The sequence below is a fragment of the Gordonia sp. NPDC003429 genome, assembly GCF_053588575.1.
Window position 1 is genome coordinate 1 of record NZ_JBSFQF010000021.1, and the last position, 55,087, is coordinate 55,087.

Consider the following 55,087-nt stretch of genomic DNA (forward strand, 5'->3'; position numbering starts at 1 on the left):
CCCGGTCCTTGAGTTCCTCACTGTACTTGCGTGGTGCTGCCATGCTCTCCATCCTTCACAGGTTCGAGAGCCTCCGACAGACCCGGGGCGGTTCACAGCCGCGTAATGGCGGGTCACGAGGGGCGTCCTTCCGATGGTTGATAACCGTTCGGATAGGTCACAAATACCGTTGTGAGGACACCGCCATTTCCCACGTCTGTCCCACGCATGTGTTCGTGGGACACTGTAGAGAATGAAAAAACCCCTGCTGAGCAGGGGTTTCAAGTGCCCTCGGTGAGACTCGAACTCACACTGGACGGGTTTTGAATCCGTTGCCTCTGCCAATTGGGCTACGAGGGCGCGCGGCCGTGTCGGTCGCAACAGACAACACTAGATGATCGGCCGCCCGCGACGCCAAGCGGTACGCTTTCGGTTCATCGGTGAGCCAACCATCGGCGCTGTCCGGCCTTGATGTGGTGGCCACTCGCAAGCGTGGGCGAAGAGGGAATGGTGACGGTGGCCGAGAGTGACGACGCCAAGGTCGAGCAGCAGGTGACCCGCAAGGTGCTGGTTGCCGAGGACGACTCGTTGATCCGGATGGATCTCATCGAGATGCTCCGCGAAGAGGGATACGACGTGGTGGGCGAGGCCCCCAACGGACAGATCGCCGTCGACCTCACCGAGAGTCTCAAGCCCGACCTCGTGATCATGGACATCAAGATGCCGGTCCGCGACGGCATCGACGCGGCCACCGAGATCGCACAGAAGCGGCTCGCGCCGGTCGTCATGCTGACCGCCTTCAGCCAGCGGGACTTCATCGAGAAGGCGCGCGACGCCGGTGCAATGGCCTATCTCGTCAAACCATTCACCAAGACCGACCTCGTCCCGGCCATCGAAGTGGCCGTGAGTCGCTACCACGAACTCACGACGCTCGAAAAAGAAGTCGCGACAATGCAGGAGCGGCTCGAGACGCGCAAACTCGTCGAGCGTGCCAAGGGATTGCTGATGGAGAAGCAGGCGCTCTCCGAGCCCGAGGCGTTCAAGTGGATACAGCGCGCCGCGATGGATCGTCGTACCACGATGAAGGCCGTCGCCCAGGTGGTGGTGGAGACCCTCGGTCCCAGCGACTGACGCCGTCGCACCTCTCGTAAATTCTGTGAAAACCCGACGCCCCCTGTCATGGGCGTTTGCGCTCAATGCGTCGCGCACACCGGATGTTGGGTCTATGTTCAGCGAAGGTCTCCTCAGTAGACCTCCCGGCCGTGGGGGCCGGGTGGCTGGACGAGAGGTAGTGAAAATGCACCGTCGTGTGACGACGGCAGCGCTGGCAGCGACGCTGGCCGCTGTGCTCGCCGTATCGGCATGTAGCAGTAAGTCATCCGACTCCGGCTCGGAAACGAGCGGGTCGGCGGGATCGGGTTCTGGGCTCACCATTTCGCCTCTCGCCCAGATCAATACACAGGGCAAGGAGTCCCCCAAGGTATCCGAGGCCGACGCCCTCAACCCGGGCCAGGCCACCAACGCCACCTGCGAGCCGACAAACATCGCCATGGCCGGAGCGCTCACGGGCGCCGACGCCGCGCTGGGCATCAACATCGTCGACGGCGCGCAACTCGCGGTCGACCAGCACAACAAGGCCAACCCGAACTGCAAGATCACCCTGAAGCGCTTCGACACCGAAGGCGACCCGCAGAAGGCCACCCAGGTGGCGCCGCAGATCACCAACGACGACTCCATCATCGGCCTCATCGGTCCCGCCTTCTCGGGCGAGACCAAGGCCACCGGCGGCATCTTCAACCAGGCCGGCCTGGTGTCGGTCACCGCGTCGGCCACCAACCCGACACTTACCGACAACGGCTGGAAGACGTTCTACCGTGGCCTGGCCAACGACGATGTGCAGGGCCCGGCGGTCGCCAAATACCTGACCGGGACCATGGGCAAGAAGAAGGTCTGTGTCATCGAGGACGACACCGACTACGGCACCGGCCTCGCCAAGGCTGTCAAGGGCGCACTCGGATCGGCACTGGACTCCGACTGCTCGGGTGATGTGAAGAAGGGCGAGCGTGACTTCTCGGCCATCATCTCCAAGGTCACCGGGGCATCGCCCGACGCCGTGTTCTACGCCGGCTACTACGCCGAGGCCGCGCCGCTCGCGCAGCAGATGAAGTCCGCCGATCCGAACGTGTTGTTCGTCTCGGGTGACGGTGCCAACGATCCGCAGTTCACCGCGCAGGCCGGTGATGCCGCCAAGGGTGCGGTCCTGTCGTGCCCGTGCGGTCCGGCCCCGTCGGAGTTCGCGCAGCAGTACAAGGCGGCGTTCAACCAGGAGCCCGGCGTCTACTCCGTGGAGGCCTACGACATCGCGGCCATCATGATGAAGGGCATCGCGGAAGGCAACAACACCCGGCCCAAGCTGCTCGAGTACATCAGCAAGTACAGCGGCCCAGGCCTGGCCCGCCAGTACTCGTGGACACCCAAGGGTGAACTGTCCACGTCGCTGATCTGGGTATACGAGGTCAAATAGCCCACACACCAGGTGCGCCCGGCCGCCACACACAGCGGTCCGGGCGCACCTCGTGCTGTGACTCATACGGTGAAGGGGACCGATGACCGCCACATTTCTCGTGGCCCAGTCGTCGACGGCGGTGGCCTCGACCATCACGTTCGACGTGCATTCGCTGGTCAACAGCTTCTGGGGCCTGACCATCGAGGGCCTGACCTACGGAGCGGTGTATGCGCTCGTGGCCGTGGGATACACACTCGTCTACGGTGTTTTGCGCCTGATCAACTTCGCGCATTCCGAGGTGTTCATGCTCGGCATGTTCGGCACCTACATCGGCCTGCTGCTGCTGGGATTCACTCCCTCGGGTAACACCTACTCCGAGGGCACCCTGATGACGGTGGTGTACCTGGTGATCGCCGGACTGTGCGGCATGATCGTCTCGGGCGGCGCCGCGGTGGGTCTGGAATTCATCGCCTACCGCCCGCTACGCCGACGCGGTGCCAAACCGTTGGCCTTCCTCATCACCGCGATCGGCATGTCATTCGTGCTCCAGGAATTCGTGCACTACGTGCTGCCCAAGGTGCCGATCGACCCACCACTGGGCGGATCCACCGCGCAGCCGACCATCCGGCTGGTCAATCCGGTCCAGGAGTTCACCTTCTTCGGAGCCCCCGTCTACAACCTGACGATGATCATCATCCTGTCGGCGATCTTGCTCGCACTCGGCACCGACTTCATGATCAACCGCACCCGGCTCGGACGAGGTATCCGTTCGGTGGCCCAAGATCCCGACGCCGCGCTGCTGATGGGCGTCTCCCGGGAACGGATCATCCTGGTCACCTTCCTCATCGGAGGCCTTCTCGCCGGCGCTGCCGCGCTGCTCTACACACTCCGCGTGCCGACCAACATCGTCTACAACGGCGGGTTCATCCTCGGCATCAAGGCGTTCTGCGCGGCGGTGCTCGGCGGCATCGGCAACGTGCGCGGCGCACTGCTCGGCGGTCTCCTTCTCGGTGTGATGGAGAACTACGGATCGGTGCTACTCGGCAACCAGTGGAAGGATGTCGTCGCGTTCGTGCTGCTCATACTGGTGCTCATGTTCCGGCCGACCGGCATCCTGGGTGAGAAGCTAGGAAAGGCGAGGGTATGACCACGGCGCAAACCCCGGCCGGAGACATCACACCGGACGCGCATGAATCCCACGGCATCGGTGACGCCATTCGCGGATGGTGGAACGGGTTACCGCGTGTGCAGCAGTGGCTGATCGGCGTTCCGCTGCTGTTGCTGCTCGCAGCCCTTCCGGTGATCAAGCCGCCGCTGATCACCACCACCGCCACCAACTTCGGCGTGGTGATGGCCACGTTCGCGATGACGGCACTCATTGCCGTCGGACTCAACGTGGTCGTCGGCCAGACCGGCCTGCTCGACCTCGGCTATGTCGGCTTCTACGCCGTCGGCGCCTACGTGGTCGCCCTGATGACCAGCCCGTCGAGTCCGCTGTGGAACAGCCCCGACCACGGCTTGTTCTCGGGGCCGTGGGCGTGGCTGGCGTGCGTTCCGCTCGCCATCGTCATCACCGGTATCACCGGTCTTCTCCTGGGCACGCCGACCCTGCGGGTACGCGGTGACTACCTCGCCATCGTCACCCTCGGCTTCGGTGAGATCGTGCGGCTGCTCGCCGACAATCTCGACGACGTCACCAACGGCGCCTCCGGCCTGCAGGGCGTGCTGTTCCCCGAGGTCGGCCGCTCCGCAGAACACCCCGAAGGGGTGTTCTCCAGTGCCAACAACGCCTCGACGCTCAACTACGGCGTGTGGTGGTACTGGCTGGGCATGGTGCTGGTGATCCTCGTGCTCATCGTGATCGGCAACCTCGAACGCAGCCGCGTCGGCCGATCGTGGGTGGCGATCCGCGAGGACGAGGATGCCGCCGAGATCATGGGTGTGCCGACGTTCAAGTACAAACTGTGGGCGTTCGTCATCGGCGCGGGAATCGGCGGGCTCTCCGGCGCGGTGTACGCCGGCCAGGTGCAGTACATCGATCCCAAGGCGTTCACGGTGATCAACTCGATGCTGTTCCTGTGTGCGGTGGTGCTCGGTGGTCAGGGCAACAAGCTCGGGGTGATCGCCGGCGCGTTCATCATCGTGTACCTGCCCGCGCGGGTGCAGGGCGTCGAGGTGGGCGGACAGTCGTTGAGTGAGTTCAAGTACCTGTTCTTCGGTGTCGCCCTGGTGGTGCTGATGATCTTCCGCCCGCAGGGACTGTTCCCGGCGCGGGCGCGTCTGGTCACGTTCGGACGTCAGGTGTACGCCGCGGTGCAACGCAACCCGAAACCCGCGCCTTCCGGCAGCGAGGAGGCCCACGCATGACCCATCGTCTGCCCGACGATCCGGATCGGGTCCCCGACGAGATCATCGACAACGAGGAGCAACTCGCCGAGGCCGAATCCGACCCGGAGGCCACGACGTTCGTCGACCCGGCCGACGTCGATCCCGATCTGGCCGACCCCGAGGCGGTGGCCGAGGCTGTCGCGCCGCAGCGCGACATCGCCACGGCACTGGGCGAACCATTGCTGACCGTGGAGGGACTGACCGTCGAATTCGGTGGGCTCGCCGCACTCGACGATGTCACCTTCGACATCAAACGCGGCGAGATCCTCGGTCTCATCGGCCCCAACGGCGCGGGCAAGACCACGTGCTTCAACGCCATCACCGGCGTATACCGGCCCAGTCGCGGCACCGTCACCTTCGACGGCGCCCCGCTCGGCCGGATGAAGCAGCACAAGATCACCCGGCGCGGCATCGCCCGCACCTTCCAGAACGTGCGGCTCTGGGGGGAGATGACCGCACTGGAGAACGTGTGCGTCGGCACCGATGCGCGGCACAAGAGTTCGGTGTTCAGCGGCATTTTCCGTACCCCCCGGCTCTATCACGAGGAGCGTGACGCCGTCGACCGCGGCATGGCACTGCTGGAGTTCGTGGGCATCGGCCCCCGCGCCGCCGAGAAGGCATCCAACCTGCCCTACGGCGACCAGCGTCGACTCGAGATCGCCCGGGCGTTGGCCACCGAACCCAAACTGCTGTGCCTCGACGAACCCGCGGCCGGGTTCAACCCGAGTGAGAAGACCGCGCTGATGGGTCTGATCCAGAAGATCCGCGACGACGGTTACACCGTGCTGCTGATCGAACATGACATGAGACTCGTCATGGGTGTCACCGACCGCATCGTGGTACTCGAATTCGGACGCAAGATCGCCGACGGCACACCGAAGGAAGTCCGCGACAACCCGGCGGTCGTCGCCGCCTACCTGGGGGTACCCGATGACCAAATCGCCTGAGGAGCAGTCCGTTCCGCACGATGCGCCGTCGACCAGGCCGGTCCTCGAGATCGACGACGTGGTGGTCCATTACGGCCGCATCCGCGCGCTGCACGGCATCTCCCTGGCCGTTGGCGCCGGAGAACTGGTGACCCTGCTGGGAGCCAACGGTGCCGGCAAATCGACCACGATGCGGGCCATCTCCGGGCTCAACAAACTCAGCGCCGGAGACATCCGCTTCAACGGCGAATCGATCACCCGCCTCTCACCACATGAACGCGTGTCGCGCGGAATCATCCAGGTCCCCGAGGGACGCCGCATCTTTCCCGGCATGACCGTGCTCGAGAACCTGGACATGGGCTGCTACGGAAGGAAATTCGAGAACAAGGCGGCCTACAACGCAGCCCTCGACCACGTCTTCGAGACCTTCCCCAGGCTCGGTGAACGCCGTAAACAGTACGGCGGCACGATGTCCGGTGGGGAACAACAGATGCTGGCCATCGGTCGGGCGCTGATGGCGCGACCCACCCTGCTGCTCCTCGACGAACCGTCGATGGGCCTGGCGCCCATGGTGATCCAGCAGATCTTCCGCATCATCGCGCAGATCAACGAGACCGGCACCACCATCCTGCTGGTCGAACAGAACGCGCAGCAGGCGCTGAGCCGTTCCGACCGGGGATACATCCTCGAGACCGGCGCCATCACCAAGGAGGGTCCGGGTAAGGAACTGCTCGTCGACGACGCGGTGCGGGAGGCCTACCTCGGGGTGGCGTGACCTCGCCGAGGCGGAGTGGCAGTACGGTGGCAGGCGTGACCCAGTTGGATGTGCGGTCCTCCGACGACACGCGGCTCGCCGCGTCGCTGCTCGCGCAAGCATTTGTCGACGATCCGGTGGTGCGCTGGCTCCAACCAGACACGCGTCGCCATCGTCGCCTGTTCGACGCACTGTTTCGCGCCGGGCACGGGCGGAGGGGCCGAATCGAGGTTGCCTACTGCGACGGGATTCCCGCCGGTGCCGCCGTGTGGGACGCTCCTCCCGGATTCGAGCCGTCGGCCCGCGACGTCCTGCGATCCCTGCCGTGGTTCATCGGCGCGATCGGTACCAGGGTGAGGTACGGCACCGAACTCGAACGCCTCTTCGCTCCGCAGCGGCCTTCCGAGCCGCACTGGTATCTGGCGTTCCTGGGGTCGGTGACCCCGGGGCGTGGGGTGGGTACCTCGCTGCTGGCGGCGCAACTCGATCGCATCACCGGTCCGGCGTATCTGGAGAGTTCCAACAGGGCCAACATCCCGCTGTACGAGCGGTGGGGTTTCGAGGTGACCGGCGAGGTGGTGTTGCCACACGACGGGCCCACCGTGTGGCCGATGTACCGGCCGGGCTGAGTCGGCGATGGGCTGTCACCGGTCGTCACTAGACTCGCCTGTGTGAGTCCAGCGCAGAGTTCCGTCGGCCCAGCATCGACCAGGCCCGCTACCACCGGTGCACGCGCCGCGGGCGGTGCCGGCAAGGCCCGCCGACCCGTGTTGATGCTGCTCGACGGGCATTCCCTGGCCTATCGGGCATTTTTCGCTCTGCCCGCGGAGAACTTCAAGACGGCGACCGGTCAGACCACCAACGCGGTGTACGGGTTCACCTCGATGCTGATCAATCTGCTGCGCGACGAGGAGCCCACCCACATCGCCGCGGCATTCGACGTGTCGCGCAAGACGTTCCGGTCCGAGATGTATCCGGACTACAAGGCGCAGCGCTCCAAGTCTCCCGACGAGTTCAACGGACAGGTCGACCTCACCAAGGAGGTTCTCGACGCGCTGGGTATCCCGGTCATGGCGATCGAGGGGTACGAGGCCGACGACATCATCGCCACGCTCGCGACGCAGGCCGAGGCCGAGGGCTACCGGGTCCTCGTGGTCACCGGCGATCGCGACTCCCTGCAATTGGTCGACGACTCGGTGACGGTGCTTTATCCGCGCAAGGGAGTCTCCGACTTGACACGGTTCACCCCGGAAGAGGTGGAGAAGAAGTACGGCCTCACACCCACGCAGTACCCGGATTATGCGGCGCTGCGCGGCGACCCGAGCGACAATCTGCCCGGCATCCCCGGGGTGGGGGAGAAGACGGCGTCGAAATGGATTCGTGAGTACGGCTCTCTCGCGTCGCTCATCGATCACGTCGACGAGGTCAAGGGCAAGGTCGGCGACGCGTTGCGCGCGCACCTCGCGTCGGTGCAGACCAACCGGCAGTTGACCGAACTGGTCCGCGACATGCAGTTGCCGTCGGGCCCCGACGATCTGGCCATGGTCGGGTGGGATCGCGACCGCATCCATCACCTCTTCGACGACCTCGAGTTCCGTGTGCTGCGCGACCGGCTGTTCTCGACGTTGAGTTCGGTGGAGCCTGAGGCGGAAGCGGGATTCGAGCTCGACGGCTCGATCCTCGGCGAAGGCGAGGTTCGTGACTGGCTCGACGCGCACGCGCGCACCGGCCGCAGCGGGCTCACCGTGACCGCGCCGCATCAGGTCGTCGGCGCCGACGTGAGCGGAGTCGCCATCGCCGCGGCCGACGGGACGTCGGGGTACGTCGACGTCACCGCGCTGGGACCCGACGACGAGAAGGCGCTCGGCGAGTGGTTCGCCGATTCGGCCATCGAGAAGGCGCTGCACGAGACGAAGTGGGCCATTCACGCCCTCCGGTCGCGTGGGTGGACGCTTGCGGGCGTCACCAGCGACACCGCACTCGCCGCATATCTCGTACGCCCGGGTCAGCGCTCCTTCAATCTCGACGATCTCGCTCTCCGCTACCTGCGGCGCGAGCTGCGCGCAGACGATGCCACCGACTCCGGGCAACTCTCACTCCTCGACGACGACGGCGGTGCGGGCAAGATCGCCGAGCAGGCGATGCTCGAAGGGCGCGCGGTTGCCGAACTGGCCGACACCCTCGACACCGAGCTCGACCGGATCGACTCCAAGCCGCTGCTCACCGAGATGGAGCTGCCCCTGCTGTTCGTGCTGGCCGACCTCGAGGCCGCCGGCATCGCCGTCGACGTCGAGCATTTCGGCGAACTCGAAGAGACGTTCTCCGAGCGCATCCGTGCCGCCGCCGAGTCGGCGTACGAGGTGATCGGTGAGCAGATCAACCTCGGCTCGCCCAAGCAACTGCAAACGGTGCTGTTCGACAAACTCGACATGCCCAAGACCAAGAAGACCAAGACCGGCTACACCACCGACGCCGACGCGCTACAGACGCTCTACGAGAAGACCGAGCACCCTTTCCTCGCCTACCTCCTCGAGCACCGTGATGCGACGCGGCTGAAGGTCACCGTCGACGGTCTGCTGAAGTCCGTTGCCGACGACGGCCGAATCCACACCACGTTCAATCAGACCGTCGCGGCGACGGGTCGGCTCTCGTCGACCGAACCCAATCTGCAGAACATCCCGGTGCGTACCGAAGCGGGCAGGGAAATCCGCCACGGATTCGTCGTCGGAAGCGACACCGGTCCCGGCGGCTCGGGAAAACCGTACGAGACGCTGATGACCGCCGACTACAGCCAGATCGAAATGCGCATCATGGCCCATCTCTCCGGTGACGCCGGGCTGATCGAGGCGTTCAACACCGGCGAGGACCTCCACAACTTCGTGGGGTCGCGTGCCTTCGGGGTGCCCATCGACGAGGTCACCACCGAGATGCGTCACCGCGTCAAGGCGATGTCCTACGGGCTGGCCTATGGCTTGTCGGCGTTCGGCCTCGCGGCGCAGCTGCGCATCAGCCGCGACGAGGCCAAAGACCAGATGGAAGCCTACTTCGACCGATTCGGCGGAGTTCGCGACTACCTCCACGACGTGGTGGTGGAGGCACGTCGAAACGAGTACACGGCCACCCTGTTCGGTCGTCGGCGCTATCTGCCCGACCTCAACAGCGACAACTGGCAACGGCGTCAGGCAGCCGAGCGAATGGCCCTGAACGCACCGATCCAGGGCACCGCCGCCGACATCATCAAGGTGGCGATGATCAACGTGCACAAGCGGATCGCCGCCGAGAACCTGAAATCCCGGATGCTGTTGCAGGTACATGACGAACTCGTCGTCGAGGTCGCCCACGGCGAGCGCGAGCGGGCCGAGAAGGTCGTGCGCGAGGAGATGGGTAGCGCGATCGACCTATCCGTGCCGCTCGAGGTGTCGGTCGGTTTCGGCAGGTCGTGGGATGACGCAGCCCACTAGCGACCGAGTGCGGATCGGGGTCCTCGACGGCGATGGCATCGGCCCCGAGATCGTGCCGTGGGCGGTCGCGGCAGCCGACGCGGCCGCCGCCCGGGAGGGATTCGCGTTCGACTGGGTGCCCGCGTCGATCGGACTCGGCGCCATCGAACGCGAGGGGGTTCCCGTTCCGCAGCGCACTCTCGACGTCCTCGACGGCCTGACGATCTGGGTGATGGGTCCGCACGACTCCGCGGCCTACCCGGACCGGTTTCGACGGCAAGCACCGCCGGGCGGCCTCATCCGCAAACACTTCGGCCTGTACGCGAATCTGCGTCCCTGCCACGCCCATCGGGGGGTGCCCGCGGTGGCACCCGGCATCGACGTGCTGATCGTCCGGGAGAACTCCGAGGGGCTCTACGCCGACCGGAACATGGCCGTGGGCTCCGGCGAGTTCATGCCCACTCCCGATGTCGCGCTCGCCGTGGGAGTGATCACCCGATCGGCGAGCGAACGGATCGCACGCCAAGCGTTCGAACTCGCGCGGCATCGAGGAAAACACGTCACGATCGTGCACAAGGCGAACGTGCTCACGCTGACCACCGGATTGTTCCGCGACGCCTGCCTCGCCGTTGCGGCCGACTACCCCGATGTGGTGGTCGACGAGCAGCACGTGGATGCGATGGCCGCGCTGCTGGTGCGCCGGCCCGCCGACTTCGATGTCCTGGTCACCGAGAACCTGTTCGGCGACATCCTGTCCGATCTCGCGGGGGAGTTGTCCGGGTCGATCGGCCTGGCGGGATCGGTCAACTGCTCCGACACCAGGGTGATGGCCCAGGCCTCCCATGGCGCAGCGCCCGACATCGCAGGACAGGGGATCGCGAATCCCGTGGCGATCATCGCATCGACGTCGATGGCGTTGCGATGGTTGGGTACTCACATCGGCGACGATCGCCTGATCCGGGCGGCCGAACGGATGGAGTCAGGAGTCGACGCGGTTCTCGCAGACGCAACGCTGACCCCGGATCTCGGTGGCACGGCCACCACCGCCGATCTCGGGGCCGGCGTCGTCACGCACGTCACGTCTGCGCCGTAAACGCGGAGACCGGTCAGTTCGTCGGTATGGGACCGAGCCGATTGCCGGTCGGGATACCAGAACAATAGGTGGCCGAGCGGCCCGCAAACCGGTCCGCGAGGAACGCCTCGGCGTCGGGTGCCCACGGCAAGAACGCCTCGAAGTGGTTGAGCTTCGGATAGGTCTTGTACTGGGTGGGCACTCCTTCTCGGCAGTACCGAGTCGCCAGACCCTGCACGTCGCCGTCGATCATGATTCCGTCGCCGATACCGTCGACATTGCCGACGCCGAGGAACATCGGGTTCCGCGGTTTACCCACCCAGCCCATGATGTTCTGGTTGAACGCGGCGGGAATGCCCGGAACGGTCAGCAGTCCGGGGTACTGGGGGAGAAGAAGCTGGGTGTCGGTGAGCCCGGGATACTTCGTGGCGAAGTCGATCAGGCACTGGCCCTGGGTTTGCGCCAGCACGCTTTTGCCCTTGGGTGACAGGAACTGCTGAATGTTGAGGTCGAAGACGTCGTTGTACACGTTCATCAACGCCGGGATGACACCCGCCCACTGCGTGCTGCCGTTCACGTACGGCAGGTTGTGGGAGGGCTGCACCAGCACGCCGCCGGCGGCCGCGCCGACGATGTTGAGTTCGGGCGCATAGGTCGGGGCGAGGTCCGCACCGAAACCGGTCGGAACCGAACCGCCCGAGTAGCCGAAGAGGCCGACGGGTGTCGACGAGGGCAGTCGCAGGTGGCGTTCGGACGCGCGGATGCTGTCGAGCGCGGTCTGTGCCGATTCACGGCCCATCGTCCAGCGCATCTTGATGCCCTCGTAATCGGGCACGACCACGGTGTACCCCTGGGCGAGCATCGAGGAAATGGTGATGTCGTCGAATTCCGGTCCACGTCCGGTATTACCGCCGCGAAGGGCATAGGAGGGATCACATTGTGAGCCGAGCGCGTCATAGGGGGAGTGATAGGAGATGATTTTGCGCGGACCCGGCACCGGAGGCTCGAGGATCGTGGTGACCGCCGCGGTGGGGATGCCGAACTGATCGGTGGTGCGGAACAGAATCTGCGTGGCGACCGCCGGAAAACGCTTGTCGCCATATGCGAGTTGAACCACACGGGTCTTGAGCGGGGCCCCCGGCGACACCTTGTGCAGGTTTCGATCGGTGGAGTAGAAGGGGTCATGCGACGGCGGGGCGAGCGGCGCGGCCGCGGCCTTTCCGGGCGTGCTCAGGAGTGCCCCGAAACCGGTGACGAATACCGCCAGCAGAATCACGAGGATGGTCAACTTGTTTCTCACGGACGGATGTTAACCGGGAATCTTCAGATAAGCATCTACGTGAATGCGAAATCAGAAGAATGTCGGAATGCCGCGCGGCGACTCCCGGCGGCGCGCCCGCTGGATCGCCGCCCCGGCGGCGTCCCACGCCTTCGGGCGGTCGGTAAATCCTGCGTAACTCGCCGGTGAAGTGGGCGCCGAGCCATTATAGTTCCCCGGGGTGGGGACACGGGGTCGCCACAACTGTGACAGCTGCTCCGGAGCGCGGGGCACGAAGGGACTGTGATGCGCGATCTCCGATCGTTCAGGGCCGGCTCAAAGCGACTTCCGTTCATTCTCGCGGTTCTGATGGCCGTGGTCGCCATGGTCCTGGCGGGATGCTCGAACAACGATGATTCGGGTGAAGGACTGGGCGCCGACATCTCGCCGACCTCGGTCGAGGTGGCCAAGGTCGAGTCGATCGCGGCTCTCGTTCCGGAGAACATCCGGAACTCGGGCAAACTGACGGTCGGCGTGAACGTCCCGTACGCACCCGACGAGTTCAAGGACAAGGACGGCAACATCATCGGCTTCGACGTCGACCTGATGAACGCGATCGGCGGCGTACTCGGTCTCACGCCCGTCTACAAGGAAGCCAAGTTCGACACGATCATCCCGTCGGTCCAGCAGGGCACTTACGACGTGGGCATGTCGTCCTTCACCGACACCAAAGAACGCGAACAGCAGGTCGACTTCGTCACCTACTACACGTCCGGTGTGCAGTGGGCTCAGCAAAAGGGTGCGGGCATCGATCCGAACAATGCCTGCGGCAAGCGGGTCGCGGTGCAGGCCACCACCTACGAGGACACCGACGAGATCCCGGCAAAGAGCAAGGCGTGCACCGATGCGGGTAAGCCCGCCATCGACAAGCAGAAGTTCGACAGCCAGGATGAGGCGACCAACGCACTGATCCTCGGCAAGGTTGACGCCATGTCCGCCGATTCGCAGGTCACCGCCTACGCCATCAAGCGCTCGAACGGCAAACTCGAGGCCGCCGGCGGAGTTTTCGACTCGGCGCCCTACGGATACCCCGTGAAGAAGGGATCGTCGCTGAGCAAGGCTCTGCAGCAAGCGGTTCAGTATCTGATCGACAACGGCCAGTACAAGAAGATCGTCGACCACTGGGGTATCGAAGCGGGATCGATCCAGACTTCGGTGATCAACGGCGCGGTCAGCTGAGTACGTGACGTCGCCGTCAACAGGCCCCATCGGTGCGGGCCCGGAGTCCACCGAGCCCGCACCGATCAAGGCCGTCCCGCTGCGTCATCCGGGTCAATGGATCGCAGCGGTCATCGTACTGATCCTGGTTGCTCTGTTCGTCTATGGAGCGGCCACCAACGATGCGTATGCGTGGGGCACCTACGCGAAGTACCTGTTCGATACCCGCATCCTGTCCGGTGTCTGGTACACGCTGGTCCTCACCGTCTTGTCGATGTTCATCGCGGTCATCCTTGGCGTCCTGCTCGCGGTGATGCGCCTATCGCCGAACCCGGTGCTGCGGTACACATCCTGGGTCTACCTCTGGGTGTTCCGTGGGACACCTGTCTACGTCCAGTTGGTGTTCTGGGGTCTGTTCCCGTCGATCTACAAGCGCATCGACATCGGGATCCCGTTCGTCGTGCAGTTCGCCCACTTCGACATCCAGGACCTGTACTCGGCGTTCGTGTTCGCGATGATCGGACTCGCACTCAACGAGGCCGCGTACATGGCCGAGATCGTTCGCGCCGGAGTGTCGTCGGTGGGTGAGGGACAGACCGAGGCCTCGGTCGCCCTGGGCATGTCGTGGACGCAGACGATGCGACGCACCGTGCTCCCGCAGGCCATGCGAGTGATCATCCCGCCGACCGGCAATGAGGTGATCAGCATGCTGAAGACCACGAGCCTCGTGGCGGCGGTGCCGTTCACCGGTGAGCTCTACGGCCGTGCCCGCGACATCTCCGGAGTGAACTTCCAGCCGATACCGTTGCTGATCGTCGCGTCCACCTGGTACCTGGCTGTGACCAGCGTGCTGATGGTGGGGCAGTACTACCTGGAGCGCTACTACTCGAAGGGATCCAGTAGGCAGCTCACGGCCCGCCAACTCAAGGCGCAGGCGAATGCACTGAACACGCCGATCACCGAAGAGGAGAGCGATGAGCGCCGCTGAGCAACCGATGGTGCTCGCCGACCGGGTGTGCAAGAACTTCGGGTCGCTGGAGGTCCTCAAGGGCATCACCCTCGAGGTGGCGCGCGGCGAGGTGCTCTGCCTCATCGGGCCGTCCGGGTCGGGAAAATCGACCTTCCTGCGGTGCGTCAACCATCTGGAGGTGGTCAACGCCGGCCGCCTCTACGTCGACGGCGACCTGATCGGCTACCGCGAGCGAGGCGACAAGCTCTACGAGATGAGCCCCAAGGACGCCGCCAAACAGCGCCGCGACATCGGTATGGTGTTTCAGCACTTCAACCTGTTTCCGCACCGCACCGCGTTGGAGAACGTGATCGAGGCGCCCACCCAGGTCAAAAGGCAGAAGAAGAACGACGCCGTCGCGCGGGCCAAGGACCTTCTCGACCGCGTCGGCCTCGCCGACAAGGCCGACACCTACCCGGCGCAACTGTCGGGCGGTCAGCAGCAGCGCGTAGCCATCGCCCGAGCATTGGCGATGGACCCCAAGCTGATGCTGTTCGACGAGCCGACCTCGGCGCTCGACCCGGAACTCGTCGGTGACGTGCTCGGGGTGATGCGCGAACTCGCGGCGTCCGGGATGACGATGCTCGTGGTGACCCACGAGATGGGTTTCGCCCGTGAGGTTGCCGATCAGCTCGTCTTCATGGACGGCGGGGTGGTGGTCGAGAAGGGTGACCCACGAGAAGTGCTCGCCAATCCGCAGCACGAACGCACCAAGACGTTCTTGTCCAAACTGCTCTGACCTTCGGTTGGCTGACCGACGGCTGCGCTAACCGTCGGTCGGCCCCGTCGGCTTGTGTGCGCAGAATATCGCGGTACCCGGGAAGTACTGTCCGCGAAGCGGACTCCACTGTCCCCACTCCCGGTCGAGGTCGTCGGGCCATTCGGGCTCCACGATGTCGTCGAGAATCATTCCGGCGGAACGGATCTCACGAACGCGATCGCCGATGGTGCGGTGATGCTCCACGTAGGTGACGGTTCCGTCGTCGTTCACCTCGGAATACGGCGTGCGGGTGAAGTAGGGGATTGCGACGGTGAGACCGGCGGGTCCCGGGTCGTCGGGGAAGATCCAGCGCATCGGGTGATTGATCGAGAACACCCACCTGCCGCCCGGCCGCAGCACACGTGCCACCTCACGCATCACGCGCGCCGAATCGGCGACGAACGGGATGGCACCGAACGACGAGAACGCCGTGTCGAAGGACGCGTCGGCGAAGGGCAATGCTTCGGCGGTGGCCTGGACCAGTGGTACCCGGGCTTCACCGAGGCGATCCATCACACCGACACCATGGGCGAGCATCCCGTGCGAAAGGTCCAGGCCGATCACCTCGGCGCCGCGGGCGCGAAGCCACCGCGCACACGGTGCCGACCCGCAGCCCACCTCGAGCACGTCGCGTCCCGTCACGTCGCCGAGCAGGCCGGCCTCGGCTTCACTCAACCGTTCCGGACACCACAGGAAGTCACCGCCGGGGACGTCCTCACCGAGGTAGTCCCGGTGGATGCGGTGGTACTCGACCGTCTCACCGTCCCAGAAGCGACGATTGGCGCGTTCGCTGGTCGAGGAGTCGATGTCGCCGAGCAGGCGTGGTGGCGTGGTGGACGGAGCCGGATCGTCCGTGGGGTCGGTCATCAGCACTCCCGTCCGGCGAGCAGGTGATCGGTACGGGCGTCGCTGTCCCAGCGCCGAAGCGCCGCGAACCGTCCGTGGAGCGCAGGTAGGTTCCCGAGGGCAGCGATGGCTTCTCCGATACGTTCGGTGGCGACACGCCTGGCCAGGGTCACATGTGGCGTCCAGTGTCCGGGCCGGCAGTGCGGCAGCATCGAGCCGGTGCCGTCGGTGTCCGTGACGTGATCTGCGGCGAGTCGCACCACCTGGGCGTGCGTGGCGAGCAGTTCGGTCGACGGCACCACGAGTCGCGCGAGAGTTCGGGTGCGGCCGGTTCCGAAGACGATCGGTGCGCCGACGACGGCGGTGAACGGCAGCCGCAGCGCGACCGTCGCGAGCGCTGCGTCGATGCCCGGGTCGATGCGGTGAGCCGCGACGAGCGTGACGTGCGGGCGGTTGGTCGCCGAGTCGACGGTCGCCTGACTGGGAAGACCGGCGTCCCGGAGGAGGTCCCACTGCCGCCGAATCTGCAGGTCGGTCGCCTCATCGAGCAGGAGTTCCACCGAGTGCGCCACGGCGTCCAGTGTGACAGCGGGCCCGCCCGGACAGGTATTTGCCCAGCACAACGCGGGTGGAGTAGGCTTGACAAAGCGCGTGAGCTCGTTGTCGCGCGGTTCAGCATGCCTTCACCTTGGCGTCACCGGAGTGTGGTGCCCTGGGTGAACACCTTGTCGAGCGTCTCCGACGCCCGTCGCGGGTGTTCGCGGACATGCCGTCCCAACCACGAAGAACTGTACCTACTACATATCTGTCCGGAGCAACTCAACATATGTCGTCCCCCACGATCACCTCGCCGCAAGTAGCCGTCAATGACATCGGCTCGGCCGAGGACTTTCTCGCCGCCATCGACTCCACGATCAAGTACTTCAACGATGGTGACATCGTGGAAGGGACGATCGTCAAGGTCGACCGCGACGAGGTTCTGCTCGACATCGGTTACAAGACCGAAGGCGTGATCCCTTCCCGTGAACTGTCGATCAAGCACGACGTCGATCCTTCCGAGGTCGTCAACGTCGGTGACGAGGTCGAAGCCCTGGTTCTCACCAAGGAGGACAAGGAAGGCCGCCTGATCCTGTCCAAGAAGCGGGCTCAGTACGAGCGCGCCTGGGGCACCATCGAAGAACTCAAGGAGAAGGACGAGGCCGTCAAGGGCACCGTCATCGAGGTCGTCAAGGGCGGCCTGATCCTCGACATCGGCCTGCGCGGCTTCCTCCCGGCGTCGCTGGTGGAGATGCGCCGCGTCCGCGATCTGCAGCCGTACATCGGCAAGGAGATCGAGGCCAAGATCATCGAGCTCGACAAGAACCGCAACAACGTGGTGCTCTCGCGCCGCGCCTGGCTGGAGCAGACCCAGTCGGAGGTTCGCAGCGAGTTCCTGCACCAGTTGCAGAAGGGACAGGTCCGCAAGGGCGTCGTCTCGTCGATCGTCAACTTCGGTGCGTTCGTCGATCTCGGCGGCGTCGACGGCCTGGTCCACGTGTCCGAGCTGTCGTGGAAGCACATCGATCATCCGTCCGAGGTCGTCACCGTGGGCGACGAGGTCACCGTCGAGGTGCTCGACGTCGATCTCGACCGTGAGCGCGTCTCGCTCTCGCTCAAGGCCACCCAGGAAGACCCGTGGCGTCAGTTCGCCCGCACCCACGCGATCGGTCAGATCGTGCCGGGCAAGGTCACCAAGCTGGTTCCGTTCGGTGCGTTCGTCCGCGTCGACGACGGCATCGAGGGCCTCGTGCACATCTCGGAGCTGGCCGAGCGCCACGTCGAGGTGCCCGATCAGGTTGTCTCCGTCGGCGACGACGCGATGGTCAAGGTCATCGACATCGATCTCGAGCGTCGTCGTATCTCGCTGAGCCTCAAGCAGGCCAACGAGGACTACACCGAGGAGTTCGACCCGTCGAAGTACGGCATGGCCGACAGCTACGACGAGCAGGGCAACTACATCTTCCCCGAGGGCTTCGACGCCGAGACCAACGAATGGCTCGAAGGCTTCGAGAAGCAGCGTGAGGCGTGGGAGGCCCGGTACGCCGAGGCCGAGCGTCGCCACAAGATGCACACCGCCCAGATCGAGAAGTTCGCCGCGGCGGCCGCCGAGGCGGAGAAGGCCCCGTCGGACTACTCGTCGGCATCGGAGAACCGCGGTGGCGGTTCTACCTCGTCGTCCAGCGCACCGTCGACCGGCGGTTCACTGGCCAGCGACGAGCAGCTCGCCGCGCTGCGCGAGAAGCTGTCGGGCAACGCCTGATCGCTTGACGCAGATGGTGCGCTGAACAACTCACCACCGCCAGACCCCCTCCCGCATTCCGGGAGGGGGTCTCGGCGTTGTGGCGGCATTTGCCAAACTGGAACGATGATCAGGCTGGGACTGTCCGGCGGCATCGGGGCCGGCAAATCGACGGTGGCGACGACCTTCGTGGAGCGCGGTGGCTACCACATCGACGCCGACAAGATCGCCCGCGAGGTGGTGAAGCCCGGCACTCCCGGGTTGGCCGCACTCGTCGAAGCGTTCGGTGACGACATCCTCGCCGAGGACGGTTCGCTCGACCGGCCGGCACTGGCGGCAAAGGCGTTCGTCGACGACGAGAGCCGCGCAACCCTGAACTCCATCACCCATCCGCTCGTCGGTGCGCGCACCCAGGAGTTGCTCGAGCAGGCACCCGCCGATGCGATTGTGGTGCAGGACATCCCGCTGCTCGTCGAAGGCAACATGGCGCCGTTCTTCCATCTCGTCGTCATCGTCGGCGCCGACGAGGAACTGCGCGTCACACGGCTCACCGAACTGCGTGGCATGCCCGAGGACGACGCCAGAGCACGCATCCGGGCGCAGGCCACCGATGAGCAGCGACGCGCGGTCGCCGACGTCTGGCTCGACAACTCGGGGACACCCGGCGAGTTGGCCGATGCAGCGGCCGTGTTGTGGGACGACAGGCTTGTTCCCTACGAGGCGAACGTGCGCTCCCGCACCGTGGCGTCCGGCCCGGTGGTCCTCGCCGAACCCGATCCCGCCTGGGCTGAGTTGGGCTCGCGGCTGGTGAACCGATTGTGGGCGCTGGTCGGGGACAAGGCGTCGGCCATCGACCACATCGGGTCGACCGCCGTCCCCGGACTCGCCGCGAAACCCACGATCGACATCCAGGTGACCGTCGCCGATCTCGACGTCGCCGACGCCCTGGCCGACACACTGGCCGACGGTGGATTCCCCCGGATGCCGGGAATCGAGGGCGACAACCCCAAACCCGATCCCGCGACCGGATCGGTGGATGCGGGCGCCTGGGGTAAGCGGCTCCACGGCGCTGCCGATCCGGGCCGTCCGGTGAACGTGCACCTGCGGGCCGCGGGTTCGCCCGGGCAGCGATTCGCCATCGACTTCCGTGACTGGTTACGCGCCGACGCCGCAGCGCGGGAGGAGTACACCGCGATCAAACGCGCGGCCTTCGACGCTGCCGACGGCGACCCCGAAGTGTACGTGGCCGCGAAGGAACCGTGGTTCGACGAGGTGTATCCGCGGATCGCGGCCTGGCGTGGATCGTTCGGACGACAAGAGCCCTGAAATCGGGTTGAACAGCACTTTTCGTGCCTGCTCCCGATCTAGCCTCGCATCAACGGGCGCACCGCGCGCCTACGGTCGACGATGAGGAGAGCACGGATGACAGGCATCAACAACCCGACTCGCGCCACACGGATTCTGGCGGGCGGCATCGCGGTACTCGGCGCAGCGGCGCTCGGTGTCGGCACTGCGGCGCCGGCTTCGGCGACCGTCACCAGCGCAAAGATCCAGAATTCGGCGTTGTTCGGGTCGCAGGACGGCAAGTACGGTGTCGGATGCGGCTACGGGGTGGTCGCCGAGGTCACCGGCACCGAGAACGTGATCTTCAAGGCCAACGGCGCCCCGTTCGCGTCGGAAAAGCCCAACGGCGGCAAGGCCACCGGATTCTGGGTTCCGACGGCGACAGGGAAATACACCATCACGGTGACTCAGGGCAACGAGTACACCGTCGGCACCTTCACTGTGCAGCAGGGTTTCTACACCGGTAGTTCGTGCGTGGTCTTCTGACCTGACCCGCGACACCGACCCACGACGGGTCAGTCCACCGACGCATCACGAAAAGTCACCGGACCGCCGACGGCCGCATCGAGCCAGGACTGTGCGTCGTGGCCGTGCTCGGCGGCCCCGACCAGGGCACGCGCGGCGATCGCGACGGCCTCCTGGCAGTCGATGGTGCTCATCAGCCCCGCGGCGTGCGCCTCGAACAATTCGTCCACGTCGATCATCTCGAGGGGCGTTCCGGGCACATCGACGAGGTCGAGGTACCAGTCGGTGGCATGCCAGCGTCCGTGCTCGTCAGGGCCGTTGAACCGGCCGACGTCGAGGTAGAGCCGCTGTCCCGGCCGGTGCCCGGGCATGAAATGGAAGATGTTGGCCCGCAGACCGCATCCGGGCAGTAGCCACGATTCCAAGTAGAAGAAGCGCGGATGGTCGGGGGTGGGGCGCGCCATGTACAGCCCGAAGCCGGTCTCCCGGTACTCGTCGACCTCGCGGACAAAGCCCTTGTTGTCGGTGTTCGTCATGGCCGGGACGTCGAAGACCTCGCGTTTGGGCGGGTGAATCATGCGATGAGGGTACCGGCCGGCTCACCGGAACATTTCTGTCACACCCCGCGTCTACCCTGGCGATATGGCTTTTGCTACCGAGCACCCGGTTCTTGCGCACTCCGAGCACCGGCCGGTGGGCGCTATCGAACGCTCCGAGGCGGCGTTCGAAGTCGTCAGCGAGTACGAGCCCGCCGGTGACCAGCCCGCCGCGATCGACGACCTCGAGCGCCGGATCACGGCCGGCGAGAAGGACATCGTCCTGCTCGGCGCCACCGGCACGGGAAAATCGGCCACCACGGCGTGGCTCATCGAGCGGGTGCAGCGCCCCACACTGGTGATGGCGCCCAACAAGACCCTGGCCGCGCAGCTCGCGAACGAACTGCGCGACATGTTGCCGAACAACGCGGTCGAGTACTTCGTCTCGTATTACGACTACTACCAACCCGAGGCGTACATCGCGCAGACCGACACCTATATCGAGAAGGACTCGTCGATCAACGACGACGTCGAGCGGCTGCGTCACTCGGCCACGTCGAGCCTGCTGTCGCGCCGGGACGTGGTGGTGGTCGCGTCGGTCTCGTGCATCTACGGTCTGGGTACCCCGCAGTCGTACCTCGACCGGTCCGTCGAGGTCGAGGTGGGGGAGGAGATCGACCGTGACGCACTGCTGCGGCTGCTGGTGGACGTGCAGTACACCCGCAACGATCATTCCTTCACCCGCGGCAGCTTCCGGGTGCGCGGCGACACCGTCGAGATCATCCCGTCCTACGAAGAACTCGCGGTGCGCATCGAATTCTTCGGTGACGAGGTGGAGGCGCTGTATTACCTGCATCCGCTGACCGGAGACGTGATCAGGCAGGTCGACTCGCTGCGGATCTTTCCCGCCACCCACTACGTCGCCGGACCCGAGCGTATGGAGAAGGCGATGTCGAGCATCGAGCGTGAACTCGAGGAGCGGCTCGCCGATCTCGAGGCCAAGGGCAAACTGCTCGAGGCCCAACGCCTGCGGATGCGTACCAGCTACGACCTGGAGATGATGCGTCAGGTCGGCTTCTGCTCCGGTATCGAGAACTACTCACGCCACATCGACGGACGGCCCGCAGGTAGTGCGCCGGCCACCCTCATCGACTACTTCCCCGAAGACTTCCTGCTCGTCATCGACGAATCCCACGTCACGGTGCCCCAGATCGGCGGCATGTACGAGGGTGACATGTCCCGCAAACGGAACCTGGTCGACTACGGCTTCCGGCTGCCCTCGGCCGTCGACAACCGACCGCTCACCTGGGACGAGTTCGTCGACCGCATCGGGCAGACGGTGTACCTGTCGGCCACACCGGGCCCCTATGAACTCGGTCAGTCCAACGGCGAATTCGTCGAACAGGTGATCCGGCCCACCGGTCTCGTCGATCCCGAGGTCGTCGTCAAACCCACGAAGGGCCAGATCGACGATCTCGTTCACGAGATCCGGGAGCGCACCGAACGCGACGAACGTGTACTGGTGACCACGCTGACCAAGAAGATGGCCGAGGATCTCACCGATTACCTACTCGAACTAGGTATCCGGGTGCGTTACCTGCATTCCGAGGTGGACACGCTGCGTCGGGTGGAACTGTTGCGGCAGTTGCGATCTGGCGAGTACGACGTGCTGGTGGGCATCAACCTGCTGCGCGAGGGACTCGACCTGCCCGAAGTCTCGCTGGTGGCGATCCTCGACGCGGACAAGGAGGGTTTCCTCCGGTCCACCACCTCGCTGATCCAGACCATCGGCCGGGCCGCGCGCAACGTGTCCGGTGAGGTTCACATGTATGCCGATACGGTCACCGAGTCGATGCGTAACGCCATCGACGAGACCGAGCGCCGGCGCGCCAAGCAGGTTGCCTACAACAAGGAGAAGGGCATCGACCCGCAGCCGTTGCGCAAGAAGATCGCCGACATCCTCGACCAGGTCTACCGAGAGGCGGAGGACGCGCCGGTCGAGGTCGGTGGGTCCGGACGCAACGCGAGTCGTGGGCGCCGCGCCCAGGGTGAAGTGTCGAAGTCGCGGTCGGCGAGCGCCGGAGTCATCGAGAAGCGGGATGTGTCGGCCATGCCGCGCGCCGAACTCGCCGATCTCGTCGCGCAACTCACCGACCAGATGATGAACGCGGCACGCGATTTGCAGTTCGAACTCGCCGGGCGCCTCCGCGACGAAATCGCCGATCTGAAGAAGGAATTGCGCGGCATGGACGCCGCAGGGATCAAGTGACACGGCCGGATCAGCGGACAAATCGGCCGCTGCGCACTATTCTGCCGAGGCAGGGATCCCTGGATTGTGGGGGGATGACGGTTGCGCAAGGGGCGTGAACCGGCCAACTAGCGGAGGGTAGGGATGAGCGCATACCAGACGGTCGTGGTGGGCACCGACGGCTCGGAGTCGTCGTTGAAGGCGGTGGAACGTGCCGGCGCGATCGCAGGGGAGTCGGCGAAACTCGTGATCGCCTGCGCGTACTTTCCCAACGACCGGAGTTCCGGTGGTGCCGCCGACATCCTCAAGGACGAGGCCTACCAGGTGACGGGTACATCGCCGACCGACGAGATCCTCCGCTCCGCCAGGGAGCGGGCCAAGCGTGCCGGTGCCGCCAACATCGTGCCGCGTGCGGTCAAAGGGGCGCCGGTGGATGCCTTGCTGCAACTGGTCGTCGACGTGCAGGCCGATCTCCTCGTCGTCGGCAATCGCGGACTCAACTCGATCGCCGGACGTCTACTCGGGTCGGTGCCCGCCGACGTCGCCCGCAAGTCTGCGTGCGATGTCCTGATCGTTCACACCACGTAGCCGTCGCCGGCTAAGCCTCCAGATCGGCCAGTTCGGCCGGAAGCTGCTTGGCGTGCACCACGATCAGGCGTTGGGTGCTCCGTGTCAGGGCCACATAGAGGTCGCTGTAACCCCTGGGTGACTGTTCGATGATGGCCGCGGGTTCGACGACGACCGTGGTATCGAACTCAAGGCCTTTGCAGGTGGTCACCGTGTGCAGGCGGGGCCGCGAGTCGCCATCGAGTTCGTCGACGGCGCGCTGTGTTTCGGTGAACAGTTCGTCGGGGACCACGATGCCGGTCAGGCCCGTGAGACCGGGATCGGTAGCCGCCGCGAGCGCCGTCGACACCAGGGACGGACGGTCCGAGCGCACGGAGACCGGTTCCATTCCGTTGTCGCGCAATGATGTCGGTGCGGTCAGTGTGGGCCCGACCTGTCGCAGCACCCGCGCCGCGTACGCCATGATCTCGCCGGGGGTGCGGTAGTTGACGGTGAGCTCGCGCAGATGCCACCGGTTGGCCACGTACGGCTCGAGGACCTCGCCCCACGACGTGGTGCCTGCCAGGTCGCCCGTCTGGGCGGTGTCGCCGATGATCGTCATCCAGCGATTCGGTATGCGCCGCATCACCATTCGCCACGCCATCGCCGACAGCTCCTGGGCCTCGTCGACGATCACGTGGCCGAATGTCCAGCTGCGGTCACTGAAGGCGCGTTCGGCGGTCGTACTGCGCCGCACCTCGCTCTGCCGGGCCGCCAGCTGTTCGGCATCGATCAGGTCGTAGGCCATGAGGATCTCGGGATCGAGCTCGTCCTCGAGATCCTGTGGAGCCGAACCGGTCAGGATGTCGAGGGCATCCTGCGCCTCGGCGAGCTGACGTCGCCAGCGCTCCCGTTCGGCACGCTCGGCCTCGTCGGTGCCGTATCCGATCAGTTCGGCGAGTTCGTCGAGCAGCGGGATGTCAGCGGGTGTCAGATCGGCGTCGGCGGGTGCGGGCCGAGCCTGGCGGTGGAGTTCTGCCCGGTCGGCGTCCGACCATCCGGGAGTGGCCTTGCGCAGGGCCGACGCGTCGGCGTACAGGCTGCGCAGCACATCCTGCGGCATCAGGGTGGGCCAGAAGCGGAGGACCTGCTCACGGATGTCGGGGTCGCGCGCCATGTCGTCGCGAATGTCGGCGATATCGGTGGAGCTGAGCAGCTGCGAACCATCGAGGAGACTCGAGCCGATCGTTTTGGCGTGACGCACGGCAAGAGCATCGAGTGCGGCGCGCAGGAACACCGGCTGCGCCTGATTGTGCGCGCGTCGTGATCCGCGTGCCGCTGATCGCGCCGACTTGACCAGCGCACTGTCGATCTCGACCCGGTAGCCGTCGAAGTCGATCGGAACCGCGGCCGACGGCAGCGACTCGTATCCGCGTACCGCACGTTTGAGCACGTCGAGCATCCGCAGGTTGCCCTTGATCTCGCGGGTACGGCGAGATTCGTCCGCCCCGGCGCGCACCCCGGGATACAGTTCGCCGATCGTTGCGAGCAACACGTCGGATTCGCCGAGCGAGGGAAGCACCTGCCCGATGTAGTCGAGGAAGTCGTTGTTGGGTCCGATGATGAGAACTCCGCTGCGCGAGAGGATGTCGCGGTGCGTGTAGAGCAGGTAGGCGGCACGATGCAGTGCCACCGCGGTCTTGCCGGTGCCGGGACCGCCCTGGATCACGGTGACCCCGCGATGGGGCGATCTGATGATCAGGTCCTGCTCGCGTTGAATCGTCTCCACGATGTCGGTCATCTCACCGGTGCGGGCGGCATCGAGCGCGGCGACCAGGGCGGACTCGTTGACCACATCCCCATGGCCGAAGTCGTCCACGGAACCCTCACCGGCGGTGAGGAATTCGTCGTTGACCGCACGTACCCGGCGGTTGCGGGTACGAATGTGTCGCCGGCGGACCACGTGCTCGGGGCTCGCGGGCGTCGCCAGGTAGAACGCACGCGAAAGGGGTGCGCGCCAGTCCAGCAGCAGCGTGGTGTCATCGCGGTCGTCGTCGAGAATGCCGATGCGGCCGATCCGCCGGACCTCGCCATCGTCGAGATCGAGCCGCCCGAAGTACAGATTGTGTTCGGCGGCATCGAACTTGGCGAGGTCGTCGACGTACATGCGTTCGTACGACTCGCGTTCGGAGAGCGCTTGCGGGGTGCCGTCGGATTCGCGGAGCGTGTCGGAGAGGCGGCGCCGGGTGTTCGCGCGCATCCGGTCGAGGCGGGCGTACACGCGGTCGAGGTGGTCCTGTTCGTCGTCCGTGCGGGTTTCCGGACGGGCCGAGGGCGAACTCACGACGTGCGCACCTCCACCCGGCCGCTGCGCGGCGACTCGCTGAGACCGTCGTCGACGACGAGACCGGCCGTGCGCAGGCGCTCGGTCAGCTCTCTCGCGCAACGCGGTTCTGCCAGGCGGGCACAGACCCGCTCGACCGGTTCGTGCAGTGCCCGATCGGCGAGCCGGTCACCGAGCCACGCGAGCATCTCGGCCTGCGAACCCAGCGGCACCGGGCGTGGTCCGCCGAGCACGCCGTGGCGGGAGACGTAGACGTCGAAGTGATCGGGTAGGGCCCCGTCGAGATCGGAGTTCAGGGGATGCTCGGTGGTTCTCAGCGGTATTCGTTGATAGTTCGGTTCGGTCGAGTCGAGCGCGGCGAGTTGCTCGTCGTCGACCCAGATCGCGGTCGCCGAGGTGACGGCACCCGCTTCGAAGAAGGGTGCGGCAGGCAGATACCCGCGGCGGGAAACGTGGGCCGAGTGGCCGATCCCCAGGTGGCCGACGGTGACCCGCTGGAGGTGTGGCGAACCGGACGAGACGTGAGCAAGCTTGGTGCGCAACACGTTCGGTGATGCATTGGAACCGACGGTCACCATCAGGGTCATGCCGGTGGTCGCCGACGGTCCCGTCGACCACTCGTCGTGGTCGACGGTCCACGGGTAGTGGTGCGCCGGGAAATCCGCGGACCCCGCCGGTTGCACCCCAACAAATTCGGTCCGCGAAGACATCCCCGAGGTCAGGACCGCGCCTTGCGCCAGCGACGGCGGCCGTCGTCGGCCACCGCTTCGGCCTTGTCTGTCGCGGTGGCCGCGAACTCGCGTGCGGATTCGGCGAGTTCGGGTGCGCGCTCACTGACGAGCTCGGCGAGCTCGGCGGAGCGCTGGCGGGCGAGTTCGGCCAGTTCGGTGGACCGCTCACCGATCAGTTCGGCGAATTCGGTGGACCGCTCGCGAGCGGCTTCGGCCAGCTCGGGGGCGCGATCGCGGACGCGTTCGGCGACCTCCGCGGAGCGTTCCCGTGCGGCCTCGGCGAGCTCAGGGGCGCGATCGCGGATCTTGTCGGCGGTCTCGGTGGAGAACTCTCCGACGACGTGTGCCGCCTCGCCGGACTTCTCGCCGAGCGCGGACGCCGACTCCTGGGCGTGCTCACGGAACGTGTCCCATGCCGTGGCACCGGCCTTCGCGCCGATCGGGAGCGCCGCCACGAGTGCGTCGGCCTTCTTCCGACCCCGCCACGCCAGCGACGGCTTGCCCTCGGTGTCGGCGGCGGCGATGAGCAGTCCGCCGAGCAGGCTGACGTTCTTCATGAACTGGGTGCGCTGCAACTTCTTCGTGGCGGGGTCGGTCTCTGCCCAGAACGCGTGACCGGCAACCGTCGTCGGAATCAGCGACCCGGCAAGCACCGCCGAGGCCACCCGGGGGAATTTGCCGGTGGCCAGCAAGATGCCTCCACCCACCTGCACCGCCCCGTTGATGCGGACCAGGGTGACCGGATCAGTCGGAACGCTGGAGGTGACCTCGTCGGGCAACACCGCGACGGTCGTGTCCACCAGTCCCTGCGCCATTTCGGCACGTGGCTGCGGGTGGCGCAGCGCGTCGACGCCGGAATAGACGAAGACGGTGGCGAGCATCGGTCGGGCGATACGGCGGAGAATCATCTTGTAACACGGTCCCTTCGTTGGTGGCTGTGCAGCAGTGGGTGGCTCGGTGAGTTCGGACTCGTCGTGTGTCGGGTGGCACTGGTCTCGGCGCTCTTTCGAGGTTACCCGCCGGGGCGTCCGACCGGATCGCCGTCACCACCCACGTTCACGCCACTCCGGCAGCGCCGGGCGTTCTGCGCCCAGTGTGGTGTCCTTGCCATGTCCGGGATAGACGACGGTCGAATCCGGGAACCGGTCGAAGATCTTGGTGCTGACTCCGTCGATCAGGGTCGTGAAGTCCTCGGGACGCCACGTTTTGCCCACCCCGCCCGGAAACAGCGAGTCCCCGGAGAACAGGTGAACCACACCGGTGTCCGGGTCGGTGAGGGCCAGCGCAATGGACCCGGGTGTGTGACCGACGAGGTGAATGGCCTCCAACGTCAGGTCGCCCACGGTCACCGTGTCGCCGTCGTCGACCAGCAGATCGGGTGTGACCGGCAGCTCCGCGGCGTCCTCGCGCCCGGTAGCCGTCGGTGCCCCGGTGGCCTTCGCCACCTCGGCGAGCGCCTGCCAATGGTCGTAGTGCTGGTGAGTGGTGAAGATCAGGGCAGGCGTGCCACCGATCTCGTCGACCGTGGCCAGAATCGCGTCGGCGTCGTTGGCGGCGTCGATGATGAGCTGTGCACCCGTGGCGGTGCTGGTGACGAGGTACACGTTGTTGTCCATCGGGCCCACCGAGAGCTTGACGATCGTCGCGTTGCCGAGGGTGCGCCGTTGGGGTCCCGACGACGAGAGATCGCCGGTGTAGTCGTCGGAGATGATGCGATCGGAGGCGGCCATGAACGCCAATCTAGTCACACTCGTATCCGCTGTCTCCGGCGTCGGGAACACCCGGAGCGCCGAGTATCGTTGACATCTGTGTAATGCGCCCGCAAGAGGGGTGGACGGGTGCCCTGATTGTGTCGGTGGTCGGCGATACCGTGGTGCAGCCGGGTGTGCTCACGTGCACGCCGCGCCCCCATCGCCCGTGAATCGGACCGGATCCCGGGTGTTGAAGAGGATCGGGTGTTGAAGACGAATGTCGAGATAGGACAACTGTGGTTGATCGTTTGATCGTCCGTGGAGCACGCGAACACAATCTCCGTGGAATCGACGTGGACCTGCCGCGTGACAGCCTGGTGGTGTTCACCGGGTTGTCGGGGTCGGGGAAATCGTCGCTGGCGTTCGACACGATCTTTGCCGAGGGTCAGCGCCGGTACGTCGAATCACTGTCGGCGTATGCGCGGCAGTTCCTGGGTCAGATGGACAAACCGGACGTCGATTTCATCGAGGGCCTTTCACCGGCGGTGTCAATCGACCAGAAGTCGACCAACCGCAATCCTCGCTCGACCGTCGGCACGATCACCGAGGTCTACGATTACCTGCGTCTGCTCTACGCGCGGGCCGGTGTCGCCCACTGCCCGGTCTGCGGTGCCGAGATCGCCAAGCAGACGCCCCAGCAGATCGTCGACCAGGTTCTCGCGATGGACGAGGGCACGCGCTTCCAGGTGCTCGCGCCGGTGGTCCGCACCCGCAAGGGCGAGTTTGTCGACCTCTTCGGCGAACTCCAGACGCAGGGCTTCTCTCGTGCCCGCGTCGACGGCACCGTTTACCAGCTCACCGATCCGCCCAAGCTCAAGAAGCAGGAAAAGCACGACATCGACGTCGTGGTGGACCGGCTCGTCGTCAAACCCAGCTCCAAGCAGCGCCTCACCGACTCGGTCGAAACGGCGCTGCGGCTCGCCGACGGCATCGTCGTGCTCGACTTCGTCGACCTCGACGAGTCCGACCCGAAGCGGGAGCGACGCTTCTCCGAACGCATGGCCTGCCCCAATGGCCATCCCATCGCCATCGACGATCTCGAACCCCGCTCGTTCTCGTTCAACTCCCCGTACGGAGCATGTCCAGAGTGTGATGGTCTCGGCGTGCGCAAGGAGGTCGACGAGGAACTCGTCGTACCCGACCCCGATCTGTCCCTGGCCGAGGGCGCCATCGCACCGTGGTCGACCGGACACAACGCCGACTACTTCCTGCGGCTGATGACGGGTCTGGCCGATCAGATGGGCTTCGACGTCGAGACACCCTGGAAGAAGCTGCCCGCCAAGGCGCGCAATGCGTTGCTCAACGGCAGTGATCATCAGGTACACGTCAAGTTCCGCAACCGCTACGGACGTACCCGCTCGTACTACACCGAGTTCGAGGGCGTCATGTCGTTCCTCAGTCGACGTATGGACCAGACCGAGTCCGAGCAGATGAAGGAGCGCTACGAGGGGTACATGCGCGATGTGCCGTGCCCGGTCTGCCAGGGTGCGCGGCTGCGCCCGGAGATCCTCGCAGTGACGCTCGATCACCCCATCTACGGACCCAAGTCGATTGCCGAGGTGTGCGCACTGTCGGTGGCCGAGTGTGCCGATTACCTCGGCGGGCTCGAACTCGACTCGCGTCAGAAGGCGATCGCCGGGCGGGTCCTCAAGGAGGTGCAGGCCCGTATCCGTTTCCTGCTCGACGTCGGCCTCGAGTACCTGTCGTTGGCACGGGCGGCCGGTTCACTGTCCGGTGGTGAAGCCCAGCGCATCCGGCTGGCCACCCAGATCGGTTCGGGACTCGCCGGCGTGCTGTACGTGCTCGACGAACCGTCGATCGGACTGCATCAACGCGACAACCGCAGGCTCATCGACACGCTGACGCGGCTGCGCGACCTGGGCAACACGTTGATCGTGGTGGAGCACGACGAGGACACCATTCGTGCCGCCGACTGGATCGTGGACATCGGCCCGCGTGCCGGTGAGCACGGTGGCGAGGTGGTGCACAGCGGCAGCTACAAGGACCTGCTGCGCAACCGTAAGTCGCTCACCGGTGCCTACTTGTCGGGACGCGACACGCTGCCCATCCCGGCGATCCGGCGGCCCATCTCGAAGGGCCGTCAGCTCACCGTGGTCGGCGCCCGCGAACACAACCTGCGAGGCATCGACGTCTCGTTCCCGCTGGGGGTGCTCACCGCCGTGACCGGTGTGTCCGGGTCGGGCAAGTCGACGCTGGTCAACGACATCCTGGCCACCGTGCTCGCCAACAAACTCAACGGCGCGCGGCAGGTGCCCGGACGTCACACCCGGGTCAACGGCCTGGGGAACCTCGACAAGCTCGTCCAAGTAGATCAGTCGCCGATCGGCCGCACCCCGCGATCGAATCCGGCTACCTACACCGGCGTCTTCGACAAGATCCGCACCCTGTTCGCCGCGACCACCGAAGCCAAGGTGCGCGGATACCAGCCGGGCCGGTTCTCGTTCAACGTCAAGGGCGGTCGCTGCGAGGCATGCACGGGTGAGGGCACCATCAAGATCGAGATGAACTTTCTGCCCGATGTCTACGTGCCTTGCGAGGTGTGCCACGGCGCCCGCTACAACCGCGAGACCCTCGAAGTGCACTACAAGGGCAAGACGATCTCCGAGGTGCTCGACATGCCGATCGAGGAGGCCGCCGAGTTCTTCGAGCCGGTCACGTCGATCCACCGGTACCTCAAGACGCTCGTCGACGTCGGACTCGGTTACGTCCGCCTCGGGCAGCCGGCACCTACGTTGTCCGGCGGTGAGGCCCAGCGCGTCAAACTCGCCGCTGAACTGCAGAAACGGTCGTCGGGACGCACGGTCTACATCCTCGACGAACCCACCACCGGGCTGCACTTCGAGGACATCAAGAAACTGCTCAAGGTGATCAACGGTCTCGTCGACAAGGGGAACACCGTGATCGTCATCGAACACAACCTCGACGTCATCAAGACTGCCGACTGGGTCATCGACATGGGGCCCGAGGGCGGCAGCGGCGGCGGAACGGTGATCGCGGAGGGCACCCCCGAGGACATCGCCGAGGTTCCCGAAAGCCACACCGGCAAGTTCCTCGCCGAGATTCTCCAGACCCAGGAACGCGTGGCGACCGCAGGCTGACGTCGACGTCACATCAGGGCGCGCACGATCATCCCGACGCCGAGGGCCGCGACGATCAGATTCCCGACCGCCACGGTGCGGCGGCGCGCCTTCGTCGACAGCCCGGTCCGCAGGAGAGCTGCGGCGGTCACCAGCGTGGTGTGCCACCCCAGTGAGGCGACGCCGACCCCTGCGGTGAATGCGATTCGTTCGGGAACGCCGAGCGCCGGTGCGCGTGGCATCACGATCGCCGCGATATAGACGAGGGTGGCCGGGTTGATCGCCGTCAGCCCGGCGAATGCGAGGAAACGTCCCCGGTGTCCGCGCGGTGTGGTGACGGCGTCGGCTGCCGGGGAGCGCAGCGCCATCACCGCGACGACGATCAACACTACGCCGGCGATGACCTGCGGGACCACTCCGAAACGGGCGATCGCCGGGGTCAGGGCGGTACCGCCCGCCGCCACCGCCGCGGTGTAGATCGTGTCGACACCCGCCACCGCGGCCGCACCCGGCATCGTGGCCGGCCACCCGTGCGTCATCGCCTCGCGGATGAGTAAAGCGCCGACTGCGCCGACCGGGACGGCCAGTCCGAGTCCGGCCAGCATGCCCAGGACCAGTGCTCCCGCGACGGATTCCACTCCCATGCATACAGCGTCGAATGCCGGCACCGGACGATCTGCGAGAATCTCTGTTCGGCCGCTAGATTCGACGTATGGATGCCACTGACAGGGCGATCGTGGACATTCTCGTCGCCGACGGCCGCGCATCGTTCAGTCGGATCGGTCGCGAGGTGGGCTTGAGTACCAATGCCGCAGCGGCCCGTGTCCGCCGGCTCGAGGACCGGGGGACCATCCTGGGTTACCGCGCGGTGCTGGGCGCCGAAGCGAGGCCGAGCGTCGCAGCGGGCAGTATCGAGGCCTTCATCGACACCCGGCTTCGCGAATCGACCGATTCCGAACAGTTCCTGCGCTGGGCCACCGCAGACCCGGCAGTGATCGACGCGGTACACGTCACCGGCCCCTACGACTACCTACTTCGCATCCGCGCGGCGGGAACCGCCGACCTGGATCGGTTCCTACGCCGCATCAAATCGTCCGGCGGTGCCGCGCAGACACAGACCCGCATCGCGCTGCGGCCGGCCGCGCCCCATGACCCAGGCCCAACCCCATGACCCAGGCCTGACACAGGTTGTCCCGCAACAACAGATCGCCTAGGACCCCATCGACTTTCTGATCTCGTCGAGACGCTTCTTCGCGGCCTCGTTGCGTTTGGCCACCATTTCGTCGACCTCACGGCCTTCCGGGGTGTCCTCGGCGAGTTCCTGTGAGCCAACGGCAATGCCGATCCGCTTCTCGATCTTGTCCCGCACGAAGTCGAAGCTGGGCACGCCCGCATCGTTGTAGTCGGGGTCGGGCAGAACGGTCGGCGCCGGTTGCGTGGAGCCGGGCGATACGGCGCCCACAACCTCAGCGTCGACGATCTCGCCGATCGGTTGCTCGTCGCCGGGGGAGCGGTGCGCGTCGTCTGAGGCGGTCATGAATCCAGCGTAGGCCGGTGGGTGTGCGCGGCGCTCCACGATTCAGCGGCGGCGATCACGCACCGGGCCGGTGTACTTCTCCCCGGGACCCTCACCGGGCTCGTCGGGGTATGCGCTGGCATCGCGGAACGCGAGCTGAAGCTGCTTGAGCCCGTCGCGGATCGGTGCCGCGTGCACGCCGAGGTCGGGTTTTGCGGCGTCGACCAGGCCCGCCAGCGCCGTGATGAGCCGGCGGGCCTCGTCCAGATCGATGTCGTCATCGGTGGCGCCCACCCCGAGTCCGAGCTTTTCCGCCGATGCACTCATCAGCATCACGATGGCCCGCGTGGTCACCTCGATGGCCGGAATATCGCCGAGATCCCTGACGTTGTCGCCACCGTCTGTGGGATCGTCGAAATCGACCGGACCGGAGGCCCCGAAATCCGTCGGGACGGCGCCGGGAAGGTCCTCACCTGCACCGTCGCCGGAGCGCGAATAGGTGTTTTCGGTCATGGCTGATAGACTTCCATAGCACGACCGCCCCGGTATGCGCCGGGGTCGCAAGTGGAGTTCCGCTCCCACCGCTACGACGCGTCGATCCTCGAGATTGCGCAGTTGTACGGTCCGGTCCCATCGAGGTTCGGCTTCGCGCCCGAACTGCGGTGCGCTGAACAGCGCCTTGGGGCCGGTCGGTATCGGAGCCCTGCGGACGTACACCGTCCCGGGGCTCTTCTGCTGAGGAGTGCTTCTCCCACGCGCGACCTCCGCCGACCGTGACGGCCACCCTGTCAGGATTTATCAAGGAGGCCCCATCAGCACTGAGACCCGCATCAACGAGCGCATCCGCGTCCCCGAGGTCCGACTCGTCGGACCCAATTCGGAGCAGGTGGGCATCGTGCGTGTTGAAGATGCGCTTCGCCTGGCCTACGAGGCCGACCTGGACCTGGTCGAGGTCGCACCCGACGCCCGACCGCCGGTGTGCAAGATCATGGACTACGGCAAGTTCAAGTACGAAGCCGCCCAGAAGCAGCGCGAATCGCGTCGCAACCAGCAGATGACCGTCATCAAGGAGCAGAAGCTCCGCCCCAAGATCGACGACCACGATTACGAGACCAAGAAGGGTCACGTCATCCGGTTCCTCGAGGCGGGCTCCAAGGTGAAGGTGACCATCATGTTCCGTGGCCGCGAGCAGTCGCGTCCCGAACTCGGTTACCGCCTGCTGCAGCGTCTGGGCAACGACGTCGCCGATCATGGCTTCGTCGAGACCGCAGCCAAGCAGGACGGTCGCAACATGACCATGGTCCTCGCGCCGCACAAGGGTGCGAAGACCCGCGTGAAAGCGCAACAGCAATCCCGCGATCGCGCGCCTCGGGCCCAGGGCCCGAAGGACGACGCCGCGAGCTAGCCGACCCGGTCGGGCCCGATGAACGAGCCTGCCGGCCGACCACTGCGAGCGCACCGCATCCGACGTCCGCGGGTGTGGTTGAAGTTCGCCGCAACGAAGGAAGAAAGAATGCCGAAGAGCAAGACCCACAAGGGCACCGCCAAGCGTTTCAAGGTGACCGGCAGCGGAAAGATCCTCCGCCAGAAGGCCAACCGCCGCCACCTGCTGGAGCACAAGCCCTCTCGCCGTACCCGCCGTCTCGACGGTGTCGCCGTCGTGAGCGAGGCCGACGCACCGCGGATCAAGCGACTGCTCAACCGCTGACACCCGAGACCACTGACTGACGAACAAGAGGATTTGACATGGCACGTGTGAAAAGGGCGGTCAACGCCCAGAAGAAGCGCCGGACCACGCTGGAGGCGTCCAAGGGCTACCGCGGTCAGCGGTCGCGCCTGTACCGCAAGGCCAAGGAGCAGCAGCTCCACTCGATGACCTACGCCTACCGGGACCGTCGCGCCCGCAAGGGTGAGTTCCGCAAGCTGTGGATCGCGCGCATCAACGCCGCGTCGCGCGCCAACGACATCACCTACAACCGCTTCATCCAGGGGCTCAAGGCCGCCGGTGTCGAGGTGGACCGCAAGGTGCTCGCCGACATCGCCGTCACCGACCCCGAGGCCTTCGCCGGCCTGGTCGAGGTGGCCCGCAAGGCGCTGCCCGCCGACGTGAATGCGCCCGCAGCCTGACGTTGCGCAACGATCCGATACGACCCGCGATGGACGTTCTCACCGAACGCTCGTCGCGGGTCGTCTCGTATGCCAAACTGCATCGGGCCGCCGATCGTCGTAGTCAGGGCCGCTTTCTCGTCGAGGGTCCCAACTCCGTCGGCGCGGCGCTCGACACCGGGCGCGCCGTCGAGGTCTTCGTGCGTGAGGACGAGGCGGAGCGCTTCGCAGAGGTTGTCGCCGCGGCTGCCGCGGCAGGCGTGCCGGTCGCCCTCGTGACCGATCGGGGTGCGCGCAAACTCTCCGAGACCACCACGCCGCCCGGCATCTTCGCGGTGTGCGACCTGCTCGACGCGTCCCTCGGCGAGGTACTGGCCGCTGCGCCCCGACTCCTTGCCGTCGCTGTCGAACCGCGCGAGCCCGGCAACGCGGGCACATTGATCCGAACCGCCGACGCGATGGGCGCCGACGCGGTAGTGCTGCTCGGCGACGCCGTCGACCCGCACAACGGCAAGTGCGTACGGGCCAGTGCGGGCAGCGTCTTCCACATCCCGATCGTGCGTGAGCGCGATCTTCCAACAGCCCTCGGAGCCGTGCGTTCGGCGGGCATCGGGTTGCTGGCAACGGCCGCGTCGGGGGAGATGAGTCTCGACGACGCCGCCGACGTGCTGACCCGGCCCACCGCGTGGCTCTTCGGCAACGAGGCGCACGGTCTGCCCGTCGAACTGTCCGACTCGGCCGACCACCGTGTCTCGATCCCGTTGCGCGGCAGGGCCGAAAGCCTCAATCTGGCGGCCGCGGCGGCCATCTGCCTCTACGAGAGCGCGCGGGCGCAGACCACCTCGCACTGAGAACACCCCAGCACACTCCGACACTGCGGCGTACGCCGCGGTACTAGGACTCCGCGATCGCCTTGATGCGGGCGAGTGTGGCCGGAATGCCGGTCATTGCCGCGGTGACCCGAATGACCATCTGTTCCGCGGCGTCGTCGCCGTAACGGGTGCGGAAGAACGCCTCGCCGGTGTCGCCGAAGTCTGTGTACTCGACCAACCGTGCGGTGTCCTCGTCGAGCGCGTCGATGCGGAATCCCCACCGCGTTTCGCTGTTGGACACCGCCCACTCGAACTGTCGCGCAGGATCGTCGACGGTCACCGTCGACGTGGTGGACCATTCCCGCACCGCGGTGCGGTTGTGTCCGGTGAAGGTGGCCCCGACACCCCGTTGCACGCCGTCCCACGTGCAGGTGTGGCACTGCTCGCTCCACTCGCCGGTGCGGGTGATGTCACTGACGATCCCGTAGACATCTCGGGCGGGGCGCGCGATGACGACACTGTCCTCCACGGTGTAGCGCATGGTGCACCAGTGTAGACAGCCATCGGCCGCCCGGGCAGTGGTTGTCGTCGCGGCGTCGACTACCCTCGATGGGAGTCATCACGCCCGCTGACCGGCGGCGTTGCCGGTCGGCGTGTGGTGGTCGCATCCGCCCGACACCCAACCGAGGAGAACGCCGACCGTGGCCAGCTCTGCCGACGACCAAGCGCAACCCACGTTCCCGCAACCGCAGGAACTCGCGGCCGCGGCCGACGCCGCGGTCGCCGCGTTTGCCGCGGCGGACGATCTGGAGAGCCTCACGGCCGCGAAGACCGCCCACCTCGGTGACCGTTCACCGATCGCGCTCGCGCGTCGCGCGCTCGGCAGCCTGCCCAAGGACCAGCGTTCGGAGGGCGGCAAGCTGGTCAACCAGGTGCGCGGCACGGTCAGCAGGGCACTCGACGAGCGCACCGCGGCACTGCAGGCCGCGCGTGACGCCGCCGTTCTGGTGTCCGAAGCCGTCGATGTGACGCTGCCCAGCCGTCGTCGACCGTTGGGTGCCCGACATCCCATCACAGTGATCTCCGAGCAGGTGGCCGACGTATTCGTCGGCATGGGCTGGGAGATCGCCGAGGGGCCTGAGGTCGAGACCGAACACCACAACTTCGACGCCCTGAACTTTCTGCCCGACCACCCGGCGCGCTCCATGCAGGACACCTTCTACGTGTCACCGGAGGGATCGCGCCAGGTGCTGCGCACGCACACCTCGCCCGTGCAGGTGCGGTCGATGCTGAGCCGCGATCTGCCCATCTACGTGGCATGCCCGGGACGCACCTTCCGCACCGACGAACTCGACGCCACCCACACTCCGGTCTTCCACCAGATCGAGGGCCTCGCCATCGACAAGGGGCTGACGATGGCCAATCTGCGCGGCACCCTCGAGGTGTTCGCACGGGCACTGTTCGGTCCCGACACCACCACCCGCATGCGCGCCAATTACTTCCCCTTCACCGAGCCGTCCGCGGAGGTCGACGTGTGGTTCCCCGCCAAGAAGGGCGGGCCCGGCTGGGTGGAATGGGGTGGCTGCGGCATGGTGAACCCGAACGTGTTGCGCGCCAGCGGCATCGACCCCGACGTGTACTCCGGATTCGCGTTCGGCATGGGCCTCGAACGCACCCTGCAGTTCCGCAACGACATCAACGACATGCGCGACATGGTCGAGGGCGACATCCGCTTCACGTTGCCCTTCGGGCCCGCCGCCTGATCGTGGTGCGCCCCCGCACCCCCCACGAATCGACGAAAGTAGCTGATTGAGCCATGCGTGCACCACAGTCCTGGTACACCGAGGTACTCCGCGCCGCTGATCCGGAGTGGTCGGCGACCACCGACGAGATCGACGCCGGATTCGTCCGCGTCGGCTTCGAGATCGAGGACATCGAGCCGTTTCCGGAGATCACCGGGCCGCTGGTGATCGGTCGCGTCGAGGCCATCGAGGAACTGACCGAGTTCAAGAAGCCCATCCGGTTCTGCCAGGTCGACGTCGGTGAGACGCAACCCCGCGGCATCATCTGCGGTGCCCGCAACTTCGCCGAAGGTGACCTCATCGTCGCGGCGCTACCCGGCACCGTGCTGCCCGGACCCTTCGAGATCACCGCGCGCAAGACCTACGGCCATGTGTCCGACGGGATGATCTGCTCGGTCTCCGAACTCGGAATCGGGACCGAGCACAACGGCATCCTCGTGCTCGCGCCGGGCACCGCCGAACCCGGCGCCAACGCCCACGCCGTCCTCGGACTCGCCGACACCGCGATAGACGTGAACGTCACCCCCGACCGCGGGTACGCCTTCTCCATCCGCGGTCTCGGCCGTGAACTCGCCGGCAGCTTCGGTGTCCCGTTCGTGGACCCGGGCCTGCCCGCCGACCCGTTGCCCGTCGACAGCGCCGGTGGCGTGTGGCCCGTGTCGATCGACCTCGATTCGGCGGCCACGCGCTACACCGCGCGCGTCCTCGAGGGTGTCGATCCGGCCGCGGTCTCCCCCTGGTGGATGCAGAAACGTCTCATGGTCGCCGGAGTGCGCCCGATCTCGGCCATCGTCGACATCACCAACTACGTGATGCTCGAACTCGGACAGCCGCTGCATGCGTTCGACGCCGACAAGGTGTCGGGGGCGGTGACGGTGCGCGGTGCGCGGGCGGGGGAGAAGCTCACCACGCTCGACGGTGTGATCCGCGAACTCGACATCGAAGACGTCGTCATCGCCGACGAGTCGGGTCCCATCGCGCTCGCCGGCGTGATGGGAGGTGAGGCCACGGAGGTCGGTCCCGAGACCTCGCGGGTGCTCCTGGAATCGGCCACCTTCGATCCGGTCCGCGTGTTCCGGACCGCCAAACGGCACAAGCTGACGTCGGAGGCCAGCAAACGCTTCGAGCGTGTCGTCGACCCCGAGATCACGTCGGTTGCCTCGGATCGCGCCGCCGCGCTGATCGTCGACATCACCGGCGGTGTGGTGGCGTCGCCGCTGTCGGATGTGCGGGTCGACGTGACACCGGTCGGCCCCATCTCCATGCCCGCCGACGAACCCGACCGCGTCGCAGGCATCGCCTACCCCACGGGCACCACGTCGGCCCGGCTCACCGAGATCGGCTGCACCGTCACCGGCACCGATCCGGTCGCGGTGCTGCCACCGTCGTGGCGTCCCGATCTGTCCCAGCGCGCCGACCTCGTCGAAGAAGTGCTGCGCCTCGAAGGCCTCGAGGACATCCCCGCGGTCGTGCCGAGCGCCCCCGGCGGACGGGGACTCACCCCGCAGCAGCGGCGGCGACGTAGCGTCGGTCGCACGCTCGCCCTCGACGGCTACGTCGAGGTGCTGCCGTACCCGTTCATGCCCGCCGGCATCCTCGATACCTGGGGATTGCCCGCCGACGACGAACGACGCCGCGTGGTCACGGTTCTCAACCCCCTCGAGGCGGATCGGCCCGAACTGAACACCACACTGCTGCCCGGGCTGCTGGAGATGGTGTCGCGCAACATCGCCCGCGGCCAGCGGGATCTGGCCTTGTTCGCGATCGGTCAGGTGGTGCTCGGAGGAGACACCGTGCGATCGGTGGCCCCCCTCGACGTGACGAAGCGGCCCACCGACGAGCAGATCGCCGAACTCGACGCCTCACTGCCCGCGCAACCTCAGCATGTCGCGGTGGCGCTGACCGGACTGCGGGACCCCGCCGGACCGTGGGGGCCGGGCAGGCCCGCCGACTACCTCGACGCCTTCGAGGCCGCCCGTGAGATCGGTCGGGCCGCCGGAGTCGAGGTGGCATTGCAGTCCGCCGACCACGCGCCCTGGCATCCCGGCCGATGCGCCGCGGTCATCATCGACGGTGACGTCGTCGGTCACGCCGGCGAGCTGAACCCCGCGGTCCTCGAACGCGCCGCACTCCCGGCCCGGCTGTGCGCCGTCGAGATCGACCTCGACGCGGTGCCGTTCACCCAGGTGCTGCCCGCGCCGCGGGTGTCGGTGTTCCCGGCGGTGCTGCAGGACGTGGCGGTGGTGGTGTCCGCCGACGTGCCCGCAGCAGACGTTCGTGGCCTTCTCGCCGACGGCGCCGGGGAACTGCTCGAGTCGATCGATCTGTTCGACGTGTTCACCGGCGACCAGGTGGGTGCCGGCAACAAGTCGCTGACCTTCGCGTTGCGGTTCCGCGCCGCCGACCGGACACTGACCGAGGACGAGGCGAACACGGCCAAACTGGCTGCGGTGGCGCACGCGGCGGACAAAATCGGCGCCCGGCTGCGCTGACAGTCGTTGTCAGTCGTCTGTGATCCGATGGTGGCATGACGCATGAGATCAAACTTCTGGCCGCCGCACCCCCGCGGCCGGTACAGACGCTGATTGAGGCTGCGCGAAAACTCTCCGGCCAGAGTTCGGGAGCCGTGACGCTTCGACTGGCTGACTTGAGTCTCGAAATGGGGGTGACGGATTCAACGACTCGGCGCCGGGTCACGCAGGCGTCCAAGGCGGCATGTGGGGTCGCAAGGTACGACTCTGACTCGGTGACGTTGTCGATGCCAGCGCCTGCCGTGTGGATCTCGGAAGGTGCGCTGCGCCGCTTGTTGTCGGGTATCGCGGAGATCGTCTTCGCACTGCGTGCCGCGGACAACCATGACGCGTATGTGTACGGAAGCACCAAACGAGGGGTCGATGTCGAGGTGGGCGATCGCCGCGTGGATGTGAAACTTCTTCGGCGGACGCGCCGTTCGGAGGCCGAATCGGAAAATGGTTGGGCGGACGGTGTCACTCTGACGCGCGCTGGCGGAGAGCGATTCGACGATGACATCGAGATCGTGGGCGCACTCGCCGACGATCCCGGCGTTGTTGAGATCGTTGGAAATGAGATCGTCTACCGAGTCGACCTCGGCGAGCTCTTCACAACCACCCTGGTGCGTGAACAACTCGACCGTGCGCTCGACGGCGATGGCACTGGTCGTGTGCGGCATCTTCCTCCAACGGTGTTGGGTGATGACTGGCTTGCCAGGGTGCCCACTCGCCCGCGACGGGACCCTGTCTGAATCTATTTGCGACATCGTGCATAATGATCGTATGACGATCACGGTGGCGGTCGCGGGTGCAAGTGGCTACGCGGGCGGAGAGATCCTGCGCCTGTTGTGCGGGCATCCGCGTCTGCGTTCGGGCGAACTCGAGATCGGCGCGCTGACCGCCGGCGGCAACGCCGGCAGCCTCCTGGGAACGCAGCATCCGCACCTGCTGCCGCTGGCCGATCGTGTGCTCGCCGAAACCACTCCCGACGTGCTCGCCGGCCACGACGTGGTGTTCCTGGGTTTGCCGCACGGCACGTCGGCCCAGATCGCCGACGCGCTGCCGCCCACCACGCTCATCATCGACTGCGGCGCCGATTTCCGGCTCCGTGACCCCGCCGACTGGGCCGCGTACTACGGCGGTGACCATGCGGGCTCATGGCCCTACGGTCTACCGGAGATCCCCGGAAACCGCGACGTGCTGCGCGACGCGAGCCGCATCGCCGTGCCGGGCTGTTACCCGACCGTCTCGATCCTGTCGTTGCTGCCCGCACTCGCAGCCGGAGTGGTGGAACCGCACGTGACCGTCGTCGCGGTGAGTGGCACCTCCGGTGCCGGACGGTCACCCCGTGTCGACCTCCTCGCCTCGGAGGTCATCGGCTCGGCACGCGCCTACGGGGTGGGAGGCTCGCACCGGCACACCCCGGAGATCTCGCAGGCGCTGTCGGCCGCGGCAGAGCAGCCGGTGACGGTGTCGTTCACCCCCGTGCTCGCCCCGATGTCGCGAGGCATCCTCGCCACGTGCACCGCCCGGACCAGCGCGAGCAGCGACGACATCCGCGCGATCTACGAGAAGGCCTACCGGGACGAGACGTTCGTGCATGTCCTGGCGCCCGGATCGCTGCCGCAGACCGGATCGGTCATCGGGTCGAACGCGGTGCAGATCGCGCCGACCGTCGACGACCGTGCCGGCACCCTCGTCGCCGTCGGCGCGATGGACAACCTGACCAAGGGGACCGGCGGCGGCGCCGTGCAATCGATGAACCTGGCCCTCGGATGGGACGAGGCCGAGGGATTGAGCACCGTGGGGGTGGCACCGTGACCGCACCGGATGATCGGACGGACGACCGGATCACCGGTGGGGCGCCGATGGAGGGTCCGCGACTCGTCCGCGAACAGGGCGTCACCGCACCCCTCGGATTCCGCGCCGCCGGAATCGCCGCAGGGATCAAGAAGTCCGGGGCCGCCGACCTCGCGCTGGTGTTCAACGAGGGACCCGACTACGCGGCGGCCGGCGTGTTCACCCGCAACCAGGTGAAGGCCGCGCCCGTCCTGTGGAGCAAGCAGGTGCTCACCACCGGCCGTCTGCGTGCGGTGATTCTCAACTCCGGCGGCGCCAACGCCTGCACCGGCCCGGGCGGATTCCAGGACACCCATGCCACTGCCGAAGCGGTTGCTGCTGCGCTGAGCAACTGGGGTACCGAAACCGGACCCGTCGAAGTGGCGGTGTGTTCCACGGGATTGATCGGTGACCGACTGCCGATGGACAAGGTGCTCGCCGGCGTCACCGAGATCGTGCACGAGATGGGCGGAGGTCTGTCGGGCGGCACCGACGCCGCATACGCCATCATGACGACGGACACGGTTCCCAAACAGGCTGCCCTGCACCATCCGGAAGGCTGGAACGTCGGCGGAATGGCCAAGGGCGCCGGGATGATGGCGCCGTCGCTGGCCACCATGCTGTGTGTGTTGACCACCGACGCGCGAGCCACCGCCGACCAACTCGACACCGCCCTGCGCAGAGCGACGGAACGGACTTTCGACCGCCTCGACATCGACGGATCGACCTCGACCAACGACACGGTCCTGCTCCTCGCGTCGGGCGCCAGCCAGATCCCGGTCGAGCAGGCCGACCTCGACGCGGCGGTGCTCGCGGTGTGCGACGACCTCGCCGCACAACTGATGGCCGACGCGGAGGGGGTGACCAAGCGGATCGTCGTCACCGTCGGCGGTGCACCCACCGAGGCCGACGCGATCGCGGTGGCGCGCACCGTGGCGCGTGACTCACTGGTGAAGACAGCGCTGTTCGGTTCCGACCCCAACTGGGGCCGGGTACTGGCTGCCGTGGGAATCGCGCCGGTGACCATCGACCCCGACCGCATCGCGGTCTCGTTCAACGGAAACACCGTGTGCCACAACGGCACCGGCGTGGCCGGGGCGCGCGACATCGACCTGTCGGGAGACAGCATCGCGGTCCGCATCGACCTGGGACTGGGGGAGGCCGAAGGATCCATCCGGACCACCGACCTCTCCCACGCCTACGTCGAAGAGAACTCGGCATACTCGTCATGATCTCGACAACCGGGGGAAACTCCAGGGCCGCGGTGCTGGCGGAAACCCTGCCCGCGTTACAGGGTCTGCACGGAGCCACCGTGGTGGTGAAGTACGGCGGCAACGCGATGGTCGACGACGAACTCAAACGAGCCTTCGCCAGTGATGTGGTGTTCCTGCGTGCGTGTGGGATGCATCCGGTGGTGGTGCACGGCGGCGGACCACAGATCTCGTCGATGCTCACCCGTCTGGGACTCACCGGTGAATTCCGCGGTGGTTTCCGCGTCACCACGCCCGAGGTGATGGACGTGGCGCGGATGGTGCTCTTCGGGCAGGTGGGTCGCGAACTGGTGGGACTCATCAACGGTCACGGACCGTACGCGGTAGGGCTCACCGGCGAGGACGCGCAACTGCTGACCGCCACACGTCGCACCGTGATGGTCGACGGCGTCACCACCGACATCGGACTGGTCGGCGACATCACCGCGGTGAACACGTCTGCCGTACTCGATCTCGTTGCGGCCGGACGCATCCCGGTCATCTCGACCATCGCACCCGACCGTGACGGCGTGGTGCACAACATCAACGCCGACACCGCTGCAGGCGCACTCGCCGAGGCGCTCGGTGCCACCCGGCTGGTGATGCTCACCGACGTCGAAGGCCTCTATACCGATTGGCCCGACCGGTCGTCGCTGGTCTCCGAGATCTCCACCGACGACCTCGCCGCGCTGCTCCCCGCACTCGACTCCGGCATGATCCCGAAGATGGAAGCGTGCCTGCGCGCGGTGAGCGGCGGTGTGGAGCGCGCCCACGTGATCGACGGCCGGGTTCCACATGCGGTACTGGCCGAACTACTCACCGGCGAGGGCGCAGGCACCACCGTCGTCGCCTCCGCAGGCCGAAACACCCTCTCACACGACGGAGTACCCCCATCATGACCACACCCTGGCAGCAGCGGTGGTCGTCGGCGCTGATGAACAACTACGGCACACCGGCCTTGGCGCTCACCGCCGGAGAAGGCGCCTACGTCTGGGACGCCGACGGAAACCGCTACCTCGACCTTCTCGGCGGAATCGCGGTCAACGCGCTCGGTCACGCCCACCCGGCGATCGTCGACGCCGTATCCACCCAATTGCAGACCCTCGGACACGTGTCGAACCTCTACATCAGTCCCCCGGTGGTGGAACTCGCCGAGCGACTACTGGACAAGTTCGGCCGGCCGGGCCGGGTGTTCTTCTGCAATTCCGGCACCGAGGCGAACGAGGCGGCGTTCAAACTGGCCCGGCGCACCGGACGCCGCCAGATCATCGCGGCGGAGAAGGCATTCCACGGTCGCACCATGGGTGCGCTGGCGATGACGGGACAGCCCGCCAAACGTGAACCCTTCGAACCCATGCCGCCCGGTGTCGACTTCGTGCCCTACGGCGACGTGGCGGCGCTGGAGGCGGCCGTGTCCGGCGACACGGCCGCGGTGATCCTGGAACCCATCCTCGGTGAGGCCGGGGTGGTGGTGCCGCCGGCGGACTATCTCGCTCACGCGCGTCGTATCACCGCCGCACACGGCGCGTTGCTGATCCTCGACGAGGTGCAGACCGGGATCGCGCGCACCGGAACCTTTTTCGCACATCACCAGGCCGGGGTGGTACCGGATGTGATGACCCTGGCGAAGGGTCTCGGTGGCGGTTTGCCGATCGGCGCGTGCATCGCCACCGGACCCGCCGCCGACCTGTTCACCCCCGGCCAGCACGGCACCACCTTCGGTGGCAATCCGGTCAGCGCCGCGGCCGCTCTGGCGGTGCTCACCGAGATCGATTCCCGTGACCTCGTATCCCACGTCGCGGCCGTCGGCAAATCCATCGCGGCCGGTATCGAGAACCTCGATCATCCCGCCGTTTCGCACGTGCGCGGTTCCGGACTTCTCCTCGGGGTGGTGCTCACCTCGCCGATCGCACCGGCGGTGGAGGCCGCTGCCCGGGCCGGCGGCTTCCTGATCAACGCGCCGGCCCCGGACGTGTTGCGTCTGGCCCCGCCGCTCATCCTCACCGAGGAGCAGGGACGAGATTTCGTCGCCGCGCTCCCGGGTTTCCTCGACACGGCGAGCGCATCGGGGTCGAACTCATGACGCGACATTTTCTGCGCGACGACGACCTGACCCCACAGGAGCAGGCCGAGGTACTCGCCCTGGCCGCCGAGGTCAAGCGGAACCCGTTCGCGCACCGCCCGTTGGAGGGCCCGCGCGGGGTGGGAGTGATCTTCGACAAGAACTCCACCCGCACCCGGTTCTCCTTCGAGATGGGGGTCGCCCAGATGGGTGGTCACGCCGTCGTGGTCGACGGCCGGAGCACCCAACTCGGCCGCGACGAGTCGCTCGAGGACACCGGGCGGGTGCTCTCGCGGTTCGTCGAGGCGGTGGTGTGGCGCACCTTCGGTCAGGAACGCCTCGATGCGATGGCGGCCACCGCGACCATCCCCATCGTCAACGCGCTCTCCGATCTGTTCCACCCGTGCCAGGTGCTCGCCGACCTGCAGACGATCATCGAGCGCAAGGGCCGCGCCGCGGGCCTGACGATGACCTATCTGGGCGACGGCGCGAACAACATGGCGCACTCACTCGCACTCGGCGGCACCACCGCCGGTATGCACGTGGTGATCAGCGCGCCGCCCGGGTTCGAACCGCACCCCGACGTCATCGTCGCCGCGGAGAAACGCGCCACACTCACCGGGGGATCGGTACGGCTGATCGCCGACCCGGTCGCCGCCTCGGCCGGCGCCGACGTGCTGGTCACCGACACCTGGGTGTCGATGGGGCAGGAGTCCGACGGCCGCGATCGCAAGGCCCCGTTCCGGCCGTATCAGATCAATGCCGATCTGCTGGCCCATGCCGACACCGAGGCCATCGTGCTGCACTGCCTACCCGCCCACCGCGGCGACGAGATCACCGACGAGGTGATCGACGGCCCCGCGAGCGCGGTGTTCGACGAGGCCGAAAACCGACTGCACGCCCAGAAGGCGTTGCTCATCTGGCTGCTGGAGCAACAATGACCGAATCCAACCACCATCCGTCCACCGAAAACGGTGAGGGCCGCCTGGCCACCACGCGGGCCGGACGTCACGCCCTCATCGTCGACACCCTGGCGAACCACCAGGTGCACAGCCAGACCGAACTGCAGCACCTGCTCGCCGAGCACGGCGTCGACGCCACCCAGGCCACGTTGTCGCGCGACCTGGAGGAGCTCGGCGCGGTCAAACTCCGTGCCGCCGACGGCGGGATGGGTGTGTACGTGGTTCCCGAGGACGGGTCCCCGGTTCGCGGCGTGTTCGGCGGCACCCACCGCCTGTCGCGGCTGCTCACCGAACTGCTGGTGTCCACCGACGCCAGCGGCAACCTGGCGGTGCTGCGCACTCCGCCCGGCGCCGCGCACTACTTGGCCAGCGCCATCGACCGTGCGTCGCTGCCGGACGTGGTCGGCACCATCGCCGGCGACGACACCATCTTCGTGTGCGCCCGGGAACCGGTCGACGGGACCGAACTCGCCCGACGAATCGAGGGCCTCGTGTAGCCCGACCTGCGGTCACGCCGCAGTCCCGGCCCACCGGCCGACCCGAGGCCCCACCCCAGCGCGGTCGCCTGCGACCGCACCCCCCATACATGCCGCCCGGCGCAACCGGGCGCGACGTCCGATGATGGATGTCGGACAAAGAACGCAAGGAGCTCACATCACCATGGCGGAACGCGTCGTACTCGCATATTCCGGCGGCCTGGACACGTCGGTCGCGATCAGTTGGATCGGCCGGGAGACCGGCAAGGAGGTGGTCGCGGTCGCGCTCGACCTCGGCCAGGGCGGCGAAGACATGGAGGTGGTGCGGCAGCGTGCCCTCGACTGCGGTGCCGTCGAAGCGGTACTGGTGGACGCACGCGACGAATTCGCCGACGACTACTGCCTTCCGGCGATCACCTCGAACGCGCTGTACATGGACCGCTATCCGCTGGTCTCGGCGCTCTCGCGGCCGCTCATCGCCAAGCACCTCGTCACCGCCGCGCGCGATCACGGCGGCACCGTGGTCGCCCACGGCTGCACCGGCAAGGGCAACGATCAGGTGCGCTTCGAGGTCGGATTCGCCTCCCTGGCACCCGATCTCGAGGTGATCGCACCGGTGCGCGACTACGCCTGGACCCGGGAGAAGGCCATCGCCTTCGCCGAGGAGAACGCCATCCCGATCAGCGTGACCAAGAAGTCGCCGTTCTCCATCGACCAGAACGTGTGGGGACGCGCGGTGGAGACCGGCTTCCTGGAGAACCTGTGGAACGCGCCCACCAAGGACGTCTACAGCTACACCGAGGACCCGACGATCAATTGGGAGGCCCCCGACGAGGTCATCATCACCTTCGACAAGGGCCGCCCGATCGCCATCGACGGTCGACCGGTCAGCGTGCTCGGCGCCATCGAGGAACTCAATCGGCGCGCCGGGGCCCAAGGCGTCGGACGCCTCGACGTCGTCGAAGACCGTCTCGTCGGCATCAAGAGCCGTGAGGTCTACGAAGCGCCGGGCGCGATGGTGCTGATCACGGCCCACGAGGAACTCGAACATGTCACGCTGGAGCGTGAACTCGGACGCTTCAAGCGTCGCACCGATCAGAAATGGGCCGAACTCGTGTACGACGGACTGTGGTTCTCGCCGCTGAAGCGGTCGCTGGACACGTTTGTCGATTCCACCCAGGAGCACGTCAGCGGCGACATCCGGCTCACCCTGCACGGCGGCCACATCGCGGTCAACGGCCGGCGCAGCGCCGAGTCGCTCTACGACTTCAACCTGGCCACCTATGACGAAGGCGACAGCTTCGATCAGTCGTACGCGAAGGGCTTCGTCGAGTTGCACGGGTTGTCGTCGAAGATCGCGGCGAAGCGGGATCTGATCGGTGAGTGACACAGAACCGTCGACCGCCGCCTCTGACGCAGCTTCCGGGGGCACCACCAACGAGGGCTCGTTGTGGGGTGGGCGCTTCGCCGACGGTCCCGCGGCGGCGATGGCCGCGCTGAGCAAGTCCACCCAATTCGACTGGGTGCTGGCGCCGTTCGACATCGAGGCGTCCAAGGCGCATGCCCGTGTGCTGAACAAGGCGGGCCTGCTCGGCGACGCCGATCTCGCCGCCATGCTCGACGGACTCGACCGGCTCGCCCGCGACGTCGCAGACGGGACATTTGTGGCGGCACCGTCGGATGAAGACGTCCACGGCGCGCTCGAACGGGGTCTCATCGACCGCGTGGGTGTCGAACTCGGCGGCCGGCTGCGTGCCGGACGCTCGCGCAACGATCAGGTGGCCACCCTGTTCCGGATGTGGCTGCGGGCCGCGATCCGCCGGGTGGCCGGTGATGTACTCGACGTGGTCGAGGCGCTGATGGGGCAGGCGCGCGCGCACCCCGACGCCGTGATGCCCGGAAAAACCCACCTGCAGGCGGCGCAGCCGGTGCTGCTGGCGCATCAACTCCTCGCCCACGCCCAGCCGCTGCTCCGCGACGTCGACCGCCTCGCCGACGCCGATCGGCGAATCGCGGTGTCGCCGTATGGTTCTGGTGCGCTCGCCGGATCGTCCCTGGGACTCGACCCGGAGGCGATCGCAGCCGACCTCGGATTCGACTCGGCTGCCGAGAACTCCATCGATGCGACGTCCTCGCGCGACTTCGCGGCCGAGGCCGCCTTCGTGTTCGCCATGATCGCGGTGGACCTGTCCCGCTTGTCGGAGGAGGTGATCCTCTGGAGCACTTCCGAATTCGGCTACGTGACGCTCGCCGACGCCTGGTCCACCGGCAGCTCGATCATGCCGCAGAAGAAGAATCCCGACGTCGCCGAACTCGCCCGGGGCAAGGCGGGCAGGCTGATCGGTGACCTCACCGGGCTGCTGGCGACCCTCAAAGGCCTGCCGCTGGCCTACAACCGGGATCTGCAGGAGGACAAGGAACCGGTCTTCGACGCGGTGGCCCAGCTCGAAGTGTTGTTGCCCGCGGTCACCGGCCTCGTCGCCACCCTCGAATTCCACACCGATCGGATGGCAGAGCTGGCGCCGGCGGGCTTCACCCTGGCCACCGACATCGCCGAGTGGCTGGTGCGCGAGGGCGTGCCGTTCCGGGTGGCACATGAGCTCGCGGGGGCATGTGTACGCGCGGCCGAGGAGCGTGGGGTGGGACTCGACGAGCTCGACGACGCGACGTTCGCGTCGATCGATCCCGCACTGACACCTCGGGTGCGCGAGGTGCTGACCGTTCGCGGCTCCATCGAGTCACGTGATGCGCACGGCGGCACCGCGTCGTCTCAGGTCGCGCGTCAGCTCGAGGTGTTGTCCGAGCGGGTGTCGCGGCAGCGCGCCGGGTGGACTGCCACCGGTCGACCCGAGTGAGACCCTGCCGTTGCGAGGCATCTCGCCACGCATGGGTAGAGTGATCTGCATCACCGCGTGAGTGGTCGTCCGCGCGGACGAGAGTCGACGAGGGGAGGGGATCGTGGCGTTCGGCGAACTTCTCGACCGTGTTCTCGCGACCGCGCAGAACGGACTCGAGGTACTTCGGTACGGCGGACTGCAGACGGGTACGGAACCCGCGCCGTTCATCGTCGCCGAGACCACCGCGATGTTCCGGCTACGTCGCTATTTCCCGGATGAGTCCTACGCCGGGCCCAACATCGTGCTCATTCCGCCGATGATGGTGTCGGCCAACGTCTATGACGTCACCGAGCATTATGGGGCGGTGTCGGTGCTGCACCGCAGCGGCATCACTCCCTGGGTCATCGACTTCGGTTCACCCGACACCGAAGAGGGCGGGATGGAACGCAATCTCGCCGACCACATCGTCGCGGTGAACGAGGCGATCGACTTCATCATCGAGAGCACCGGCCGCGACGTACACGTCGCCGGGTACTCCCAGGGCGGCATGTTCGCCTATCAGGCGGTCGCGCTACGTCGGTCGGCGGGGGTGACCAGCGTCGTCACGTTCGGCAGTCCGGTCGACGTACTTGCCGCACTCCCGCTCGGACTACCCGCCAACCTCGTGGTTCCCGGCGCGGAAATGCTGGCCGACAAGGTTTTTCCGCATCTTTTTGTGCCGAGTTGGCTCGCTCGCATCGGCTTCCAGATGCTCGATCCGGTGAAGACGGCCCGAAGTCGGCTGGATTTCCTGCGCCAGTTGCACGACCGCGACGCGTTGCTGCCACGCGAGGATCAGCGCCGATTTCTCGAAGCCGAGGGATGGGTGGCGTGGTCGGGGCCGGCCATCGCCGAACTCCTCCGGCAATTCGTCGCGCACAACCGGATGGTGTCCGGCGGATTCGTGATCAACGGAGACCTGGTGACGCTCGCCGAGATCACCTGCCCCGTACTGGCATTCGTCGGTGAGGTCGACGACATCGGGCAGCCGGTCGCGGTGCGCGGTATCGTGCGGGCGGCCCCGGGGGCCGCTGTCTACGAATCACGGCTTCCGGTAGGACATTTCGGGCTCGTGGTGGGTAGCGCCTCGGGTACGCGAACCTGGCCGACCACTGCTCAGTGGATCAACTGGCAGGAAGGACTGGGTCCGGAGGCAGAACAGATCGAACGCATGGCGCTGCCCACCGACGCCCACGGGACCGGCGTCGGGATGGTGTCGCGGATCACCCACGGCATCGGAGCCATCGCCGATGCCGGCGCAGGTGCGTCACGTGACCTCATCGGCATGGCGGGGGCGTTGCAGCGCACCTCGCAGGCGGTGGCGCGGGAGTCGGTGCGTACCGTCCCGCGTCTGTTCCGGCTGGGTCAGATCCAGTCCGGGACACGGATATCGCTGGGCAAACTCATGTCGGAGAACACCGAATGGGGTGCCGAACGCGAGCTGTTCCTCTTCGAGAGTCGCGTACTGACCCACGCCCAGGTCAGCGTCCGGATCGACAACGTCGTCGCCGGACTGATCCGCTGCGGGCTGCGGCCGGGCGAACACGTCGGCGTGCTGATGGAGACCCGGCCGAGCGCATTGGTCGCGGTAGCGGCGCTCTCGCGGCTCGGTGCCGTCGCGGTGCTTCTGGCCGGCGACTCCGACATCGGTGCGATGCTCCAGCTCTCGGGGTGCCGAGCGGTGATCTCGGACCCCACACACCTCGACCAGGCCGCCGCGAGCAGCGACCGCGTACTGGTCCTGGGCGGCGGCAGCGGCGATTCACGGGTCATCGATCGCGCCGACGGCGAGTCGATTATCGACATGGAACGCATCGACCCCGACGACGTCGAGATTCCGGTGTGGTACCGAGCCGACCCGGGCCTCGCCGGCGACCTGGCCTTCATCCTCTTCACCAGGTCGCAGGGTGTGCTCAAGCCGTGGCCCGTGACCAACCATCGCTTCGCCATGTCGGCGTTCGGCGCGGCATCGGCCGCAGCGCTCACCGACCGTGACACCGTCTACTGCCTACCTCCGCTGCACCATGCGTCGGGTTTGCTCACCACTCTGGGCGCAACGGTCGTCGGACGCTCTCGGATCGCGCTGTCCACCGGCATCAATCCGGCCACGTTTGCCACCGAGGTGCCGCGATACGGCGTCACCGTGGTGTCCTACACGTGGACGATGATGCGGGAGATCGTCCGCTCCGACGAGTTCCGCATCAGCGAACACAACCCGATCCGACTGTTCATGGGATCGGGATTGCCTGCCGGACTGTGGGACGAACTCGTCGACCGGTTCCCCCGCGCCCACGTGCTGGAGTTCTTCGCCACCGCCGACGGCACCGCGATCCTCGCCAACGTGGCCGGCGACAAGGCGGGTTCGATGGGCCGGCCGCTGCCCGAGACCAATCCCGTCGCACTGGCGGGTTTCGACCTGGATTCCGAACGGCTGACGGTGGGGGAGCGCGGGTTCGTGCGCCGCACCGACACCGATGAGGTGGGCATGCTGCTCGCCCGCGCCCGGACGCGCTCGGAAGCCGCCACCACAGTGCTGCGCGGCGTGTTCGCCGAGAACGACCGGTGGGAGGTCAGCGGCCATCTGTTCCGGCGCGACTCCGACGACGACCTGTGGTTCATGGGGTCCGCGGACAGTGTGGTTCGATCCACTGCCGGACCCGTGTATCTGCCGCCCATCGAACAGGCGCTATCACGCATCCGCGGCGTGGACCAGGTGGTGGTCTACGGCGTCGGCCGGCCCGGCCGGCAACTGGCGGTCGCCGCGGTCACGATGCGGACCGACATCGGGGTGGACGCGCTGACCGTCACCCAGTTGCGCGTCGGGTTGGGTGCATTGCCCGCAGCCGCCCGACCCCATCTCATCAGGGTGGTGCGCGCAATCCCCGTGTCGGAGTCGTACCGACCGCTCGCGGGCGAATTCGCCCGCGAAGGTATTCCGCGTCCCGGCGCCAAGATCTGGTATCGCGACACCGACGGACGATATCGCCGCTACACCCGCACGGCGGCCGCCCGACTGGACTGGGCCGACACGGTGATCGAGGGCACCGGTGACGCCGACGAGATCTCGGTGGCACGCTGACGCGGTCAGCCCCTCAGATGGCGGCCGCTAGGGTGGTTTCCGAGGTCACATCGCCAACAACGTGCGACCACATCTCCACTGCCACTCGACGAAGGGACGTGCCGACGATGGCTTCGCGCGCGCACTCACTGGATCCGATCGTCCGGGAGCGACTGGTCTGCCCACAGGACCTCGGACCGCTGCTCGATGCGGGCGACGAGCTGTACAACCCGCGGCTCCGGATCGCCTACCGGATCGATGCCGACGGCATCCCGGTGATGCTCGCCGATGAGGCACGTCCCGTCGACGAGGCCGAACACCAGCGCCTGATCGCGCAACAGTGACCGGGGCGCCCCGTCGGCCGGGAGGCCGGCGAGACACATCGATCTTGTCGGCGGGTAGGCCGACGGCACGAATCGATCCAGGAATGACAAGATCGAACGCGTGAGTTCTGAGATCTCCCAGACCCCGGTGACCGGCTCGGGCATCCTCGACGAGTTGCAGTGGCGCGACCTGATCGCCCAATCCACGGATCTCGACGAATTGCGCCGTGCCCTCGACGACGGACCGGTCACCCTGTACGCGGGATTCGACCCCACCGCGGCGAGTTTGCACGCAGGTCATCTCGTTCCGCTGCTCACCCTGCGCCGATTCCAACTCGCCGGGCACCGTCCCATCGCCCTCGCGGGCGGAGCGACCGGTCTCATCGGTGACCCCCGCGACATCGGCGAGCGCACCATGAACTCCGTCGACACGATCGCCGGCTGGGCTGGGCGGATCGGCGCGCAACTGCGACGCTTCCTCCGCTTCGACGACGCGGCGACCGACGATGCGGAGGCGGGGGCACTGCTGGTCGACAACATGGAGTGGACGGGACCGATGAGCGTCATCGAGTTCCTTCGTGACATCGGCAAGCACTTCTCGGTCAACGTGATGCTGGCGCGGGAGACCGTGCGACGACGCCTCGAGTCCGACGGGATCAGCTACACGGAGTTCAGCTACATCCTGTTGCAGTCCAACGACTTCCTGCAGCTACACCGGCGGTACGGATGTGTCCTGCAGATCGGTGGGTCCGATCAGTGGGGAAACATCATCGGCGGCGTCGACCTCGCGCGCCGCGTGGACGGGGCCACGGTCCATGCGCTCACCGTCCCGCTCGTCACCTCGTCGGACGGCAAGAAGTTCGGCAAATCGACCGGCGGGGGGAGTCTGTGGCTCGACCCGGAACTGACCAGTCCCTACGCCTGGTACCAGTACTTCGTGAACACCGCCGACGCCGACGTGATCCGCTATCTCAAGTGGTTCACGTTCCTCACACGCGACGAGATCGACGAACTCGAACGCGCCACCGTCGAGACACCGCATCTGCGGCTGGCCCAGCGCCGACTCGCCGCCGAACTGACCACCCTGATCCACGGCGCTGATGCCACCGCGGCCGTCGAACTGGCCAGCCAGGCGTTGTTCGGACGTGGCGATCTGTCGATGATCGACGAACCGACCCTCGCCGCCGCGCTGTCGGAGACGGCGATCGCCGAGTACACCGGTGAACGCCCCACGATGGTTTCCCTGCTCGTCGACACCGGGCTGTCGGAGAGCAACAAGGCGGCGCGTCGAGCCATCACCGAAGGTGGGGCATACGTGAACAACGCGAAGATCTCCGATCCCGAGTGGCGTCCGGCCGATACGGATCTGCTCGGTGGCCGCTGGTTGGTGATCCGCCGGGGCAAGAAGAGCTTTGCCGGCGCGCGCGTAGGCCGCTGAACAGGCAATTTGACGACCTGTTCCATCGTGTGTAACTATCTTGTTGCACCGCAGAGAGCAACTCCCCCGGGGCCGACAGGAATCGGGGGAAGCAAAGTGTCCGGACCTCAGGGTCTGAACCTCTGAGTGCCAGAATCCCGAACACTCGAACAACAACGAGAGTTGCGGACGGGAATCGGGTCTGGTACGCTGGTGAAGTTGCCCGGAAACGGGTTAACACGGTAGTAACAGAACAACCGAGTCCATCGGAGTTCGCCTCTTGTGAGGTGGTGTCGGTGGGTGTGTGTTCTTTGAGAACTCGATAGTGTGTGACAAATTGTTTGATGCCAAGATTGGCATCACATGTCCAAATTTTTGGACTATTGATGATTTTTTTGTGACATCCGGGCCCGAGCGGTTCGGGTGTTGCTAGTTTTTGTTTGGTCAGGTTTTTGTCTCTCTGGCTGAGATTGTGTTGAAACTTTATGGTTTCAGTGTTTTTTCATGGAGAGTTTGATCCTGGCTCAGGACGAACGCTGGCGGCGTGCTTAACACATGCAAGTCGAACGGAAAGGCCCTGC

At 66.5% G+C, this 55,087-nt stretch carries 49 protein-coding genes, 1 tRNA gene and 1 rRNA gene; 38 read left to right on the top strand and 13 right to left on the bottom strand.

Features of this window, described 5'->3' with window-relative positions; all coding sequences use genetic code 11:
• Window positions 1–265: 265 nt before the first annotated feature.
• Window positions 266–339: transfer RNA gene (locus ACWDSI_RS18470), tRNA-Leu, on the bottom strand.
• Between the two features lie 147 nt (window positions 340–486).
• On the opposite strand from ACWDSI_RS18470, the gene ACWDSI_RS18475 reads away from it, so the two are divergent.
• The 9 genes from ACWDSI_RS18475 (at window position 487) to ACWDSI_RS18515 (ending at window position 11,086) form a co-directional block, all read left to right on the top strand.
• Window positions 487–1,110: an ANTAR domain-containing response regulator gene (locus ACWDSI_RS18475; protein ID WP_449747235.1), complete on the top strand. Its 624-nt coding sequence runs from the start codon at window positions 487–489 to the stop codon at window positions 1,108–1,110.
• 166 nt (window positions 1,111–1,276) lie between these two features.
• Window positions 1,277–2,503, top strand: coding sequence for a branched-chain amino acid ABC transporter substrate-binding protein (locus ACWDSI_RS18480; protein WP_449757398.1), 1,227 nt, complete (start codon window positions 1,277–1,279; stop codon window positions 2,501–2,503).
• 82 nt (window positions 2,504–2,585) lie between these two features.
• Window positions 2,586–3,632, top strand: coding sequence for a branched-chain amino acid ABC transporter permease (locus ACWDSI_RS18485; RefSeq protein WP_449757399.1), 1,047 nt, complete (start codon window positions 2,586–2,588; stop codon window positions 3,630–3,632).
• A complete protein-coding gene (locus ACWDSI_RS18490) occupies window positions 3,629–4,852 on the top strand; it encodes a branched-chain amino acid ABC transporter permease (RefSeq protein WP_449757400.1) in 1,224 nt (407 codons plus the stop codon). The genes ACWDSI_RS18485 and ACWDSI_RS18490 overlap by 4 nt, the downstream gene beginning before the upstream one ends.
• Window positions 4,849–5,820 (top strand): ABC transporter ATP-binding protein, encoded by a 972-nt coding sequence (locus ACWDSI_RS18495; RefSeq protein ID WP_449747025.1) that lies wholly within the window; start codon window positions 4,849–4,851, stop codon window positions 5,818–5,820. The genes ACWDSI_RS18490 and ACWDSI_RS18495 overlap by 4 nt, the downstream gene beginning before the upstream one ends.
• The gene (locus ACWDSI_RS18500) at window positions 5,804–6,574 is read left to right on the top strand and encodes an ABC transporter ATP-binding protein (RefSeq protein WP_449747024.1); all 771 of its coding nucleotides are present in this window, start codon (window positions 5,804–5,806) and stop codon (window positions 6,572–6,574) included. Before ACWDSI_RS18495 ends, ACWDSI_RS18500 begins: the two co-directional genes overlap by 17 nt.
• 35 nt (window positions 6,575–6,609) lie before the next feature.
• Window positions 6,610–7,182 carry a GNAT family N-acetyltransferase gene (locus ACWDSI_RS18505; RefSeq protein ID WP_449757401.1) on the top strand — a complete coding sequence of 191 codons (573 nt, stop codon included), beginning with the start codon at window positions 6,610–6,612 and terminating at the stop codon, window positions 7,180–7,182.
• A gap of 42 nt (window positions 7,183–7,224) precedes the next feature.
• Complete coding sequence (polA, locus tag ACWDSI_RS18510) at window positions 7,225–10,014, top strand: DNA polymerase I (protein ID WP_449757402.1); 2,790 nt, start codon at window positions 7,225–7,227, stop codon at window positions 10,012–10,014.
• Window positions 9,998–11,086, top strand: coding sequence for an isocitrate/isopropylmalate dehydrogenase family protein (locus ACWDSI_RS18515; protein ID WP_449747021.1), 1,089 nt, complete (start codon window positions 9,998–10,000; stop codon window positions 11,084–11,086). Before polA ends, ACWDSI_RS18515 begins: the two co-directional genes overlap by 17 nt.
• A gap of 13 nt (window positions 11,087–11,099) precedes the next feature.
• On the opposite strand, the gene ACWDSI_RS18520 is transcribed toward ACWDSI_RS18515, so the two are convergent.
• Window positions 11,100–12,365, bottom strand: coding sequence for a lipase family protein (locus tag ACWDSI_RS18520; RefSeq protein ID WP_449757403.1), 1,266 nt, complete (start codon window positions 12,363–12,365; stop codon window positions 11,100–11,102).
• Window positions 12,366–12,629: 264 nt separating this feature from the next.
• On the opposite strand from ACWDSI_RS18520, the gene ACWDSI_RS18525 reads away from it, so the two are divergent.
• From ACWDSI_RS18525 to ACWDSI_RS18535, 3 genes are read left to right on the top strand one after another with little or no spacing between them, the layout of a single operon-like run.
• Window positions 12,630–13,562, top strand: a complete 933-nt coding sequence (locus ACWDSI_RS18525) for an ABC transporter substrate-binding protein (protein ID WP_449757404.1) — start codon at window positions 12,630–12,632, stop codon at window positions 13,560–13,562.
• A gap of 4 nt (window positions 13,563–13,566) precedes the next feature.
• Window positions 13,567–14,529 carry an amino acid ABC transporter permease gene (locus tag ACWDSI_RS18530; protein WP_449757405.1) on the top strand — a complete coding sequence of 321 codons (963 nt, stop codon included), beginning with the start codon at window positions 13,567–13,569 and terminating at the stop codon, window positions 14,527–14,529.
• Window positions 14,516–15,289, top strand: a complete 774-nt coding sequence (locus ACWDSI_RS18535) for an amino acid ABC transporter ATP-binding protein (RefSeq protein WP_449757406.1) — start codon at window positions 14,516–14,518, stop codon at window positions 15,287–15,289. Before ACWDSI_RS18530 ends, ACWDSI_RS18535 begins: the two co-directional genes overlap by 14 nt.
• Window positions 15,290–15,316: 27 nt before the next feature.
• Here the strand turns inward: ACWDSI_RS18535 and ACWDSI_RS18540 are convergent, their stop codons facing one another.
• Window positions 15,317–16,177, bottom strand: a complete 861-nt coding sequence (locus ACWDSI_RS18540) for a class I SAM-dependent methyltransferase (protein WP_449748830.1) — start codon at window positions 16,175–16,177, stop codon at window positions 15,317–15,319.
• Window positions 16,177–16,728, bottom strand: a complete 552-nt coding sequence (locus ACWDSI_RS18545; RefSeq protein WP_449757407.1) for a 2'-5' RNA ligase family protein — start codon at window positions 16,726–16,728, stop codon at window positions 16,177–16,179. The genes ACWDSI_RS18540 and ACWDSI_RS18545 overlap by 1 nt, the downstream gene beginning before the upstream one ends.
• A 254-nt stretch (window positions 16,729–16,982) precedes the next feature.
• Between ACWDSI_RS18545 and rpsA the strand changes: the two genes are divergently transcribed.
• The 3 genes from rpsA to ACWDSI_RS18560 all read left to right on the top strand — a co-directional run bounded on the left by rpsA (window position 16,983) and on the right by ACWDSI_RS18560 (window position 20,264).
• The gene (rpsA, locus tag ACWDSI_RS18550; protein ID WP_449748832.1) at window positions 16,983–18,455 is read left to right on the top strand and encodes a 30S ribosomal protein S1; all 1,473 of its coding nucleotides are present in this window, start codon (window positions 16,983–16,985) and stop codon (window positions 18,453–18,455) included.
• 105 nt (window positions 18,456–18,560) lie between these two features.
• Window positions 18,561–19,760 (top strand): dephospho-CoA kinase, encoded by a 1,200-nt coding sequence (gene coaE / locus ACWDSI_RS18555; protein ID WP_449757408.1) that lies wholly within the window; start codon window positions 18,561–18,563, stop codon window positions 19,758–19,760.
• Window positions 19,761–19,856: 96 nt separating this feature from the next.
• Complete coding sequence (locus ACWDSI_RS18560; RefSeq protein ID WP_449757409.1) at window positions 19,857–20,264, top strand: hypothetical protein; 408 nt, start codon at window positions 19,857–19,859, stop codon at window positions 20,262–20,264.
• A 29-nt stretch (window positions 20,265–20,293) separates the two neighbouring features.
• Here ACWDSI_RS18560 and ACWDSI_RS18565 read toward each other — a convergent pair whose 3' ends face one another.
• Window positions 20,294–20,821 (bottom strand): DUF402 domain-containing protein, encoded by a 528-nt coding sequence (locus tag ACWDSI_RS18565; protein ID WP_449757410.1) that lies wholly within the window; start codon window positions 20,819–20,821, stop codon window positions 20,294–20,296.
• Between the two features lie 64 nt (window positions 20,822–20,885).
• Between ACWDSI_RS18565 and uvrB the strand changes: the two genes are divergently transcribed.
• Together uvrB and ACWDSI_RS18575 are read left to right on the top strand one after the other, a co-directional pair.
• Window positions 20,886–23,048, top strand: coding sequence for an excinuclease ABC subunit UvrB (uvrB, locus tag ACWDSI_RS18570; RefSeq protein WP_449757411.1), 2,163 nt, complete (start codon window positions 20,886–20,888; stop codon window positions 23,046–23,048).
• Between the two features lie 123 nt (window positions 23,049–23,171).
• A complete protein-coding gene (locus tag ACWDSI_RS18575) occupies window positions 23,172–23,615 on the top strand; it encodes a universal stress protein (protein ID WP_449748837.1) in 444 nt (147 codons plus the stop codon).
• A 10-nt stretch (window positions 23,616–23,625) separates the two neighbouring features.
• Here ACWDSI_RS18575 and ACWDSI_RS18580 read toward each other — a convergent pair whose 3' ends face one another.
• The 4 genes from ACWDSI_RS18580 to ACWDSI_RS18595 form a co-directional block, all read right to left on the bottom strand.
• Window positions 23,626–25,917, bottom strand: a complete 2,292-nt coding sequence (locus tag ACWDSI_RS18580) for a HelD family protein (RefSeq protein WP_449757412.1) — start codon at window positions 25,915–25,917, stop codon at window positions 23,626–23,628.
• Window positions 25,914–26,600 carry a hypothetical protein gene (locus ACWDSI_RS18585; RefSeq protein WP_449757413.1) on the bottom strand — a complete coding sequence of 229 codons (687 nt, stop codon included), beginning with the start codon at window positions 26,598–26,600 and terminating at the stop codon, window positions 25,914–25,916. Before ACWDSI_RS18585 ends, ACWDSI_RS18580 begins: the two co-directional genes overlap by 4 nt.
• 35 nt (window positions 26,601–26,635) lie before the next feature.
• Entirely contained in the window at window positions 26,636–27,556 is a 921-nt protein-coding gene (locus tag ACWDSI_RS18590) for a DoxX family membrane protein (protein ID WP_449748840.1), read from the bottom strand.
• Window positions 27,557–27,691: 135 nt separating this feature from the next.
• The gene (locus ACWDSI_RS18595; RefSeq protein WP_449757414.1) at window positions 27,692–28,378 is read right to left on the bottom strand and encodes an MBL fold metallo-hydrolase; all 687 of its coding nucleotides are present in this window, start codon (window positions 28,376–28,378) and stop codon (window positions 27,692–27,694) included.
• A 257-nt stretch (window positions 28,379–28,635) separates the two neighbouring features.
• Between ACWDSI_RS18595 and uvrA the strand changes: the two genes are divergently transcribed.
• The gene (uvrA, locus tag ACWDSI_RS18600; protein WP_449757415.1) at window positions 28,636–31,518 is read left to right on the top strand and encodes an excinuclease ABC subunit UvrA; all 2,883 of its coding nucleotides are present in this window, start codon (window positions 28,636–28,638) and stop codon (window positions 31,516–31,518) included.
• Between the two features lie 8 nt (window positions 31,519–31,526).
• Here the strand turns inward: uvrA and ACWDSI_RS18605 are convergent, their stop codons facing one another.
• The gene (locus tag ACWDSI_RS18605; RefSeq protein WP_449757416.1) at window positions 31,527–32,141 is read right to left on the bottom strand and encodes a LysE family transporter; all 615 of its coding nucleotides are present in this window, start codon (window positions 32,139–32,141) and stop codon (window positions 31,527–31,529) included.
• A 68-nt stretch (window positions 32,142–32,209) separates the two neighbouring features.
• Here ACWDSI_RS18605 and ACWDSI_RS18610 point away from each other — a divergent pair, with 68 nt between their 5' ends.
• Window positions 32,210–32,668 carry an Lrp/AsnC family transcriptional regulator gene (locus ACWDSI_RS18610; protein WP_449748844.1) on the top strand — a complete coding sequence of 153 codons (459 nt, stop codon included), beginning with the start codon at window positions 32,210–32,212 and terminating at the stop codon, window positions 32,666–32,668.
• A 39-nt stretch (window positions 32,669–32,707) separates the two neighbouring features.
• Here ACWDSI_RS18610 and ACWDSI_RS18615 read toward each other — a convergent pair whose 3' ends face one another.
• Both ACWDSI_RS18615 and ACWDSI_RS18620 read right to left on the bottom strand, forming a co-directional pair.
• On the bottom strand, window positions 32,708–33,034 hold the full coding sequence (locus ACWDSI_RS18615; RefSeq protein WP_449748845.1) for a PspA domain-containing protein: 327 nt from the start codon (window positions 33,032–33,034) through the stop codon (window positions 32,708–32,710).
• A gap of 42 nt (window positions 33,035–33,076) precedes the next feature.
• Entirely contained in the window at window positions 33,077–33,526 is a 450-nt protein-coding gene (locus tag ACWDSI_RS18620; RefSeq protein WP_449757417.1) for a DUF1844 domain-containing protein, read from the bottom strand.
• Between the two features lie 280 nt (window positions 33,527–33,806).
• On the opposite strand from ACWDSI_RS18620, the gene infC reads away from it, so the two are divergent.
• The 4 genes from infC (at window position 33,807) to ACWDSI_RS18640 (ending at window position 35,970) form a co-directional block, all read left to right on the top strand.
• On the top strand, window positions 33,807–34,418 hold the full coding sequence (infC, locus tag ACWDSI_RS18625) for a translation initiation factor IF-3 (RefSeq protein ID WP_449757427.1): 612 nt from the start codon (window positions 33,807–33,809) through the stop codon (window positions 34,416–34,418).
• A 108-nt stretch (window positions 34,419–34,526) separates the two neighbouring features.
• Window positions 34,527–34,721, top strand: a complete 195-nt coding sequence (gene rpmI, locus ACWDSI_RS18630; RefSeq protein ID WP_449748847.1) for a 50S ribosomal protein L35 — start codon at window positions 34,527–34,529, stop codon at window positions 34,719–34,721.
• Window positions 34,722–34,759: 38 nt separating this feature from the next.
• A complete protein-coding gene (gene rplT / locus ACWDSI_RS18635) occupies window positions 34,760–35,140 on the top strand; it encodes a 50S ribosomal protein L20 (RefSeq protein WP_449748848.1) in 381 nt (126 codons plus the stop codon).
• Window positions 35,141–35,169: 29 nt separating this feature from the next.
• Complete coding sequence (locus tag ACWDSI_RS18640; protein WP_449748849.1) at window positions 35,170–35,970, top strand: TrmH family RNA methyltransferase; 801 nt, start codon at window positions 35,170–35,172, stop codon at window positions 35,968–35,970.
• A 43-nt stretch (window positions 35,971–36,013) separates the two neighbouring features.
• On the opposite strand, the gene ACWDSI_RS18645 is transcribed toward ACWDSI_RS18640, so the two are convergent.
• Complete coding sequence (locus ACWDSI_RS18645; protein WP_449748850.1) at window positions 36,014–36,472, bottom strand: SRPBCC family protein; 459 nt, start codon at window positions 36,470–36,472, stop codon at window positions 36,014–36,016.
• Between the two features lie 160 nt (window positions 36,473–36,632).
• Between ACWDSI_RS18645 and pheS the strand changes: the two genes are divergently transcribed.
• The 15 genes from pheS to ACWDSI_RS18720 form a co-directional block, all read left to right on the top strand.
• Window positions 36,633–37,694: a phenylalanine--tRNA ligase subunit alpha gene (gene pheS / locus ACWDSI_RS18650; RefSeq protein WP_449748851.1), complete on the top strand. Its 1,062-nt coding sequence runs from the start codon at window positions 36,633–36,635 to the stop codon at window positions 37,692–37,694.
• A gap of 53 nt (window positions 37,695–37,747) precedes the next feature.
• Window positions 37,748–40,225, top strand: coding sequence for a phenylalanine--tRNA ligase subunit beta (gene pheT, locus ACWDSI_RS18655; RefSeq protein WP_449757418.1), 2,478 nt, complete (start codon window positions 37,748–37,750; stop codon window positions 40,223–40,225).
• Between the two features lie 35 nt (window positions 40,226–40,260).
• Complete coding sequence (locus ACWDSI_RS18660) at window positions 40,261–40,995, top strand: hypothetical protein (RefSeq protein WP_449757419.1); 735 nt, start codon at window positions 40,261–40,263, stop codon at window positions 40,993–40,995.
• 31 nt (window positions 40,996–41,026) lie between these two features.
• On the top strand, window positions 41,027–42,064 hold the full coding sequence (gene argC, locus ACWDSI_RS18665; RefSeq protein WP_449748853.1) for an N-acetyl-gamma-glutamyl-phosphate reductase: 1,038 nt from the start codon (window positions 41,027–41,029) through the stop codon (window positions 42,062–42,064).
• 47 nt (window positions 42,065–42,111) lie between these two features.
• Window positions 42,112–43,314, top strand: coding sequence for a bifunctional glutamate N-acetyltransferase/amino-acid acetyltransferase ArgJ (gene argJ, locus ACWDSI_RS18670; protein WP_449757428.1), 1,203 nt, complete (start codon window positions 42,112–42,114; stop codon window positions 43,312–43,314).
• Complete coding sequence (gene argB / locus ACWDSI_RS18675) at window positions 43,311–44,231, top strand: acetylglutamate kinase (RefSeq protein WP_449757420.1); 921 nt, start codon at window positions 43,311–43,313, stop codon at window positions 44,229–44,231. The genes argJ and argB overlap by 4 nt, the downstream gene beginning before the upstream one ends.
• Window positions 44,228–45,415 (top strand): acetylornithine transaminase, encoded by a 1,188-nt coding sequence (locus tag ACWDSI_RS18680; protein WP_449757421.1) that lies wholly within the window; start codon window positions 44,228–44,230, stop codon window positions 45,413–45,415. Before argB ends, ACWDSI_RS18680 begins: the two co-directional genes overlap by 4 nt.
• Entirely contained in the window at window positions 45,412–46,335 is a 924-nt protein-coding gene (argF, locus tag ACWDSI_RS18685) for an ornithine carbamoyltransferase (protein WP_449748856.1), read from the top strand. The genes ACWDSI_RS18680 and argF overlap by 4 nt, the downstream gene beginning before the upstream one ends.
• Window positions 46,332–46,853 (top strand): arginine repressor, encoded by a 522-nt coding sequence (locus ACWDSI_RS18690; protein WP_449757422.1) that lies wholly within the window; start codon window positions 46,332–46,334, stop codon window positions 46,851–46,853. The genes argF and ACWDSI_RS18690 overlap by 4 nt, the downstream gene beginning before the upstream one ends.
• Before the next feature lie 163 nt (window positions 46,854–47,016).
• Window positions 47,017–48,219: an argininosuccinate synthase gene (locus ACWDSI_RS18695; RefSeq protein WP_449748858.1), complete on the top strand. Its 1,203-nt coding sequence runs from the start codon at window positions 47,017–47,019 to the stop codon at window positions 48,217–48,219.
• Window positions 48,212–49,687 carry an argininosuccinate lyase gene (gene argH, locus ACWDSI_RS18700; RefSeq protein WP_449757423.1) on the top strand — a complete coding sequence of 492 codons (1,476 nt, stop codon included), beginning with the start codon at window positions 48,212–48,214 and terminating at the stop codon, window positions 49,685–49,687. Before ACWDSI_RS18695 ends, argH begins: the two co-directional genes overlap by 8 nt.
• Window positions 49,688–49,790: 103 nt before the next feature.
• Window positions 49,791–52,787, top strand: coding sequence for an AMP-binding protein (locus ACWDSI_RS18705; RefSeq protein WP_449757424.1), 2,997 nt, complete (start codon window positions 49,791–49,793; stop codon window positions 52,785–52,787).
• 107 nt (window positions 52,788–52,894) lie between these two features.
• The gene (locus tag ACWDSI_RS18710; protein ID WP_449757425.1) at window positions 52,895–53,110 is read left to right on the top strand and encodes a Trm112 family protein; all 216 of its coding nucleotides are present in this window, start codon (window positions 52,895–52,897) and stop codon (window positions 53,108–53,110) included.
• A 100-nt stretch (window positions 53,111–53,210) separates the two neighbouring features.
• Entirely contained in the window at window positions 53,211–54,527 is a 1,317-nt protein-coding gene (gene tyrS / locus ACWDSI_RS18715; protein ID WP_449757426.1) for a tyrosine--tRNA ligase, read from the top strand.
• A gap of 480 nt (window positions 54,528–55,007) precedes the next feature.
• Window positions 55,008–55,087 (top strand): 16S ribosomal RNA (locus tag ACWDSI_RS18720); the annotation flags it as partial.

Bases quoted from the DNA above. Each gene is read 5' to 3' on its own strand.
- ACWDSI_RS18475 (WP_449747235.1), top strand. From the start codon at position 487: ATGGTGACGGTGGCCGAGAGTGACGACGCCAAGGTCGAGCAGCAGGTG.
- ACWDSI_RS18480 (WP_449757398.1), top strand. From the start codon at position 1,277: ATGCACCGTCGTGTGACGACGGCAGCGCTGGCAGCGACGCTGGCCGCT.
- ACWDSI_RS18485 (WP_449757399.1), top strand. From the start codon at position 2,586: ATGACCGCCACATTTCTCGTGGCCCAGTCGTCGACGGCGGTGGCCTCG.
- ACWDSI_RS18490 (WP_449757400.1), top strand. From the start codon at position 3,629: ATGACCACGGCGCAAACCCCGGCCGGAGACATCACACCGGACGCGCAT.
- ACWDSI_RS18495 (WP_449747025.1), top strand. From the start codon at position 4,849: ATGACCCATCGTCTGCCCGACGATCCGGATCGGGTCCCCGACGAGATC.
- ACWDSI_RS18500 (WP_449747024.1), top strand. From the start codon at position 5,804: ATGACCAAATCGCCTGAGGAGCAGTCCGTTCCGCACGATGCGCCGTCG.
- ACWDSI_RS18515 (WP_449747021.1), top strand. From the start codon at position 9,998: ATGACGCAGCCCACTAGCGACCGAGTGCGGATCGGGGTCCTCGACGGC.
- ACWDSI_RS18525 (WP_449757404.1), top strand. From the start codon at position 12,630: ATGCGCGATCTCCGATCGTTCAGGGCCGGCTCAAAGCGACTTCCGTTC.
- ACWDSI_RS18535 (WP_449757406.1), top strand. From the start codon at position 14,516: ATGAGCGCCGCTGAGCAACCGATGGTGCTCGCCGACCGGGTGTGCAAG.
- ACWDSI_RS18540 (WP_449748830.1), bottom strand. From the start codon at position 16,177: ATGACCGACCCCACGGACGATCCGGCTCCGTCCACCACGCCACCACGC.
- rpsA (WP_449748832.1), top strand. From the start codon at position 16,983: ATGTCGTCCCCCACGATCACCTCGCCGCAAGTAGCCGTCAATGACATC.
- coaE (WP_449757408.1), top strand. From the start codon at position 18,561: ATGATCAGGCTGGGACTGTCCGGCGGCATCGGGGCCGGCAAATCGACG.
- ACWDSI_RS18560 (WP_449757409.1), top strand. From the start codon at position 19,857: ATGACAGGCATCAACAACCCGACTCGCGCCACACGGATTCTGGCGGGC.
- ACWDSI_RS18565 (WP_449757410.1), bottom strand. From the start codon at position 20,821: ATGATTCACCCGCCCAAACGCGAGGTCTTCGACGTCCCGGCCATGACG.
- uvrB (WP_449757411.1), top strand. From the start codon at position 20,886: ATGGCTTTTGCTACCGAGCACCCGGTTCTTGCGCACTCCGAGCACCGG.
- ACWDSI_RS18575 (WP_449748837.1), top strand. From the start codon at position 23,172: ATGAGCGCATACCAGACGGTCGTGGTGGGCACCGACGGCTCGGAGTCG.
- ACWDSI_RS18590 (WP_449748840.1), bottom strand. From the start codon at position 27,556: ATGATTCTCCGCCGTATCGCCCGACCGATGCTCGCCACCGTCTTCGTC.
- ACWDSI_RS18595 (WP_449757414.1), bottom strand. From the start codon at position 28,378: ATGGCCGCCTCCGATCGCATCATCTCCGACGACTACACCGGCGATCTC.
- ACWDSI_RS18605 (WP_449757416.1), bottom strand. From the start codon at position 32,141: ATGGGAGTGGAATCCGTCGCGGGAGCACTGGTCCTGGGCATGCTGGCC.
- ACWDSI_RS18610 (WP_449748844.1), top strand. From the start codon at position 32,210: ATGGATGCCACTGACAGGGCGATCGTGGACATTCTCGTCGCCGACGGC.
- ACWDSI_RS18615 (WP_449748845.1), bottom strand. From the start codon at position 33,034: ATGACCGCCTCAGACGACGCGCACCGCTCCCCCGGCGACGAGCAACCG.
- ACWDSI_RS18620 (WP_449757417.1), bottom strand. From the start codon at position 33,526: ATGACCGAAAACACCTATTCGCGCTCCGGCGACGGTGCAGGTGAGGAC.
- rpmI (WP_449748847.1), top strand. From the start codon at position 34,527: ATGCCGAAGAGCAAGACCCACAAGGGCACCGCCAAGCGTTTCAAGGTG.
- rplT (WP_449748848.1), top strand. From the start codon at position 34,760: ATGGCACGTGTGAAAAGGGCGGTCAACGCCCAGAAGAAGCGCCGGACC.
- ACWDSI_RS18640 (WP_449748849.1), top strand. From the start codon at position 35,170: ATGGACGTTCTCACCGAACGCTCGTCGCGGGTCGTCTCGTATGCCAAA.
- ACWDSI_RS18645 (WP_449748850.1), bottom strand. From the start codon at position 36,472: ATGCGCTACACCGTGGAGGACAGTGTCGTCATCGCGCGCCCCGCCCGA.
- pheT (WP_449757418.1), top strand. From the start codon at position 37,748: ATGCGTGCACCACAGTCCTGGTACACCGAGGTACTCCGCGCCGCTGAT.
- ACWDSI_RS18660 (WP_449757419.1), top strand. From the start codon at position 40,261: ATGACGCATGAGATCAAACTTCTGGCCGCCGCACCCCCGCGGCCGGTA.
- argC (WP_449748853.1), top strand. From the start codon at position 41,027: ATGACGATCACGGTGGCGGTCGCGGGTGCAAGTGGCTACGCGGGCGGA.
- argJ (WP_449757428.1), top strand. From the start codon at position 42,112: ATGGAGGGTCCGCGACTCGTCCGCGAACAGGGCGTCACCGCACCCCTC.
- argB (WP_449757420.1), top strand. From the start codon at position 43,311: ATGATCTCGACAACCGGGGGAAACTCCAGGGCCGCGGTGCTGGCGGAA.
- ACWDSI_RS18680 (WP_449757421.1), top strand. From the start codon at position 44,228: ATGACCACACCCTGGCAGCAGCGGTGGTCGTCGGCGCTGATGAACAAC.
- argF (WP_449748856.1), top strand. From the start codon at position 45,412: ATGACGCGACATTTTCTGCGCGACGACGACCTGACCCCACAGGAGCAG.
- ACWDSI_RS18690 (WP_449757422.1), top strand. From the start codon at position 46,332: ATGACCGAATCCAACCACCATCCGTCCACCGAAAACGGTGAGGGCCGC.
- ACWDSI_RS18695 (WP_449748858.1), top strand. From the start codon at position 47,017: ATGGCGGAACGCGTCGTACTCGCATATTCCGGCGGCCTGGACACGTCG.
- ACWDSI_RS18710 (WP_449757425.1), top strand. From the start codon at position 52,895: ATGGCTTCGCGCGCGCACTCACTGGATCCGATCGTCCGGGAGCGACTG.